The sequence below is a fragment of the Kribbella antiqua genome, from assembly GCF_004345665.1.
In the GTDB taxonomy this organism is placed as follows: domain Bacteria; phylum Actinomycetota; class Actinomycetes; order Propionibacteriales; family Kribbellaceae; genus Kribbella; species Kribbella antiqua.
In genome coordinates this window covers 1-42,413 of sequence record NZ_SLWR01000023.1, presented here as the reverse complement: position 1 = coordinate 42,413, position 42,413 = coordinate 1, and the positions used below count along the sequence as shown (strand labels likewise).

At 65.2% G+C, this 42,413-nt stretch carries 33 protein-coding genes and 1 pseudogene; 14 read left to right on the top strand and 20 right to left on the bottom strand.

Annotation, left to right across the window (positions count from 1 at the left end):
• Positions 1–119: cytochrome ubiquinol oxidase subunit I (locus tag EV646_RS38605; protein WP_132157790.1), on the bottom strand; the 119-nt coding region annotated here is incomplete at its 3' end.
• Positions 120–286: 167 nt separating this feature from the next.
• Between EV646_RS38605 and EV646_RS38600 the strand changes: the two genes are divergently transcribed.
• Genes EV646_RS38600 through EV646_RS38580 form a run of 5 tightly spaced genes read left to right on the top strand, consistent with a single transcriptional unit; the run spans position 287 to position 5,766 of the window.
• The gene (locus tag EV646_RS38600; RefSeq protein ID WP_199237530.1) at positions 287–1,567 is read left to right on the top strand and encodes an extracellular solute-binding protein; all 1,281 of its coding nucleotides are present in this window, start codon (positions 287–289) and stop codon (positions 1,565–1,567) included.
• Between the two features lie 2 nt (positions 1,568–1,569).
• Complete coding sequence (locus tag EV646_RS38595; RefSeq protein WP_241996616.1) at positions 1,570–2,514, top strand: carbohydrate ABC transporter permease; 945 nt, start codon at positions 1,570–1,572, stop codon at positions 2,512–2,514.
• Positions 2,511–3,326, top strand: coding sequence for a carbohydrate ABC transporter permease (locus EV646_RS38590; RefSeq protein WP_132157786.1), 816 nt, complete (start codon positions 2,511–2,513; stop codon positions 3,324–3,326). Before EV646_RS38595 ends, EV646_RS38590 begins: the two co-directional genes overlap by 4 nt.
• A gap of 17 nt (positions 3,327–3,343) precedes the next feature.
• On the top strand, positions 3,344–4,402 hold the full coding sequence (locus tag EV646_RS38585; RefSeq protein WP_241996615.1) for a glycoside hydrolase family 130 protein: 1,059 nt from the start codon (positions 3,344–3,346) through the stop codon (positions 4,400–4,402).
• Positions 4,399–5,766, top strand: coding sequence for a phosphomannomutase/phosphoglucomutase (locus EV646_RS38580; protein WP_132157784.1), 1,368 nt, complete (start codon positions 4,399–4,401; stop codon positions 5,764–5,766). Before EV646_RS38585 ends, EV646_RS38580 begins: the two co-directional genes overlap by 4 nt.
• Positions 5,767–5,814: 48 nt before the next feature.
• Here EV646_RS38580 and EV646_RS38575 read toward each other — a convergent pair whose 3' ends face one another.
• The 3 genes from EV646_RS38575 to EV646_RS38565 all read right to left on the bottom strand — a co-directional run bounded on the left by EV646_RS38575 (position 5,815) and on the right by EV646_RS38565 (position 10,351).
• Entirely contained in the window at positions 5,815–8,601 is a 2,787-nt protein-coding gene (locus EV646_RS38575; RefSeq protein WP_132157782.1) for an ATP-binding protein, read from the bottom strand.
• 279 nt (positions 8,602–8,880) lie between these two features.
• On the bottom strand, positions 8,881–9,318 hold the full coding sequence (locus EV646_RS38570; protein ID WP_241996614.1) for a cupin domain-containing protein: 438 nt from the start codon (positions 9,316–9,318) through the stop codon (positions 8,881–8,883).
• A gap of 184 nt (positions 9,319–9,502) precedes the next feature.
• Positions 9,503–10,351 (bottom strand): alpha/beta fold hydrolase, encoded by an 849-nt coding sequence (locus EV646_RS38565; protein ID WP_132157780.1) that lies wholly within the window; start codon positions 10,349–10,351, stop codon positions 9,503–9,505.
• A 230-nt stretch (positions 10,352–10,581) separates the two neighbouring features.
• On the opposite strand from EV646_RS38565, the gene EV646_RS38560 reads away from it, so the two are divergent.
• A complete protein-coding gene (locus EV646_RS38560; RefSeq protein WP_132157778.1) occupies positions 10,582–11,487 on the top strand; it encodes a GTP-binding protein LepA in 906 nt (301 codons plus the stop codon).
• Positions 11,488–12,171: 684 nt separating this feature from the next.
• Here the strand turns inward: EV646_RS38560 and EV646_RS38555 are convergent.
• Positions 12,172–12,633 (bottom strand): PPC domain-containing DNA-binding protein, encoded by a 462-nt coding sequence (locus EV646_RS38555; RefSeq protein WP_132157776.1) that lies wholly within the window; start codon positions 12,631–12,633, stop codon positions 12,172–12,174.
• Positions 12,620–14,035, bottom strand: a complete 1,416-nt coding sequence (locus tag EV646_RS38550) for an XRE family transcriptional regulator (protein ID WP_132157774.1) — start codon at positions 14,033–14,035, stop codon at positions 12,620–12,622. The genes EV646_RS38555 and EV646_RS38550 overlap by 14 nt, the downstream gene beginning before the upstream one ends.
• Before the next feature lie 158 nt (positions 14,036–14,193).
• Here EV646_RS38550 and EV646_RS39165 point away from each other — a divergent pair, with 158 nt between their 5' ends.
• The 3 genes from EV646_RS39165 to EV646_RS38535 all read left to right on the top strand — a co-directional run bounded on the left by EV646_RS39165 (position 14,194) and on the right by EV646_RS38535 (position 15,709).
• Positions 14,194–14,355 carry a hypothetical protein gene (locus tag EV646_RS39165; RefSeq protein ID WP_158291134.1) on the top strand — a complete coding sequence of 54 codons (162 nt, stop codon included), beginning with the start codon at positions 14,194–14,196 and terminating at the stop codon, positions 14,353–14,355.
• A 134-nt stretch (positions 14,356–14,489) separates the two neighbouring features.
• Positions 14,490–15,233, top strand: coding sequence for a helix-turn-helix domain-containing protein (locus EV646_RS38540; RefSeq protein WP_132157770.1), 744 nt, complete (start codon positions 14,490–14,492; stop codon positions 15,231–15,233).
• On the top strand, positions 15,233–15,709 hold the full coding sequence (locus EV646_RS38535) for an NUDIX hydrolase (protein ID WP_132157768.1): 477 nt from the start codon (positions 15,233–15,235) through the stop codon (positions 15,707–15,709). Before EV646_RS38540 ends, EV646_RS38535 begins: the two co-directional genes overlap by 1 nt.
• On the opposite strand, the gene EV646_RS38530 is transcribed toward EV646_RS38535, so the two are convergent.
• Together EV646_RS38530 and EV646_RS38525 are read right to left on the bottom strand one after the other, a co-directional pair.
• Positions 15,627–16,238 carry an HD domain-containing protein gene (locus EV646_RS38530; protein ID WP_132157796.1) on the bottom strand — a complete coding sequence of 204 codons (612 nt, stop codon included), beginning with the start codon at positions 16,236–16,238 and terminating at the stop codon, positions 15,627–15,629. The two genes, EV646_RS38535 and EV646_RS38530, sit on opposite strands and share 83 nt — an antisense overlap.
• Positions 16,239–16,310: 72 nt before the next feature.
• Positions 16,311–17,051, bottom strand: coding sequence for an XRE family transcriptional regulator (locus tag EV646_RS38525; protein ID WP_132157766.1), 741 nt, complete (start codon positions 17,049–17,051; stop codon positions 16,311–16,313).
• A 276-nt stretch (positions 17,052–17,327) separates the two neighbouring features.
• Between EV646_RS38525 and EV646_RS38520 the strand changes: the two genes are divergently transcribed.
• The 3 genes from EV646_RS38520 (at position 17,328) to EV646_RS38510 (ending at position 19,256) form a co-directional block, all read left to right on the top strand.
• Positions 17,328–17,600 carry a hypothetical protein gene (locus EV646_RS38520; protein ID WP_132157764.1) on the top strand — a complete coding sequence of 91 codons (273 nt, stop codon included), beginning with the start codon at positions 17,328–17,330 and terminating at the stop codon, positions 17,598–17,600.
• A 212-nt stretch (positions 17,601–17,812) separates the two neighbouring features.
• Positions 17,813–18,640, top strand: a complete 828-nt coding sequence (locus tag EV646_RS38515; protein WP_241996613.1) for a class I SAM-dependent methyltransferase — start codon at positions 17,813–17,815, stop codon at positions 18,638–18,640.
• Positions 18,633–19,256 carry a hypothetical protein gene (locus tag EV646_RS38510; RefSeq protein ID WP_199237520.1) on the top strand — a complete coding sequence of 208 codons (624 nt, stop codon included), beginning with the start codon at positions 18,633–18,635 and terminating at the stop codon, positions 19,254–19,256. The genes EV646_RS38515 and EV646_RS38510 overlap by 8 nt, the downstream gene beginning before the upstream one ends.
• Positions 19,257–19,602: 346 nt before the next feature.
• Here EV646_RS38510 and EV646_RS38500 read toward each other — a convergent pair whose 3' ends face one another.
• From EV646_RS38500 to EV646_RS38455, 9 genes are all read right to left on the bottom strand, one after another.
• The gene (locus EV646_RS38500) at positions 19,603–19,890 is read right to left on the bottom strand and encodes an SCO4225 family membrane protein (protein ID WP_132157762.1); all 288 of its coding nucleotides are present in this window, start codon (positions 19,888–19,890) and stop codon (positions 19,603–19,605) included.
• 78 nt (positions 19,891–19,968) lie between these two features.
• On the bottom strand, positions 19,969–26,586 hold the full coding sequence (locus tag EV646_RS38495) for an RHS repeat-associated core domain-containing protein (protein ID WP_241996612.1): 6,618 nt from the start codon (positions 26,584–26,586) through the stop codon (positions 19,969–19,971).
• Positions 26,587–27,512: 926 nt separating this feature from the next.
• Positions 27,513–27,713 carry a helix-turn-helix transcriptional regulator gene (locus EV646_RS38485; protein ID WP_132157758.1) on the bottom strand — a complete coding sequence of 67 codons (201 nt, stop codon included), beginning with the start codon at positions 27,711–27,713 and terminating at the stop codon, positions 27,513–27,515.
• On the bottom strand, positions 27,697–28,044 hold the full coding sequence (locus tag EV646_RS38480; RefSeq protein WP_132157756.1) for a hypothetical protein: 348 nt from the start codon (positions 28,042–28,044) through the stop codon (positions 27,697–27,699). Before EV646_RS38480 ends, EV646_RS38485 begins: the two co-directional genes overlap by 17 nt.
• 6 nt (positions 28,045–28,050) lie before the next feature.
• Positions 28,051–29,001, bottom strand: coding sequence for an ArdC-like ssDNA-binding domain-containing protein (locus EV646_RS38475; RefSeq protein WP_132157754.1), 951 nt, complete (start codon positions 28,999–29,001; stop codon positions 28,051–28,053).
• Between the two features lie 32 nt (positions 29,002–29,033).
• Positions 29,034–30,398, bottom strand: coding sequence for a hypothetical protein (locus EV646_RS38470; RefSeq protein WP_132157752.1), 1,365 nt, complete (start codon positions 30,396–30,398; stop codon positions 29,034–29,036).
• A complete protein-coding gene (locus tag EV646_RS38465; protein WP_132157750.1) occupies positions 30,382–30,687 on the bottom strand; it encodes a hypothetical protein in 306 nt (101 codons plus the stop codon). The genes EV646_RS38470 and EV646_RS38465 overlap by 17 nt, the downstream gene beginning before the upstream one ends.
• Before the next feature lie 1,012 nt (positions 30,688–31,699).
• On the bottom strand, positions 31,700–32,908 hold the full coding sequence (locus tag EV646_RS38460) for a helix-turn-helix domain-containing protein (RefSeq protein ID WP_132157748.1): 1,209 nt from the start codon (positions 32,906–32,908) through the stop codon (positions 31,700–31,702).
• A complete protein-coding gene (locus tag EV646_RS38455) occupies positions 32,905–33,708 on the bottom strand; it encodes a hypothetical protein (protein WP_132157746.1) in 804 nt (267 codons plus the stop codon). Before EV646_RS38455 ends, EV646_RS38460 begins: the two co-directional genes overlap by 4 nt.
• A 190-nt stretch (positions 33,709–33,898) precedes the next feature.
• On the opposite strand from EV646_RS38455, the gene EV646_RS38450 reads away from it, so the two are divergent.
• The gene (locus EV646_RS38450; protein WP_199237513.1) at positions 33,899–35,011 is read left to right on the top strand and encodes a hypothetical protein; all 1,113 of its coding nucleotides are present in this window, start codon (positions 33,899–33,901) and stop codon (positions 35,009–35,011) included.
• Between the two features lie 443 nt (positions 35,012–35,454).
• Here EV646_RS38450 and EV646_RS39160 read toward each other — a convergent pair whose 3' ends face one another.
• The gene (locus tag EV646_RS39160) at positions 35,455–35,613 is read right to left on the bottom strand and encodes a hypothetical protein (RefSeq protein WP_158291133.1); all 159 of its coding nucleotides are present in this window, start codon (positions 35,611–35,613) and stop codon (positions 35,455–35,457) included.
• Positions 35,614–35,633: 20 nt separating this feature from the next.
• Between EV646_RS39160 and mobF the strand changes: the two are divergent.
• Positions 35,634–37,847, top strand: a pseudogene (gene mobF, locus EV646_RS41120) (MobF family relaxase); the annotation flags it as partial.
• Positions 37,848–39,723: 1,876 nt separating this feature from the next.
• On the opposite strand, the gene EV646_RS38440 reads toward mobF, so the two are convergent.
• Positions 39,724–40,986: a chymotrypsin family serine protease gene (locus tag EV646_RS38440; protein ID WP_132157742.1), complete on the bottom strand. Its 1,263-nt coding sequence runs from the start codon at positions 40,984–40,986 to the stop codon at positions 39,724–39,726.
• 805 nt (positions 40,987–41,791) lie between these two features.
• Positions 41,792–42,413 (bottom strand): nuclease-related domain-containing protein (locus EV646_RS38435; protein ID WP_206752062.1); only part of this gene is annotated, 622 nt, incomplete at its 5' end.

The following is a 42,413-nucleotide window of genomic DNA, read 5'->3' as shown; positions in this document are numbered from 1 at the left end:
TACCACGCGGTCTGCAGGCCGGCCGTGATCGCGACCAGCGAGATCGTCACCGGGACGAAGAAGAAGTGGTACACGGTGGTGATCGCGAACTGCCACCGCGCCAGATCCAGGGTGTCCACGCGCCAAGCCTCCCAGGCCATCTACGACGTTTCTTGGGGCGTACACATACAACGTCCGGCCAGGCTGGCCCTCTGTGACAGCGCCGTCGTCCGGCGCGCTGTCACAAACACCGTCTGTGCGCGGACTTCCAAGGGCGGCGACATAGCACAGATCCGTTGGAGGAATCATGAGGCGAACGATCACAGCTGCCGCTCTTGCCATCACGCTGGTAGCAGCCACGGCCTGCGCGGGAGGTGGCTCCGGGAGTGCAGATGCCGAGGCCCGCGGGCCGATCACGATCTGGTACTCCAACAACCTCGAAGAGGTCGCATGGGCCAAGCAGATGGTCGCGGCCTGGAACGCCGAGCACGCCGACCAGAAGATCACCGCCCAGGAGATCCCGACCGGGAAGAGCTCCGAGGAGGTCATCGGTGCCGCGATCACGGCCGGCAACGCGCCGTGCTTGATCTTCAACACCTCGCCCGCCTCGGTCTCGCAGTTCCAGAAGCAGGGCGGCCTGGTGCCGCTCGATAGCTTCGACGACGGCAAGGAGTACGTCGAGAGTCGCAGCGGCAAGGTCGCTGAACAGTACAAGTCCGGTGACGGGAAGTACAACCAGCTGCCCTGGAAGTCGAATCCGGTGATGATCTTCTACAACAAGAAGGCCTTTGCCAAGGCAGGTCTGGAGCCGGACAAACCACAGCTCGCGACGTACGACCAGTTCATCTCCACCGCGCGGAAGGTTGTGACCGGCAAGGGTGCGCAGTACGCGATCCTGCCGGCCCCGACCAATGAGTTCTACCAGTCGTGGTTCGACTTCTACCCGCTGTTCGCGGCAGAGACCGGAGGCAAGCAACTGGTTGCCGATGGCAAGGCTCAGTTCAACTCCAACGAAGGCAGGAAGGTCGCCAAGTTCTGGCGCCTCCTGTACGCCGAGAAGCTGGCCGGACAGGAGAAGTACAACGGTGACGCGTTCGCCGACGGCAAGGCTGCGATGGCGATCGTCGGCCCGTGGGCCATCGCGGTTTACCGGGGAAAGGTCGACTGGGGCGTCGTACCGGTGCCGACCTCCTCGGGGAAGCCCGCGAACGAGATCCACACCTTCAGTGACGCGAAGAACGTCGCGATGTACTCGGCCTGCAAGAACCGCGGGACCGCGTGGGACGTGCTGAAGTTCGCCACCAGCAAGGACCAGGACGGCAAGTTCCTGCAATTGACCGGACAAATGCCGCTCCGGGAAGGCGTCGCCACCGCCTACCCCGAGTACTTCACCAAGAACCCCGACTACAAGACGTTCGCCGACCAGGCCGCCCGGACCGTCGAGGTCCCGAACGTGGCGAGCTCGATCACGATCTGGCAGACCTTCCGCGACGCCTGGTCCAAGTCAGTCATCTTCGGCCGTCAGGACCCGGATGCGGCCCTTGACGGTGCCGCGGGACGCATCGACCAGTTGGCGTCACAGTCATGACGGTGACAGGCAGAGCATCGATCCTCGGCACTCGTGGTCGCAGGCTCTCCGTCGGAGGCGCCGCAGTCGGCCGGATCCTCGGCCAACAACCGATAGGGACCGCGCTTGTCACGCCGTATGTCGTATTCCTGGCAGCGGTGTTTGCGTATCCGCTGGCGTTCGCGGTGTACATGTCGTTTCACGACTACTTCTTCGCGGCGCCGGGGGCGATCGTGGAGCGGCCGTTCGTCGGGTTCGACAACTACGTCACCGTGTTGTCGGACCCCGCCGTGCGGCGGTCGTTCGCGAATGTTGGGATCTTCTTGCTGATCAACGTGCCACTCACTGTAGTCCTCTCACTTGTGCTCGCAGCTTCGCTGAACGCAGCAATCCGGTGGCGGACGTTCATCCGGGTCAGCTACTACGTGCCGTACGTGACCGCGAGTGTGGCGGTGGTCGGGGTCTGGCTGTTCCTGTTCAACTCGAACGGACTGGTCAACTCCGTCCTCGGCCCGCTCGCGCCGGATCCGTCCTGGTTGGTCAACTCGAAGCTCGCCATGCCAACCGTGGCGATCTATGTGACCTGGAAGCAGCTCGGGTTCTTCATCCTGCTGTACCTGGCCGCGCTGCAGAACGTCTCGAAGGACCTCTACGAGGCGGCCGCGATGGATGGCGCCGACAAGTGGAAGTCGTTCTGGAATGTCACGGTTCCCGGTGTCCAGCCGGCCACAACGCTCGTCGTGCTTGTTGCCACAATCACCGGCGCGAATCTGTTCACCGAGCCCTATCTGCTCACCGGTGGCGGTGGCCCGGACGGCGCCTCGGCGTCGCCCGTGCTGATCATGTACCAGCGCGGGATCGAGCAAGGAAATCCGGATATCGGTTCCGCGATCGGGGTCTTGCTGGTGATCGGTGTGTTGTTGCTTGCCCTGATAGAACGGCGTTTCGTGGGGAGGGAGGACCGATGAAGCTGAAGTTCGTCGCGCTGCTGGTGGGCGCCTTCGTGTTCCTGTTTCCCTTCTACTACATGCTGATCGGGAGTCTGCAGGCCGAGCCGGATCCGTCGGTGAGCGGGGCGATTCCGGCGGGCAATCTGACCTTGCACAACTACAGCGAGATCAACAGCGCGATCAGCCTCGGCCGGTCGCTGGTGAACTCGGGCATCTTCACCGGCGGTGTCATCCTCGGCACGCTGGTTTTCGGCGTACTCGCGGGCTACGCGCTGGCGCGGCTGCAGTTCCGCGGTCGGGGCGTGGTGTTCAACCTGATGCTGCTGTTCCAGGTCGTGCCGTTCCAGCTGTTGACGATTCCCTTGTATGTGCTGATCGTGCGGAGCTACGGGCTGGCCGACTCGTATCTGGGGATGATCCTGCCGTTCGCGATCAACTCGACCGCGGTCCTGGTGTTCCGCCAGTACTTCCTGCAGTTGCCGGTCGAGTTGTTCGACGCAGCTCGGATCGACGGTGCGTCGGAGCTGAACATCCTGTGGCGGATAGCGGTTCCGTTGGTGCGGCCGGCGCTGCTGACCGGCGTACTGCTGACGTTCATCGGGCCGTGGAACGAGTTCCTCTGGCCGTTCCTGATCACCAAACAGCAGGATCTGCAGCCGCTGGCCGTGTCGCTGTCGAACTATCTGACCACGGTTTCGGCGCGGGCGGCGAACCCGTTCGGCGCCGTCCTTGCGGGGGCGTGTGTGCTGGCCGCGCCGGCGGTGGCGCTGTTCCTGATCTTCCAGCGCCGCTTCATCTCGTCGAGCCTCGAGTCCGGGGTCAAAGGCTAACTCTGAAAGGCATTGTGGTGACTGTTCCCTACACGCTGACTCGTGCCGGCGTACTGATGACGCCCGAGCCGGGCAACGACCTCGAGGCCGAGGGGGTGCTGAATCCGGCCACCGGACACACACCGGACGGGCAGCTGTACCTGCTTCCCCGACTCGTTGCTTCCGGCAACGTGTCGCGAGTGGGCCTGGCTGCTGTCGAAGTGAAGGACGGTGTCCCGGTCGGGGTACGACGGGAAGGCGTCGTACTGGCGCCGGATGCAGGCTGGGAGCGCGGCAAGAACAACGCCGGGGTCGAGGATCCGCGGGTGACCTGGATCCCGTCGCTGCGCACGCACGTGATGACGTACGTCGCCTATGGTCCGCTCGGCCCGAAGCCGGCGATCGCGGTGTCGGCCGATTTGCGGGAGTGGAAGCGGCTCGGCCCGATGCATTTCGAGTATCAACCGGACCTCGACACCGATCTCAACCTGTTCCCCAACAAGGACACGGTGTTCTTCCCCGAGCCGGTGCCCGGGCCGGACGGCGAACCGTCGTACGCGATGCTGCACCGGCCGATGTGGGATCTCGGGTGGTTCCGCGAAGGAGAGGGAGTGCATCTGCCGGCCGGCGTCACCGACGAACGGCCAGGGATCTGGGTGTCGTTCGTGCCGGTGGATCTGGTTACGCGGGATCTGCGGAACCTGGTGCATCTGCGAAAGCACCGGCTGGTCGCGATGTCGCAGTACCCGTTCGAGGAGCTGAAGATCGGTGCAGGCCCGGCGCCGCTGCGGGTGCCGGAGGGATGGCTGGTGATCCACCACGGTGTCACCGGTGAGCAGCCCGAAGGGTTCGACCCCACGACGCAGAAGGTCTGCTACGCGGCCGGTGCGATGCTGCTGGATCCGGAGGACGTCACGCGAGTGATCGCGCGTACGCCGGAGCCGATCCTCGTGCCGGAGACCGAACAGGAGCGGATCGGAACCGTCGGGAACGTGGTGTTCCCGACCGCCATCGAGGAGGTGGAGGGAGTGCGGTACGTCTTCTACGGAATGGCCGACGCCGCCATCGGGGTCGCAAGATTGGACCGCCTGCCATGAAGGATGACCTCAGCGGGCTGATCAAGGCGTACGACATCCGCGGCGTCGTCCCCGACCAACTCGACGACGAACTGGCCTTTCAGGTTGGCGCCAGCTTCGCGCATCACATCGGCGCGGACCTGATCGCTGTCGGCCATGACATGCGAGTCTCCTCTCCCGCCCTGGCCAAAGCCTTCGCGGCCGGGGTCACCAGTCGCGGGTCCGACGTACTCGCGATCGGGCTCGCCTCCACCGACCTGCTCTACTTCGCGTCGGGCATTCGCGACATACCCGGCGCGATGATCACCGCCAGCCACAATCCCCCGACCTACAACGGCATCAAGCTATGCCGACCCGGAGCAGCACCGATCGGGCAAGGCACTGGCCTCGCCGACATCAGGGCGCTGCTCGAGGGCGGTCTACCCAGCTACGACGGCAGGTTAGGACTTTCGCACTCCGAGGACCTACTTCCGACGTATTCGACGTACCTCCACGCCCTGGTCGATCTCGACGGCACTCGACGGCTGAAAGTTGTGGTCGACGCCGGCAACGGCATGGCCGGGCGGACGGCACCCGTCGTACTGGAGCATCCGACGCTCGAGATCGTTCCCCTGTACTTCGAACTCGACGGCACCTTCCCCCACCACGAAGCCAACCCGATGGACCCGGCGAACCTCGCTGACCTTCGCGCCGCGGTCCGCCGCCACCGAGCCGACCTCGGCCTCGCCTTCGACGGCGACGCAGATCGTTGCTTCTTCGTCGACGAGCACGGCGAACCGGTCTCTCCCAACAACATCATCAGCCTGATCGCGACCCGCGAGCTGGCCCTTCAACCTGGCTCAGCCGTTGTCTGCAACGCCATCACGAGCAAGGCGGTCGCCGAGCAGATCACCGAACACGGCGGCCGACCAATACGTACGCGCGTCGGACATTCGTTCATCAAGCAAGTGATGGCCGACCACAACGCGGTCTTCGGCGGTGAACATTCCGGCCACTACTACTTCGAGCAGTTTTGGTATGCCGACAGCGGCATGCTAGCCGCACTGCACGTGCTGGCGGCCCTGGGCCACACCAACCAGCCGCTCTCGACACTAACGGCCCAGTTCTCGAGATACGTCGCCAGCGGCGAGCTCAACCTCGCGCTCAGCGACATACCTGCCGCACTGCACCAAGTCGAAACGAGCTACCTGGCGGCCGGCGCAACCGCCGACCATTTGGACGGCCTGACGATCACGCTGCCCAACGGGGCATGGTTCAACCTGCGCCCCTCCAACACCGAACCGCTGCTTCGCCTCAACGTCGAAGCACCCGACCGCACGAGCATGACCCAGCTCCGGCACGAAATCCTCACCCTTCTGAATGCGCACGTACCGGCTCCTAGCTGACGAGGCCAGGCAGATCCGTACGGCCAGCTGTTCGACAGGCGATGCTGTTCAGGCGAGGGGTGAGGCCAGGGCGCCTCGCAGCTGGCGGCGGCTTGTCACATTCAGTTTCGCGAACACTTTCCTCATGTGCCATTCCACTGTGTGGCGGCTAAGGTAGAGCTCGGTTCCGATCTCGGCGTTGGTTCGTCCATCTGCGGCGAGGCGAGCGATGTGCAGCTCCTGTGCCGTGAGTTCTCGGTGCTCTTGAACCGTTCGCCTGCGCACCCTCTCTCCGGTGGCGGCAAGCTCTTGCCGAGTTCGTTCGGCAAAGGCCTCCACTCCCATAGCCGCAAGTGACTCGTGCGCCTGACGAAGGACTTCGCGCGCATCGGTACGGCGGCCCACGCGACGCAACCACTCGCCGTAGAGCAGCCGGGCTCGCGCCAGTTCGACGCGTATGTTCGTGCGGCCCAGACGGTCGATCGCCTCTCTATAGAGATCCTCAGCATGGTCGCCGTCGCGGAGTAGTGCCTCGGATCGTGCCGCCATGCCCAGCGCCCAATCCGTTCCGCACACCCGGGCCACCTCAGAGAGTAGGTCAGCTGCAACAGTTGCGGTCGCGGGTTCATCGGCACGCGCGGCTGCCTCGACCAGCTCAGCCAGCGCCCAACCGCCCGGCTGGGTCTCCACAGGAAGCAGCGACAGCCGCCCGTCCTCGGAGCTCGCGAAGATCTCGCGACAGTGTGCAAGCGCTGCCGCATAATCACGGTTGCCGTTGCACAGCAGTGCGTTTGTCCAGTGAGTGATTGCCAGAACCAGTCCCTCACCCCGGACAATTGCGTTGTCCGCCGCAGCCTCGATGACCGGCGCCGCCTGTTGTCGGTTGCCGCGGAAGGCAGCCAGACCCATCGAGGCGTAAGGATGCAGCGGAAGTCCTGCCACGTCGGCCAGAGCTTCGGCTTCGTCGAGCAGAGCGGCTGCGCCAACAAGATCTCCATTGAAGAGATGCGGGTAGACCACACTGTTCAGTGCGAACTGCAGTGCGATCAAGGCGCCGGACTCCCGGGCGAGTTCGAGATGGCGACTGGCCAACGCGGTCCATGCAGAGTCGTCCCATACGTTGGCGGCGGCGATGCCGGCGAGCACCATGAACCGGAGTCCCTCGTCGATGGACAGGTCATCGGTCTCGAAGGCCCGAGCGGCGCCTTTCATCAGGGGTGCGGCAGCGACGAAACCATCCTCGTGCAACGCAGCGATGCTCTGTAATAGCAGATCACTTCGACGTGGTTGGGCTAGAACAGGTGCGGCACGGGCCGCCTGCGCGACCTCCAGCGCTCCGGGCTCGCCCGCCAACCGGCCGGCGAACAGAGAGGCTTCGAGCGCACCCACGTAGGTGTCGAGCGCAAGCTCGAGATCGAGTGGCTCCAGGCGACGGGCAGCGGCGAGAAGCAGAGGCAGGGCTTCACTTCCGCGGTTGGAGGCGAATCCGATCTGCGCCCGGAGCACCTCGGCTCGAGCGCGTTGCAGGTCAGTAAGAACCTCGAACTCAGCCCCTGTCAGAACTCGGAGCGCGTCGTCGAATGCTCCTGCGTGCACCATGGTCTGGGCCGCGTTGAGCGCGCGGTCAGCGCGGTCGGCCCCGGCCGGCGTCAGCGCGGCCGCTCGTTCCAGGAACGCTCCAGCGGCGGCAAGTCCCCCCTGTGCGAGGGCGCGACCAGCTGATTGCTCCAGTTCGGCGGCAACCGCTTCGTCCGGACCGGTAGCCGCCTGCGCGCGGTGCCACGCCCGTCGATCTGGGTCCCGGTCGGGGTCTGTCACGTCTGCCAGCGCTCGGTGCACGGCTCTCAGATCCCCCACCTCGGCGGAGTGGTACACCGCCGAGCGCACCAGCGGGTGACGGAACCTCACCGTGCTTCGGACTCGGACCAGCCCCGCGGCCTCGGCCGGACTGGCGGCCTCCATTCCCAGACCTAGTCGCTCGCCCGCCCGCGTCAGCAGACCGACATCACCAAGCGGTTCGGCTGCCGCGATCAACAAAAGACGTCGAGTCTGCGGTGGGAGAGGCTCAAGCCGACGCCGGAATCCATCTTCCATTCGGCGGGTGACGGTCGCGGGCGCTGTGCGTTCCGGGCCAAATGTCAGCTCGGTCGCCGAGTACCACCGGGGCAGCTCTAACAGCGCCAGCGGATTCCCCTGTGTCTCGGCCAGGATTCGGTCGCGTACCCGCGTGTCCAGCGGTGTCGTGACCGCCGACTCCAGTAGGTCTGCGGCGTCAGTCGCGCTCAGGCCGTGGATCGTCAGCTGCGGCAACCCCGCCCATGCCTGGTCGCCTTCGCCCGTCCGTGCGGCGAAGACCATGACGACGGGCTCGGCGGCCAGTCGACGCGCCACGAACGTGAGGTTTTGCGCAGAGGCTTGGTCGAGCCACTGCGCGTCGTCGATCAGGCAGACCACAGGCCGCTCAGCAGCGTGTTCCGAGAGCAGGGTCAAGACCGCCAGCCCGATCAGGAACCGGTCAGGAGGCTGTCCAGCCCGCAGCCCGAACGCGGTGCCGAGGGCCTCCGCCTGCGGTGCCGGCAGCCGATCCAACCCGTCGAGCACGGGGCTGCACAGCTGATGAACGCCAGCGAACGGAAGCTCCATCTCGGACTCTATTCCGGCGGCGCGGAGGAGCCGACAGTCGGACGCAGCCTCGGCGAGGTAGTCGACCAGCGCCGTCTTACCGATCCCGGCCTCACCCTGTATGACGAGCACGGCGCTGCGGCCCGAGCGCGCCGCTTGGATCAGATCGAGCAGCGTCTCGCACTCCTTGGCTCGCCCGCGCAGCGACCGCGAAGGACGGGGCCCGCGATCCACCACTGCCTCCCTGACGCTTGAAGGATGCAGCCGGACGGCCCCCAGACGATCGGCCAGTACCTCATCGAGATTCCCACTCCCCCTGCGGCCCGGCAAGCCCCGACGCCAGTAGATGCCATGAATCGGCGCCGGCGCGCGGCGGTGGCGATCCGATTCCCAACGCGATGAACGAGCGCCGTCGAAAGCACAGACACGTCCCCGTCTCGCGAGCCGACCACTGCGCCGACAGCGCGGACCAACTCTCGGACTTCATCGTGCCACGACGAACGGCCAACGTGGTCAAGAACTACGACGGGCGCGGCGATTCCGGCGCTCATCGATCTCACTGTCGGACACCTGCGCGAATATCGGTGCGCCAGGTCCGCACAGCATCGTGAGGGTGAAGCGGACCGGGATGTCGTAGCGGTTGTTTGCCTCCTGGTAGTGGATAACGTCCCCACCAGGCTCCCAGAACGCCTCGCCGGCGCGGATGACCCGCTCCGGCAGACCTTCGAGTTCGAACAGCATTTCGCCCTCCAGCACGTAGCCGAATGCGGGGCCTGGGTGCCGGTGTGGCGGCGCACCGAGGTCGCCGGGCGGATACTCGACGAGGACGGTCACCACATGCGCTCCCGCCGGGAAAAATGCGGGCGCCACCTCCTGCAACACCGTGAGCGCGGTCTGCCACTCGGTCGATCTGGCCATCGGGCAGTTCGCGGCGGGGCCGGTGTTATGCACGCGAACTCCTCGCTGCCTGGATCTCAACGGGTGCTCCCGTTGGTGGCGGCGTTCTCTCCGACGGGCGCGGTGTTACAACATATGACCAGGTAGCCCCTCAGGATGTGACACGGCCGTCACCACGCAGGCCGGCGTCAGGGCATTGAGCTGTGTCGACTCGATGCCCTGACGCCGATCGGTGCTGCTAGCCGACGGTCGCCCGCGCGGCCTGTTCGATGACTCGCGTGACGGTCCCGGGTTCCGTGATCAGACCGAGATGTCCGGCGTCGAACTCCGTGACGGTGGAACCGGCCCTCTTGGCCATCGCTCGCTGGGCCTCCGGCGGGATGATCTGGTCCCCAGTACCGATCAGGTACCAGGATGGGATCGTCCGCCAGGCCGGGGTTCCGGACGGCTCGATGCCCGTCGCGAGCGCCGCCGGTCGCTGGGAAGCGGTGACGACCGCCTTCTCGTCGGCACTCAGACCGGTCGCGAACGACGTGAAGACGGCCGACTTCTTGAGGTAGAGATCGGTGGCCGCTGTGGGCGGAAGCGTGGCCGGGACGAAGTCGAACACGGTCGTCGGGTCCGGCGCGTTGAGTGCGGAATCCGGCCCCGATACTCCGAGGGTGGTCTCGCCTGCGTCGATCGCGAACGAGTTGACATAGACGAGTGCCTTGACGTTTGGATTTCCGGTGGCCGCGTTGGTGGCGACGGCCCCGCCGTAGGAGTGTCCGACGAGCACGATCGGGCCCGGCACGGTCTCCAGGATCGCTCTCACGTACGCGGCGTCGCCCGACAGTGATCGCAACGGATTGGCAAGCGCCCTTACCGTGTATCCGCCCTCCTGGAGCCTCTCGACGACCGGCTCCCAACTCGATGCGTCCGCCCAGGCCCCGTGCACGAGAACGATGATCGGTTTCGCCGCCCGGCGGTCCTGGGCGACGGCGCCCAACGATGGGGTCAGGCTCGCAAGAATGATGGCGACGACGAGCATCGCCACCGTCGACAGCCGTCTGCGGCCGTGAAGCGTTTGCTTGAGGGGACTGTTCATCAGTCTGTCCTGTTCCGTGCGAAGGGCTGTTCCGGCTGCGGCCCTCGCCACGGCTGCTGCCGGAGTCGGAGTCGAGCGCGAGTCGCCCACTCTTGTGTAAGTCCGCGCACCAGCCTGCGCTGTGACATCGCCGGCGTGATGTCACAGCGCAACCGCCCGTCCGGTCCTAGTCACCAAAGGTCGATGCCGGGTCGCTCCGGTGAGTTCTTCGACACGGAGGAGAAGAGGCCATGCCCCGAGCGAGTGTCTCTGCCGAACAGACCGCCGTACCCAAGCGGGTTTCGCGTGACGGGCTCCGCCGATTCGTCGAGACGTTCGCTGAGGAGAATCCGCCATTGTCCCTCGCTGCGGCCGACCTCACGATCAACGATCCCGCCCGAGTCCGCCACCGATACGGCGGGGTCTTCAACTATTTGACCCGAGTCGAGCTCGAGGTCGAGCGCAATGTGTTCGAATTACGCGCACTCATGCCCGACGCCACCGAGACCGACCGGCTCTTCTACGAAGACGTCTGGTCACCGCAGGAACTGCAGCACGGCATCCTTCTCGATGCGGTCCAACAGGGCTTCGGGATGACGCCAGCAACGATGGATCTAGATGTGAGCGCCAAGATCCGGCTGGTCGGGGCGCTCTCGCATCTACCTGGCATGCTCGCCGTCATCCGGCTGCTTTACTACCTGACCGGCGCAGCCACCGAGCGGTCCGCCGTGATCGCGTACTCGCGCCTGGCCGAGGGACTACGTACGATGGGCGAGCTCGCGATCGCGGAAACGGTCATCTCACCGATCAAACGGCAGGAGCCAGGACACTTCGCGTTCTACCGGCTGTCGGCGCAGGTCCTGGTCGGCGAGGAAGGGCTGAACGCCTGGCAACTCCACCTCGCCCGGATCCTGCGCCGCAGGTCATTCCACCTCGTCGGCGTGAACAATCGCCGGCAGCTAGCAGACTTCGGTGACGTCGCTCACGACCTCGATATCGACCGGGACCTCCTCGAGGTCACCCAGCAGGTGAGCCTCGTAGAACGTGAGCTCCTCTGGGCACAACACCAAGGAATGAAGGTCCCCAGCTACATCCTGACGGCGCTCGAGGAAGCGATCGCACTGAGCGCCGCCCGGACCGCGGGCCCCAAGATCTGATCATCGCGGCCAGACGCCGACGAGCTCGACCGTGACAGCGACAGCGCCGCCGCCCGATGCGCAGCCAGCGGAAATCCCTCGCCCAGCCCCTGACCGCCGCGACTGCACCGACCAGACCGGCACCAACTCCGGCACGGCGAAACAGGTGAACAGCGTGCCAGGCAATCGGCAGCGTGGGTGCGGCCCCTTTGCCGCCGACCGGCCAGCCGGGAACTCACGCAATGAGGCGGCCGGGTGAACGGCGGCGAGTGGGCCGGCGAAGGCAAGGGCGCGACGGCCAATCCGGGACCATCCACGATGCTGCACGGCGTCGCTCAAACCAACAAGCACTGCACCGAGTGGTCCGCGGTAGCCCGCCCCCGTTAGCTGCACAATCCTGGTGTGCCACTGAAGCATCTTCGGCCCCAAACGGTTTGCTCTCGGCACGCTCGTCCACACACGCTACCCGCTGGGAAAGCCGCCGTCTTCCACACTTATAGCTCACCGGACGGCAGTGGGTTGGGCTGTGAGCGTTGCCGACCCCCGGAGCACCCCGGCATGGGGCGGCGCGAGGCGGTCGAGCCTGGTCAGGCGAGGGCGAAGCCGCCGATCCGGGAGATCTTCTCTCCGACCGCGAGGGAGCCGATCCGTCGAGCTAAGTCAGCGTTGTCTGTTGCGGCGTCGGAGCATGCGCTCGGTGGGGATTCATCCTTCGAAGGTCAGTAAGGGCACGTCGTACAGGTCGGCGTTGCGGGGGCGGGACATTCGTGGGCTGCTGACTTCGACGAGATACAGCTCAGTGAGGAAGTGGATGGTTGCGCCGAGGAGGTGGCTGGTGTGGGCGGTGGCGGAGTGGGCTTTGAGGCCTACGGAGACGTGGATGTGTGGGAGGACGGTGCCGGTGGCTTCGTCGTAGGCGAGGGTGCCTCCGCCGAGGGCTTCGACGTTTTCGAGGTGTACGGCACTCCAGACAGGGGCGTCGGGATCTTCGAGCTTTTCGCAGGTGCCGACGAGTTGGACGTCGCGCAGGCCGGCGATGAACATGGGGATGAAGCCTTGGCGTACGTCGTGCTGGGCGCAGAACTCGGCCAGTGCGGTGTAGAAGTCGTCGCCGTGGTCGAAGTGGATGGCGAAGGCCCGGCCCATGGTGAGTTCAGCGGCGCGCAAGATGTACTCCTTCGAGGTTGTTGATGTAGGCAACGTAGCGAATCGCGGTGTCCAGGCCCTTCGTGGACAGCAGGCGGCTGCGTGGATGCGCGATCCCGTCGACGCCGGCCGCGGCCAACTCCATGCAGCGCGCGTGGAACCATCCCCACGGCACGTTCAGGTACTCGGCCAGCGCCTGCAGTCTCCCACCCGACGTTGGCTGAGCGATCACTGATTCCGCGGCGAGGTGTTCGTCGATCTCGCCGTACGCCGGCTTGGGCGCACAGAAGTCGACGTACCAGAGGCCAGGCCCGCGCAACCAGTCGGCGACGATCGCCTTGCTGGCCAAGACGAAGCCCTCGACCTCGCCGAACGATGGATCCGTGGTCAACTCGACCGTGATGCCGAACGCCTCCATCAGCGACATCGCGAGCAGCAGCATCACGCGCTCGTACGCCGGTGATGCTCTGACCTCGGACTCGGGGATGCAGAATCCTCGGCGCATGATGGCGAACCTCCGCGCGGTCCGCTGCAGGTACTCGAACTTGTGTGACCAGATCAGCCACGAAGTCGCTTCCTCGCCACGCTGGTCGCGGGTCCAGAAGAACGGCGGGTACCAGAGCAGCTTGAGGTTGCGTGCGATGTGTTGTGCGCAGAACCGCGAGCCGAGCCAGTGCCGGGCGACCGGGTTGAGATGCGGAACCTCGTCGAGAGTGACCGTGGAGGCGGTGCGCCCGTGGTAGCGGAACAGCCGTCGCTGCGATGTCTCCAACTGCGCGTCATCGGCCAGCAGGGCGGTGTCGGCGTTGGTGATCGCCCAGATGATGCCGACCGTCAGATCATCCAGGACGTTGGCCGCGGCCATCGGCTGTGGACCGGCACGTAGATCCGATCGACTGGCAATCCGCCGGCCATCGGCGACGTAGTGCTGGTTGTTAGGGTCGGTGGCGATGAGCAGCGATCGGCGATCGAGCCGGTTCAAGGCTTCAAGCTGATCGTCTGGAGGGTCGACCATCAGCCAGCCATGCCCAGTGATCTCCGCGGTGGAACGCTGGGCGGCGACCTCGACGCCTGTAAATGACCGGCCTCCCGGGATGCTCAGAGCCTCGAACGCCTGGCGATCACCGGATGCCAACTCCAGCAGCGACAGCGATCGCTGAGCGCTCGGCGTACGGCGCTTGTAGAACCCGAGCTCCTCGGGAGTCCGCGCACCCAAGATCGCGCAGAGAGCCAACCGCACATCCTTCGATGGCCACGTGTACCAGCCGCATTCCCAGTCGGAGATCGACTTGGCAGTGACCACCGTGACCTTGCCTGTCGCGCGGTGAATCGCTGCACTGACCAGATCGGCCAGGGTCCCCTGCGGCATGTCACCGCGGGCACGCCGCAACAACTCGTTCGGCTGCCGCTCCCGCCTACCCACGACCAACCAACACCGGCGGTTGCGAGTACCTGTCCCTGAACAGCGGGCGGTCAGTGCCGATGTACGCGACTGCCAGCTGACGTACGCCGTATTCCTCGAGGATCCGGATCCGAACGGTTGCCACGAACTTCCGTGGCACACCACGCTGCCCGCCCCGGATGACCAGCCGTCCGCCTGCAAGCTGGCCGACGTACTCGAAGATCCAACGCTCAGCGATGCTGCGTGCGGTCGCCTTCGGTCCCCTGCTGAACCTTCCTGACCTCGCAGCGATCACCGTCCAGCTGCCGTCTCTCCCGCGGGCTGCGATGTCGAAGGTGTAGCGCGCTCTACCCCTCATCAGGTACATACCGGAAGGATCCTGCGAGCGGTGCGGACAGCGTCACGGCTTGGTCGGACATCTTCGAGATGTCTAGCCTCGCCTCGAAATGTCCGAAAATGTCTTAGGTTAGTGTCCGTGGCCAACGAACGACTGCGAGCAGCGCTGGTGGAGAACGACCTGACCCAGCTTCAGCTTGCAGAAGAGCTGGAAGTCAACGTCAAGACGGTAGAGCGCTGGCTCGTCGAGGGCAAGCTGCCCTTTCCCCGCAACCGGCACCGCTTGGCCACTCGCCTTGGGCGGGAAGAGTCCTACCTCTGGCCCGACGCCTTGACGCGAGATCGCGCCACCACGGTGTCCGAGAGCGAAATCATCAGGGTGTATCCACATCGCTCCGACGTGCCGCGCGAAGAGTGGCGGCGGTTGTTCGAGTCGGGCGCCGAGGAGATCGGCGTTCTCGTGTACGCCGGACTGTTCCTCGCCGAGGACACGACGGTGCAGCGGATCCTCCGCAAGAAGGCCAAAGCCGGAGCGCGGGTACGAATACTGCTCGGTGACCCGGACGACGCCCACATCGCCGAACGTGGCGAGGAGGAAGGCGTCGACGATGCGATGGCGGCCAAGATCCGCAACGCGCTCGTTCTGTACCGCGACCTTCGGCAGGCTAAAGGCATCGAGTTCCGCCTGCACCGAACGGTTCTCTACAACTCCATCTATCGCGCCGACGGCCAACTGATGGTCAACACACACATCTACGGCGCCCCTGCGGCCCAGGCTCCGGTGTGGCATCTACGGAAGATCCCAGCCGGCGAGCTCGCACGTCACTACATCGACAGCTTCGAACGGGTATGGGACACCGCTCTCGAGATACCGGAGGCTTGATGTCCAAACGGATCGACTACTACGACGACCCGGAGGCCCCGTCCGCGAACAGCATGGTCCCATCGGTGAACGTCGTCATCGAGAACGACGCCGGCGAGATCCTGATGATCCAGCGTTCCGACAACGGCAACTGGGCGGTGCCCGGCGGGGCGATAGACCTCGGCGAGTCGATGTCGCAGGCCGCCGTACGCGAGACCAAGGAAGAAACTGGCATCGACTGCGAAATCCTCGATGTGATCGGGATCTACACCGACCCGAAGCACATCATCTTCTACACCAGCAATGGCGAAGCCCGTCAGGAGTTCTCGATCGTACTGCGGGCTCGCGCGACGGGCGGTATACCGACGCCCAGCAGCGAAAGCATCAAGGTTCGGTGGGTGCCCGCAGCGGAGGTCAGCGGCCTGCGGATGGACCGGTCCATGCGTCGACGGATCGATCACTACAGCAATCGCGGGCCGTCGCCGTACATCGACTGATGCGCCGCAGCACATTGCCCGCCGCGGCCCGAAGCGCTGGCCTCGACCTGAGGATCGACCGGTGAACCACGTGGTCACTCGGGTAACGCGTCAAGATCTCGCCGAGGCGCTCGTCGACATCGACAGGTCGACCGTCGACATCCGCTGTCATATCGCAGTAGGTCAATGCCTCAAGCAACTGTTGTTCGGGCAGCGGGAACTCATCCGCGAGCTCAATGATCCCGCGCTCTTCGGCCTCGATCAGCGCACCCGTGTGGTGCGCAACTAGCCGACACACCACCTCGTCGACCTCCAGCACGTCACGCAGATAGCGAGCGCCGTCGAGCGGATGGAACTCGGTCGCCCGCACCACAGGCGCGTAGCCGATGTCGTGCAGCCACGCCGCCACCTCGACCAGCTCGGCGTCCTCTGCCAGGGCCGGTGCAATGCTTCGGGCACGAGCAGCTACGCCTTGGGTGTGCGCCCATCGCCTAGGCAAGCCCGCCTCAAGTAGCCCTTTGGCTGCCGACTTCGCCTGCTCCGCACTCATCACAGCAGCGACAGTACGACGCTCGCCGCGGACATCCCACACCCATCCCTGGACATCTTGAAATGTCTGGCCTCAGCCGGCCATCTCTGCAACCACTCCGTTCGACCAGATCTTCTCGAAGCTGGTGAGGTACGAGTGGAACATCTCACCGTTCTCGACCTTGTGGAAGTGGTACACGGGAGCTTCCGCGGCAGGGATGCCGAAGGCGTGCTGGTTCACCAGCAACTGGTCGTCCGACCGATACATCGAGTTGTAGAGCACCGTGTCATGCAGCCGTAGCTCGACGCCGTCGTGCTGCAACAGCGGCCGCAGCAAGGCGAGTGAGTTGCGGATCTTCGCGCCCATCGCCTCGCCGATCTCCTCCTCAACTCCACGCCGTACGACGTTGCCGCCGTTTGGAGCACCGAGGGCGATCTTGATCCGGACGCCGCCGTCACATTTCTCGCCGAGCAACCCCACCAGACGCGCGTCCTCGGCGAGGAAGAGCGCACTGTAGGCGAGGATTCCGATCTCCGACTCAGCCGACTGGAACAGCGACATCCATCCTCGTTGACTGATCGCCGTACGCCGGGGATAGACAGCGGCGATCTCCGTCGGCCTTCCCTTGGCAGCACGCAGCGCCCGGAGCTGAGGCCAGATCTCCCCCTCGTCGATACCGAGGAGCGTGGTCAGCGCAGCCCGGGTCCGGGCATGGGGCAGCTGCCCTTCGTACAGCCAGTTCCGCACCGTTTTCGGGTCGACGGCCAACTCGACCGACAGGTCCAGTTCGGTGAGGTGCGCGTCGAACATCGCCCGCCGGAGTGCGTCGTTCACTCTGATCGCCAACCTTACTAGCGAGTAGATGTCGGTAAATGTCCATCGGACAGTAGCACGAAATGTCCGGAAATGTCCGACCACAGGGTGCTGCTGTCCACATCGCCGCGGACAGGCTTGGAGCACGACCCGGCAGTCCCGCCGGATCGACGCCGAAACCGATCAGGAGCACCAGCAGTGAGCACGGGGAGAACATCCGACATCGAAGAGCACGGCAGGTCAGCCATCGGCGATCGACCTCCGGTCGCCCTCGGATACGTCCGCAGGTATCCCTGGATGAAGGAGATCGAGTTCGAGATCCTCCAGCGCCGACTTGCCGACGTCGCAAGTCAGCATGGCCGCACGCTCGGCACTGTGCACATCGAGAAGCAGCGCACAGAGCCGCGAGCCTTCGCAGCGCTGTTGACCGAGCTGAAGGATCTGCCGTCGCCTGCGGTGATCGTTCCGTCCAAGACGCACCTCGGCCGCTGGGATCTCCCGGATTCGAAGTACGCCGAACTCCGTCAAGCGACAGGCGCCGAAGTCATTGTCGCCGACGGATTCCCCTGAGCGGGCGAGTCCGGGATCCCCTTCCTATGCAGGTGCACCTCTCCTCACGCCTGCATGGGCTGGGCTCGCCTTGACGGAGTCCTCGCCCGCGAGATCCCCGAATATCTCCTGCGCGTCTCGCGGGCGGGACTCCTTCCAGAAGCCGGCGGGCGAGCGTGCTGACCACCAACCGCGCTCGCCCGCCGTTCCACACTTGAAAGGAATGCCAAGCGGTGACCAGCACCGACGTGGAACAGGTCGTTGCCACGATCCACGACCACTACACGAACCGCCAGGACGAGGCCCAGCGACTCTCGTCAACTCTCAAGGGACAGCTCGAACAAGCGCGAGTCCACGAACTCCTGACGCGATACCTATCACCGCCACCCGCCCGAGTCGCGGATGTCGGCGGCGGTCCCGGCGTACACGCATCCTGGCTGGCCGAACGCGGATACGACGTCGAGCTACTGGACCCGGTCGAACACCACGTCGACCAAGCCCGCGCGGCGGGACTACAAGCCGTGGTCGGCGACGCACGCCGTCTCCCCTGGCCGAACGAATCCAAGGACGCCGTACTGATGGCCGGCCCTATGTACCACTTGACCGAGCCCGCCGATCGCCGCCTGGCCATCCGAGAAGCAGTCCGAGTACTACGACCAGGCGGAACGCTGGCCGTCATCGCGATCAACCGCGCCGCCAACCTCATCGGCTCAACCCTCGCCAACACACTCGAACGCCGACAGCCAATCGTCGAGCAGATCCTCCACGACGGTCACAGCCCGGCGAACGAGCGCATGGCGAACACCTACTACCACTCGGTGGCTCAGCTCCGCTCTGAACTGGATCGCCTCGTCTCCCAGGTCCGAATCCACGGCCTCACCGGCCCCGGCGGCTGGCTCACCGTCCTGATCGACGCCCACTACCGCGGCACACCGATGCCACCCTCACTCCTCGAGCCCAATCCGCTGGAGACCGCCCTCACCTGCGCAAGGCTGGCAGATCACCAACCCGACCTCGTCCACGCAAGCTCCCTATTCCTCGCGGTAGGCAAGCGTGTTTGACCTCTTCTCCTGGGCCGCGGGGCGCCACGCCAATCGACTCCAGCGCCTCGCTGTCCAATACGTCGACCACGACTGGCCAATCGCCCGCCTCGCCGTACCCCGCAACGGCCTCTGCCCCTGCGAACTCCGCGAGTGCATCGATCCGCATCTCGTCCACACCCAGTCCCCCGCAATCTCAACAACCACCATGGCCGAGAACGCCTTCTGCAGCACACGCTGGGCGATCGCGATCCTCGCCCGCGACTTCGACGTACTGGAACTACCAGCACAGCTCGGCGCGCCTCTACATCACCACCTGAAGACGCAATGCCCAACCTCGATTGCGCCGACAACCCGACGCTGGCAGTTCTTCGTCACTGCGGGATCCGTGCCACGCGACCAACTCGCCGCCGCTGGCGGTCGGCTGATCGACAGTCCATCGGGCTGGGTCATTGCCCCGGGCACCTATACCGAAGGAACGGGCAGAACCCGCTGGCTCACTCCGCCATACGTCACTCATTGGCGCCCGTACCAGCGACACGACGCCATCGATGCGGTCCTTACCCGAATCGACCCGTCCGGCCCCACGGCACCGACCCGACCCGGATCAAACATCGTGGCCGACGCTTTGGCCTAGGTTGCGCTTAGGAGGTTCGGGGTTCGACGAGGCCGGATTCGTCGACGAGGACGACGGCTTGGACGCGGTCGCGGAGGTTGAGCTTGGCGATGAGCAACGCGCGGATTGCATGCGCGAGGTGAGCGAGTGTGCGGTGGCCTTGAGAAGAATCTGGCAACCCGCATGGCGCCGAGCCGGATCAGGCAGATGCCGGCGACCGCGGAACCCTCACCAACTGAGGGCGAAACGGTGCCAGAAGAGCCCGTGCCGAGTCTTCGGGGTTCACCCGGTAGTTCACCAGCAGCCGCGCTCGATCTCGCCGAAACCCGGGGTCGCCACATTGGCTGCCTGGTAGGGCGTTGGCCGATCAGGCTGCTTCCTTGCCACCCTGGCGACGGTCCAGATACTTGACCACCAGCCAGGCTTGCACAGCGGCGATCGCGGCGTACCAGGCGACGGGGAACAGCCACAGCCACGAGGGGCCGTCCACTGGCAGCACCCCAAGCGAGATTGAGTAGTAGGGCAGATAGAGAAGGAGGCTGAGTGGAGCAGTGAGGAGCATCATGGCGGCATAGGCCGCGAAGCTCGGCTGCTCCGGCACCGCGACCAAGACGGCAAGTGCGATGACGACCGACACGTAGGCGACAGCAATCATGCGGCGCTGCCTCCGCGGGGGAACCATCATGTGCTCGGTGCCGTCCCTTCTGCGCGGTGCCGGCCCATCTGGTTACGCTCAGCACAGCAGATAGCTCCCACCTGTGCGACAGGCGAGGTACCAGAGGTTGAGGGCAAACTGGTTCCACGTCCGCCTTGCCCTTGCAACATAGATCGGCTTCGGGATCCAGAGCCCTGCGAAGGACCACCACGGCACCCATCCGTAGATGGTCAGGTAGAGCCACCCGGCTGAGGACTTGGTGAAAGTGAACTGGATGTACCCAGGATAGTCGGGGTGGCCATGCAGCGTCTTGAACCTCCACCCCGCGCTCGAGTTACTCCACCAGATCGCCTGGACCCAAACGGGGAACCAGAGGCCCCCTGGTCGAAGGTCCATCCGGGTGTTGTACTTCAGAGCGCGAGCACCTGGGATTGGGAAGTAGCAGGTGAAGCAGCGGATGAGATACATGAAGAAGTAGTAGGCCGATTTGCGGTAGTGGCCTAGCGCATAGATGAGGGTGTAGGTGTATAGGCCACTGATGTCGGAGCAGTTCACGGGGTCGGCGTTGCAGTAGCCCTGGCTCGTGTTGCTGCCGCCTGCTACGGGGTCTTGGCTCGTGAACAGCCCTGTGGCCGGGTTGTAGACACGGGCGCCCAAGAGAATTAGACCGGTGTCGGTTGTTGAGCGGGTCGCGCCACCTAGCCAGGCGTAGCCGGCACTGCTCGCACCCTGAGCCTGCCCATACTCGTCGAATGAGCTCCATCCGCCGATGCTCGTTGCCGTGGCCTGAGAGTTCGGAATCGTGGAGGTCGTCACGATGTCGCCGTGGAAGTTGGTGAAGGGCACCTGTGCCGACCCGCCCGTTTGGACGATGAGACCTAGCTGCGTGTCTATCAGACGGGCATACCGGGTGCTGGTGGCGCCGTCGCTGATCCAGGTCGGGTTGTCGCTGGTGTCGGTGTAGTGCCGCACCGTCTGTGTGGCGCCGACGGTTTCGGTCGATCGTCGATCCATGGCGTCGAGGCCCAAGGTGGTGGTCGAGCCTGCCTGGGTGATCGACTTGACGATGTCGTTGTCGAAGTAGGTCAGGCTGATGTCCCCCGCGGCGGGTTTTGGTGCGTCTGATGCGGGAATCGTCAGTGTCCGTCCCAGCGCGTCGTAGACATAGCTGCCCTGTCCGGAGGCGCCGGAGGTGGGACGGTCAGCGGTGTCGAATTGATGCGTGGCCGTCGTGCCGCCTGCAGTCGTGCAGCTACCGTCGCCGGCAGCCGGCGCCACCGCTTGTGACAGGCGGTTCCCGTTGGTGTCGAATGCGTACGTGCGGGTGGTACATGCTGGGGCCTGGGCAGGGTCGGTGACGTCGACTCCCGATCCCGCCGCGGTGCGGTCGTTCACCCGAGTGAGCCGACCGGCCGGGTCGTAGGTGATCGATCGGTCGTATGGGATGGCGTCGCCGACGTCGCCGGAGCCGCCGTTGGGTGGGCCGGTGAAGGCGGCGCCATCCGGTGTCCACTCGCGCGTCACGCGGCCCACGACGTCGCGGTCCTGGGACCAGCTGAGCCAGCCGCCGTCGGGAATTGTGGTCGATGAGCCGTCAGGGTTCACTGTGGTCAGCTGGCCGGTGTAATCCAGGCCCACCGGCGATCCTGTGATGTCGGTGCTGAGGGTGCGTGCGATGCCGCCTGGCAGCTTCTGGACTGTCAGCGTGCCGGCGGCGTCGTATGCGCCTGTCGAGGACCAGATTGAGGATCCGGACGTGATCTCGATCTTGGTTGGCAGACCTCGGTGCTCGACGCGACCGGCGGCGTCGGTCCCGTCGTAGGTGTACTGGGTGGTGCCGTTCGGGTCGACGATGGTCTTGACGCCGCCGCCGATGTCGTAGGCGGTTGTGGTCGCGGTCTCGCCGGACGGCTGGTAGCTGATCGGGCGGCCCCACGTGTCATAGGTTGTCGTCACGGTTCCAGCGATAGTTGCGTCACTGTTGCGTGCGGTGATCGTGGTCGCGGCACCGGTTGCCGGGTCGTAGGTTGTGTACTTCGCCGTGTTGGGTGCCGACCCGGTCATCCCGGTCACAGTGGTGCGCGTGTTGTCGACCTGGCCATCGAGTCGGTAGACAGTAGTGGCTGTTCGGGTAACACTGCCCGACGTTTGTTCGATCACCGTAGGTTGCAGCAGGTAGTTGTACTGAGTGATCCTCGACGACGGCAAGCTCGGGGTCGCGGGCTGTCCAGCGGCCGAGCTGGGCGCAGCAGCTGGGGAGGTCTTGCATGTCAGACCGGCCCACTCCGGCTTGTTGCCGCACTCCGCGGCATCGCTGTTGGTGCCAGCCGTGTAGTAGGCGGTTAGCGTCGTGCCTGCGTCACCGCCGGCGTCGGCCGACTTCGGCTGCCTGTTCTCCACCACTCGGCCGTCGGAGTCACGCCGCACGAAGCTGACAAGGTCTCCGGTGCTTCGCTGACCGTCGAGGTCCAGATCGGTGATGATGCGCGAAGCCTCGCCTGCCTCCCAGCCGTCCGTTCCACCCGTGACGGCGGCTGAGTAGTCGTGGATCGTGCGCAGTACAACCTCATCCGTTGAGGCTCCGGGGTCGAACGCAGACTTTGTCGTACTCGTCATCAACCCGTAGGGGGTATTCGTGAAGGGACTGATGCCGCCGTTCGGTGCGTTTTCGTCGTAGGCGAGGTGCGTGTGCAGTCGGACAGGCCTGACCGTGCCGCTGGAGGTGGAAGCGTCACGGACGGGGCCGTAGGTGTCTGTGAGCCGAGTGTCGGCCGGGACGATGGTCACGCCGTCTGTGTTCTGGATCGCGTCGTTGTAGACCGAGGTCGTCCCGAGAAGGTCGGCCGCCGAGGACGGCAAGGCATTGTCAAGGATCTCGCGGATCGCGCGCTGGTCGAGAGACCGAGTGATGTTGGACCATTCGTCGCGCTCGCTGGCCGAGTATTGCCACGCTCCGGCTCCGAAGTCTGCAGTGTTGATCGTGACGCCTTCGTCGTCGGTGTATTGGAACTGTGCGTATTGCCAGTCGTTGGCTGCGACCTCGCCGGGCGTGGTGCCTGGCGCGGGATGGTCTGGTCCGAAGACGGCAAAGCCATGCGTCGGTGTGACGCGCTGACCCCAGCGGGCCACCGATGCCGAGGACAGGTCGGGCAACCCCGGGCCCGTCGCCTGCACGTCGTAAACGAACGAGGCGAGTGTCGCGACGCCGCCAGCAGAATCGGTGGACGGCCGTACACGAGTCACCGAGGTCAGCTTGGTGTTTGCGCCGACGACGGCGTAGTTGAGGACGTAGGGCTTCAGGCCTGGTGGAGTCACCGACGTCAGGCGGTTCGCCGCATCATAGGTGTATCCGGTGGTCAGCCCTGAGCGCGGATCGGTGACGCTCGCCAGCCGGCCTGAGGTGTCATAGCTGTATGTCGCCATCTGGATCGAGTCCATTCCCGCTCCGCCGGTCTTCGCGGGGTTGTACACGTCCAGCCAGACGCTCGTCAGGAGTCCGCTGGTTGCGCCTGACCCGTACTGCAGGCGCAGCGATTGGCAACCAACGGCCCCGGTGTACTGTCCGCCAGACACGCAGGTGACTCCCGTCGGGGCGGGAGCGAGAATCCTCGCTACGAGACTCGGGTTCGCCGGATCGTACAGGTATCGCGTGGTGTCCCCGCTGTCCGCCTCGGTCACGGCGTCAGGTTTGAACTGGGCGTCGGTGGTCGCGGACAGTGGCGCGGCTAAGACGAACGTCGTTGTGTCGCCCGCCTCGTTGGCGAGTGTCAGCTTCGTGGCCAGGCCGGTCCCTGAGACGGTGAGTTTGACCTTGGTGTCAGTAGTCCACTGGTCGGCCGGCTGCCACGTACCCGTCGGGAACGTCGCCGTGCTGCGGCGCGCGCCATCCGGGGTGCTGAAGACCAGCGGGGTTGAGACGCCGTCAAGAAAGGCGATGATGCCGTTGGTTCGCGATGAATCGAGGACCTGTATTCCGATTTCCTGATCGGTCGGGCCATCCAACTGTGCGGTCCACCCTGGCCCAAAGATCCCAGTTGTCGCATCTGTGGGCCCATCGAAGGTCGAATGTGAGCGTGAGAGCGCCAGCGAGCCGTCGGGCGTGCCGACAGAGGCGTCTGTCACGTTGAGGTTGAACTCCCCCGTCCACAAAGCCACCTGCCCAGCACCAGCGGCCGCGGTCGGGAAGTCACCGCCGAACGCATGGGGCACGCGAAGTACCGAGACGGCCTGCTGTGACCAGGTGCATTGGGTGGCGGTCGTATACGTCAGGCACACCTGCACATCCAGCAGAACAGGCCTTGACGCGGACACTGTCGTCGGCTGCACACCGGCCGTGTTGGGGTCAGCATCCAATTGACTGTCTGTCGTCGCGGAGGTGGTGTCCCAGACGCCGTTCACGATGACGCCAGCCGTGCCGTTATCCGTCACAGTGAGGTTCGGCCCGTCGTTCCAGCCGACGAGTTCGCTGTTCGTGTGATCGTAGCCCGAGAGTCTCCATTTGAGCTTGGCAGTCGGCGCAGAGCCAGAACCCTTCGGTGGACCCGACGCGGCGATCGTCACGCCTCCTGCCGTGGTGATACGCCGGTCGGCACTCGGGGACGACAGGGAAGTGCCGCCCCAGCCAATGCTGTACTCGGCCCCCGGGCTTGCCGACAGCAGTCCGGCCGGCGTCTCGGCGTAGGCATTGATCGTGTGAAGACCCGGCGTTCCCTTCGGGATCGTCACAGTGGTTTTCGCGACCGCCGGATCGCTTGAAGGGGTGATTTTGATCTGGCCCGCAGCACCTCCGGTGAAGTTGGTTGCCACCGGTTTGCCGTCCACAGTCAGGCGAACATAGCCCGGCGCGATGTACCCGGCGCCGGCCGCAGCGACCGTGCACACGACGTCGGCGGCCGGCGGGTTGTCCTGCCAAGTGTTGTTCGAATCGTACGGCGCCGGGCACGAAACCTCCGGAGCCGCTGGCTTCGCCGCTCCGATCCGCAGCCGGCTCTGGTAACTCGTCCACGGGCCGTCGCTGCTGCCGTCGTTCGCTTTCGCGCGGATATACAACAGCGTGTTGTCCGGCAGATCCGCAGCCGGGCGGCAGCCGGCCGTCGTACCGGAGGCATACACCGACGACGTACACGTGCCGAGCAGATTGAACGTCGGGCCGCTACCAGTGAAGAACTCGAACACATACTTCACCGTGTTGCCATCCGGGTCCGTCGCCTTGGTTCGTACCCACGGCCGCAGAGTCGGTGAGTACATGTACGACTGGGTGTCGCCCGGTGCCGCGTACGGGACAGCCTCGGTCGTCTCCACTGTGGCGGGCTGATTCGGCGGCCGGTTCCAGGTCAGCGAGATATAGGGGTCGGCCGGTCCTTCGGTGGAGTAGAACCGCTTCCACGCGTTCGCATCGGCCTCGTTCGCCGCCTTCAGCATCACCGCGACCGTTGCGTCCGTGGTGCCGGACCAGTACTGCGCCAGTCCGGTCATGTTCACATACACGCGGTCGGCCGCACAGGCACTGGAGAAGCCCTTCGCCGCAGACACCGAACCCCACACTTGCTGGCTCGTCACCGGCATGGACGACCACCGCGTCGACGTTGACGCCGGCAACGATGCATGCAGGTTCATCTGCGTCGCCGTGCAGGTCGTCGACCCGTACTGCATCAACGACAAATACGCCGACACCACCTTCTTGCCCTGGAACGACGAACCCGGGAAGTTGAGGAACGACCGCTCGGTCGCGGTGCCGTTCTTGCCAACCCGCAGATCCACCGTCGACGACAGGTCATTGGGCCAGCCGGACTGCACGAATGTGTCGAAAGTCGACATAACGGCCACGTTTGCGTACGTCGGGTCCACCGTCACCGGAAACACGCGTGCCGGATCCAGCAGCCACGCCGCGTCCGGTGCGAGCACCAGCGTCGCCTTCCCCGGCGAGACCTGCTCCAGCGACATGCTCACCGCGGCGGTGTTCACGGGCATCTTCGTGTGCTCGTCGGTGACCGCGTCCCACATCTGGCCGACCGGGATGCGCGACCGAACAACACCCTTGGCGTCAACGAACTCGATCACCCCGTCCGCGGCCTGCCGCGCGGTCAAGCCCTTTGTGCGCAACGGGATCCGCCACGTTGGCGCCGTGGCCGGGCGCTGCTTCACGACGAAGTCGACCTCGAAACCAGAGCGACGCGCGTCCAGCCGAAGATCCACCCCTGGCTGTACGTCGGTGTAAGTTGCCTTGGTCCCAGCGAGTGTCGGTTTGGAAAGCTTCCACGGCGCCAGCCACTCGACCTGGCGGCCGGTGCCAGCTGTAGCCGATGCGAACACACCACCAACCGCCGAGTTCTGCCTACCGAACTGCAGACCCAACCCGTGGCCGCGGGACGCGACCGTGCCGTCGGTGGCCATGGCAAGCGTCAAGTCGATTGACTGCCAAGCACCCTTCGCGGTCTTGAACCGGATCGGCGACGCATGCGCCTCCGTCGTCATCGTCCCATCCGGATTCGCCCACGTCGTCGATGTCTCCGACCGCATCGACTCGACCTCAACCTTCGAGCCCTGCGAACGAGCCGTCACCACCGCCGAGACCAGGTCTGGACGTGACGCCACCATCGCCGGCGCCGGTCTCGGGTCCGCGGCCGGGGCGGCCGCCGCAGCTTGCTGCACTTCCAACCCGGTCACCAGTAATGCGAACGACACAAGAATGGCCACGATGCGCGGAGACTTCCGCACGCGGGCACGCCGATAAGGAGACATGACAACCCCACCCCACGCCGGGCCTAGGACAAAGCAACGGTGACTAGGCGGGTCACCGAGCTGACCGGCGACCGCTACATCGCGTTAGCCGAGAGGGCGTTACGCGAAATGTCACAAGCTGCAATTTCCTTGACGACCCACCTGCCGAGGGCGTACACGCTGTCAAAGCGGCTGCTTGACCGTATGTCGCCCGGCATGCTCTGACACCCTCAGCAGACTCGTGTACAGCCGGACGCTGGCGGTTTTGTCAACGCCAGGAGTTTGCACGTCGGCGGCTGAGCATTTGCCTGCAGCCGCAATGCCGGGCCGGCGTCGGCATGCCCGCAGCCACCGCTGCCGAGTCAGGCCGCAGAAGGTGGCAACGTACGAGCCGATGGCCAACTTCGCCGCCTCCCCAGCCAACGCCACCCGGCACCTCGCGGTTCACTGGGGTATGCCGAGCCCAACGGGGTACAGGTGCCGCAGCTGATCGAGTTGGTCTCAGGCGTGGACGACTTGGTGGGAGCAGCCATCACAGAACACATGCCGACCGGCGGTGCCGGCGATTCCGCCGATGCCAGGGTCATCCACCGTGTGGCTGCCGCACTCTGCGGTTGAGCAACCGTGCGTGCGGAAGGATCCCGCGTCATCATCGCAACATCCTTGCCACCCTTGCCGCACAGGCCACCAGACCCACCCAGCTGGTTCCTGAAGACTGGCTGACTGAACCATTGCGACGGGTAACACGACTCGGTGTAGGTGGGTCGTGCGCCATTTCTTGTATGAGGCTGGACGAAGTACCAGGCCTTTCGAGCCGAGCGGCGTGATCGTCAACATCTGACTCACAGCAGCAACGGCACGTTGCCGACCACCCAGCCGGGCCGGATTCGTGGTCACCGGCTTCATTCGTCGTCGGCATCCTGCAGTCCTGCGAACCAGTCGATGACGTCGCTTCTTCGGTAGCGGAGGTGACGGCCGATTCGCCTTGCCGGTGGGCCGTAGCCGATCGTTCGCCAGCGGTAGAGGGTTGCCTTCGGGATGTTCAGATAGGCGGAGACTTGGTCGATATCCCAGAGCGGGTCGAGGTCAAGTGTCATTGTCATCGGGACCTCCCGTCCCGCCGATCTGGCGGTCGGTGGTGCGTTGTCCGTTGGCCTCCTTGACCACACGTCGTACGTCGCGAACGCTCCAGCCGAGGATCTCCGCGGCCGCCTCGGCCGAGCCGCACACCCGGGCGAGTTCGGCAGTCTCGGCGGCCGATGCTGTTTCGGCGGCCGCGACTCGTTCGTCATGTCGTTCGACCGCGAACGCCCTCGCTTGGATCGCCCGCTCCAGTGCGGCGTACGCGCGGATCGTTCGTGCGGTTGCGGCTTCGATCCGTGCCTGTCGCTGGCGTGCCCGCTTCAGTGCCTCTACTCTCTCGCTGGCACCCATTGCGGATCACAGCTCGGGTCCGTTGAGGCCGGGCGGGACGAACAGCAGATCGGTCTCCGTGGCTGGGGCAAGTGAGAGAGTAGGCCGATTGGTCTCCATATGGGTGCTTGTCGAGTCGATGAGCTGCCTGGCTGTGTTGACCACGCGGGCACCGGTTGCCTTGATGACCCGCTCGGGTTCCTTCTCATCAACCGTTGACGCCCACCCGGCGACGTACGGGAATGACGAGCCGTCGACAGTCAGTCCGTGATGGGCGAGCACGATGTAGGCGACCGACTCGGCCTCAACCTCGCGCACTCCCCGGCACATGATGTTCCCCGCGCCCGCGTCCTCGGCCGGCGAATGCATCCGCAGATGTCCGACCTCATGCGCGAGCCGCGCGACGGCGGTCACGTCATCCAGTCGATCTCCGATCACGATCTCCCGCTCGACGTAGTCCGTGAAACCCTCTGAATCGTCGCCAGTACTTCTCCTGCTGAGCGTGAACCCACTGGCGCCGACCTCGCGCGCGAGCGCATCCCACAAGCCGACGGGTGCGGTCCCGACCACCGGCGCCGGCGTCGGCGGTTGCGGGATCGGAGCGCCGACGGTGTGCGTGATGTCCCAGACCGTCGTGACACGGAAGCCAACCAACTGCGCGTCGGTTCCTTCCACGACGGCAGGCTGCTCGGGCTGTTCCGCAGATTCGGTCTTCGGGCGTGCGTGGATCGGTGCAAGGATCTTGATTCCCCGACCGGCCTTCACCCGGCGACCGAGCTTGCCCCAAGCCTTGAAGCCGGCCACCCAACTGGCCTCGGGCATCTGCAGCGTGATCAGTACGACGTTCCCGAAGCCGTACCTCGGAAAGAGCGCAGCCGCATCGAGCCAGCGGGTCCACTCCTCCCCCGACCGCAGCTTCCGAACCTCGGCTTCCAGGACCCGGTGCAGATCCTCGGCGCTGACGCGTGCGTTGTTCATCGCTACCTCCCTGGGATCGACTCGCTGACAGCTCAACGGCCGGGCCCGACCGGTTCTTGTCCTGGATTTCCAGATCCGGTGCTATCAGCAACGAATCGATCCGCCTTCTTCCGTACGTCGACGAACGGCGGCGGCATCACCGGGTTCCGCGCTGCGCCGTACGGGCGTGACTGGTGACAGGTGCCAGCCATGCGCCGGGCGAGATCCGCCGCCACCGACAGGTGATCGACGCTCCATTGGAGTGCGTCGGTCAGCTCGTCGAAGCAGTCCGCGCGGCTAGTGCGAACCCACCGGACCTGCGGCGACCTCGAACCGGCTCCGGGACGACGCAAGTACCTCGGATCACGCTTGGCCAGCTCATGCCGCGGCACAAACAGACGACCCTCGACAATCAGCCCGGCCACCGCCTGCTGCTGCATCCGCACGACACGATCCGCCGAATAGACAAGCTCGTCCATCGCATCAAGCAGCGCCGCAGCCGCCTGCGGAGTCGGCACCAGCTCACTCGGCGCCAGGAGCGCTCCATCACGCCGTACGACGCGATCGAAGATCCTCACCAACTCCAGGAACGCAACCTCGCCAGCCGTGTTGCTCCGGCCACTGACATCAGACACACGCCGCTGCCAGCACCGGGCCACACGCATCGCACCGTCATCGAACGTCCGCAGCGCGACCTTCATCGTCCTCAAGTCCAACTCGAGCAGCGCACCAAGCCCAAGCGCGGCCGTCATCGCAAGGAGATGGTCTGCCAGATGCCAGGTATAGCCACAAACCGTCCGCAGCTGTGCCGTCATGGACCGCAGATCTCGGGACAGCAGCGTCAGCGGCGGAATGGACTGATGACCCCGCTCCCACCGACCCGCACACCGAGCCAGCAGCGAGACATCGTCGACCCCGTCCTGCGGCGCCCCGATCGCCAATCCACCCAGTACGCCGAGACCAGTCCTTCGCCGGTCCGACTGCGCCAGGACCTCAAGCTCAGCCATCACCTTGGTCACGCGCCGATACCCGGGAGATTGCTTGCTGATCCGCAGGTCGCGCAGTACGACACGGCCTGCGATCAGCACGACCGCCGCAACCTCAGCCCGCGCCGCGGCGAGATCGTCCCGATCATCGAGCGCGGCCGCCGTGCTGGGGTCCTGACTGGCCAGCAGATCCGCGCCGGCACCGATCGCTTGCGCAAGACGAGGCATCGGAGCCCCGCTCCGCACGACGATCCTCTTCGACGCATCGAACGACGTCAGATCGCCACGTAGCCACCGCAAGTGCCGCCGCGCCGCGACCAGAACCGCCTGCCATCCCGCCGCCAGCTCGGCCTGATCGGAATGCACCTCACGATGCAGATCAACCGCCGTACGACGAGCCGCGCGCAGCAGGTCCTCATACGTCGCGCGCATCTTGGACCATCCGCACGTCCGAAGCCGTCGTCCGCAGCGCATCCCCCAACGCAAGCCGCCAGCTCAGCTCCTCAATCGGCACATCGAGCCCATCGACCGCGCGCGCAGCTTCATCGAGCAGGGCCGCCGGATCGGCATCGAGCTCGCCGTCGTACCGCGCGTACGGCGTGATATCGAGCAGCTCGCACAGGCGGTACCGGCTGAACGCGGTCATCGCCCAGCGCCCATCGACCGCGCTCGCTTCCAACCGCTCGATGATCGCCTCCGCGCGGGTGACCAGATCGACCACTCGGCGGCGCTTTTCGTCACTGCAGGGGAGGTTGTCGTTCACTAGGGACCCTTCCGTCGATGTCACTCGTGGCAGCCAGCGAGTCAACTGACCTCGCTCGGTCGCGCACGCTCAACGGATGTGGATGCCAGCTTTTGGTGCCAGAGGCAACCTCACCAATCTCGGACTTCTCACACCCAAGGCGTTTCCGTCGCCGACACGATGAGACGCGATCTAGCGACGGCGGCCTACTGCAACGAACCGTCGAACCACGCGCCGCCGCAGAGCGCGACGTTGGCGTTCAGGACATGAGAGATGCGTAGACGCCGCGAAGTTCGGCGGCCTCGTGACCGCATGCGTCGGCCCCTCATGACCCCTTTGGCGCGCCACGAGGTGGGACCTAGACGCCCTGAGGTGAGGCCTTCAACGGCGACCACTCGCTGTGTCGGGGCGACGCGTGGAGGCGGCGTACGGATCACCAACCATTTCCCGCACCTCCGCCATCAGCGGCCGCGCATGACAAGGGTGCTGGCGCCCCAACGCACCCTCGAGTTTGCTGTAGATCTCCACCCAGCAGGCGAGGAGGGCTCGGCCACCATGCCGGTCAACCCTCTCACCTGCAGGTTCAAGCTCATCACTTGCCGACGATGCTCGCCCCTTGGCGACGTCCCACGGAGCACCGACGGAGCAGGACCAAGGTGGTTTGGCACATCCGACCAGCGGGCGCATCAGGCGACCACCGCGACATGTCACCACGCCGCCCTCAATCACATCCAGGCCGGGCCACCACAGTGTGGATGCCCCACGCCCCACGCCGTTGCCGACCGATGCCGAGCTCCGCGGCGGCCCATGCCGACCCCTTCCTGTCGCATGGAAAAGAACCCAAGGCGCGAGTAGAGGTTTGCAGCAGAGACCCGGGCGGTGGCTCTCTGGCTCCTCAGTCGAGGCCTCGCTCCATCCTCCGAGGTTCAGCCCTGCTAATCACAAGGTCCGCCGTCAGCCAAGTGTCGACCCTCGACTTCACATTCGCACACTAGGGTCCAGGCAGTTTGCGTCGCTGCCGCTGCAACAGAGACACCACCCGACCATCGGTCCGATGACTCGTACCGCTGTCCAGATGACCAATGTCGGATGTTGCGCTTACGGGCATCCGGGCCGTAACTGTGCGGAACAGATCGACCGGGACGCGGCACTGCTCGACTAGCTGCGACTCGTCAATGCCTTCCTGAACCAGCAGCTCAACAGCGCGCGGCAGCAGGGAGGGCTGCTCGATAGCGCTCACCAAGCCGGGCTCGGTTCGTCGCCAGCCACGCGCGGAGATGGTCGTCATGGCGTTGCGATATGACACATCGCTGAGTCCTCCGAGCCAGCGGGCGCGGTACAGCAAGGCCTGGATACTCACGCCCCAGTGTTCCTTCAGACGGGCCAGGATCCGCCAAGCATTGCCGCCCATGCTGACCGGGAGAAGATCGCAGATCTGCTCCGCCGGCATCAGCAGCTCGGCGGCGAAGCGATGGGCCTGATCCTCGACGAGCCTGCCGCCGGGCTCAGCATCGCCATGCATGATCAAGTGGCCCAACTCATGTGCAACATCGAAGCGCTGACGGTAGTAATCACGCTTGATCGGGTTGAGGACCACCACAGGGCGAAGCCGACTGTCGAAACTGTAAGCATCGACCGATGCCGTCTGCTCCGGACTGAAGACCACCAACACCCCGTGGTTCTCCAGTAGTCGGATGAGGTGTCCGGCTGGTCCAGCGTCGATCCCCCATTGCCGCCGGACGAGCTGGGCGGCACGCTCAGGGCCATCGCTCTCCCGGTCGTCGACCGCGACCGGCAGGGTCGGCAAGTCGGGTTCCGGGAACTCGACGTGCTTCTCCAGACTGGTCGTGATGTCTACGGCCAGTTGTCCGTAGGCAGATGCCTGATCACGGGCCAGTTGGCTGGTGGAGCGCAGTGAGCGGAAATGTGGAGTTGCGCTTAGGGCGGCGACGTCATCCTGACGGACTGCAAAGAATCCCGGGTCGACCGACAAGCTCAGAGCCAGCTGCGCAACCGTGGCAGCCGTGGGCCGCTTGGCCCCGGACTCCCAAGCCGCAACGGCGGTCGGGCTCTTCTCGACCAAGCTCGCGAGGTCACTCTTGCGCAGTCCGGCGAGGCGGCGGGCTAGCGTGAGCCGCGGCCCGTCGAAGAGCGCGGCGACGTCCGCCGCTCGGTCGGCAGTCGGCGTTCTGCGAGTCACCACTCACCGCTGGCTTGTTCGCGAGGCTGTTCCTCTGCCGGGCGGCGCAAGCGGACCGGCGCGTCGGGCACAGTGTTCGGCTCGGCGGGCAGAGGCCTGTCATCGGTGCGACGTCCACCATCCGCTGGCGGGGCGCTCAGAAGATCCTGACGCCAGTGCCAGGCTTGACCGCCACCGGTGTTCAGCCGCGCACGGCCAAACACCAACTCGACTTCCTGGCTGAGCGAGTCAAGGCTGTGCGCGATCACGAAGGTCGCCAGGTCCAGATCACGCCCGGCCGTCAGCGCTGCTTCTAGCCCGCCAATCTCCTCATCGGCGAAACCCTCGAACAGGGAGGGCTGTGACGGCTCGGGATCGTTCTGTTGCGCCACCAGCCGCTTCGTCGGGCTCTTTTGCGGCCAGGGCAGCTTGTCGAGCTTGCCGAACATGCACGAGGCGAGCAGGAACCGGCGCCTCCCGTGAGCCCAGCCAGGGCTGCCATTGAGGTTCGAGCGTCGGACCAGCATGGGATATAGCCGCGGCATACTGTCGATGTCGACATCGGACAACTCTGCGTACAACTGGTCGAGGTCTGCGTCGCCGTTGCCAGAACTGACTGCATAGCGCTCGCAGCCAAAAACGCGGTCCAGCCGGTTACGAAACAGGGTGAACCTAGTGTTGCCGAGCCAGGCCGCGTCGTGGCCGTCGTCGTCCGAGTAGGTCTCCAGGGACCGACTGGTAGCCGAGAGGTACGCCCAACGCACGCCAGCGAGGACTCCGGCCTCGCCAAGCTCCGCAATGACATCCTGCTGTTCACTCACGACGCCGAAGTTACACCACAACCAGTAATCGGCGTGCTGAACTCAACCAAACCGGCGTGTCGCGTGTCGCGAACCACACCACTGCGTCCAGGTGAGGGGTACTGCCGAGGTGCTTAAGGCAAGCGCAAAGCGGACGAAGTCCGCGAGCATATGAACCTAACGACTTCTGACCATCACGCCGGAGGAGCCTGTGTCCATCCACGCCTGCGCTTTCTGTGGCTCCAGCGGCCCGCTAACCGGTGAGCACGTGCTCGGGGACTGGTTGTCACGGATCGGCTTGGACCTGGAGCCGGTATTGCATGGCGCCGGCCCTCTCAACCGGATCGGCCGGGAGCTCGGCGTCCGCCCACCGTTCCGGCAGAAGGTGCGGGACGTATGCGGCGACTGCAACCACGGCTGGATGAGCCGTCTCGAGGTCACGGCTCAGCGCGTCCTGACGCCGTTCATCTTGGGCGAGCCCGGCGAGATCGAGGTTGCGGACACCGGACGGATTGCAGCGTGGGCGCAGAAGACCGCGCTCACGGCCATGCTGGTGTCGTCCGAAGAGGATCGGGACCATGGTTACGGGCTGCCGACTTCGGAGTACCGCGACTTCTACACTCTGCGAGAAGAAGCGTGTCCTCTCCCAGTCAGCCAGTTCTGGATCGGGCGGTACGACGGAGTTCGCGGCTGGTCCGTGCGGGTCACGCCGTTGGCGGTGCGCATAGACGGCATCCCTGAACCCGACCGGCCGCAGGGCTATGCCATGACTGTTGTGCTCGGACAGCTCGTGCTCCATGGGGTGCGATTCACGACGCCGAGTCTCCACGCCCAGGTATCGACCCGGCTAGACCTGCCGCAGCTCTGGCCGTCAGCGGGACCTGTCTCCTGGCCGAGAGGGATCCCCCTCGACGATGCTGGATTCCTTGAGTTCAGCGGCGGTACAGAGTTCCGTTCAACCGAGAAGCACGTTGAGCTACGACCATGGAAGCCCGCAACGGAGCTGGCGCCAAGCCAGGCAGTTGGCGGCATGGTCGAATTGCAAGCGATCTGCGGCGCGCACGTTGTCTACTACCCTGCCGTCCTGGTCCATGAGGCGATGCGCGGACAGTTCTATGCCTTCTGGACTGCTTGCGAGTGCCCGATCGCATACCTGATACAGACTGAGCCGGACGGCGCGCACTGCATCGCCGCGGATACAACGGAGGCCATCACGGAGATGTACGACGCGCTCGAACGAGAGGAGTACCTGATCCAGGACGAATGTGGAGACTTCTGTTGCAAACGGCTAACATCGTCCGGCCCGCTGCGATTCGAAACGTGACCAGGTAACTCGCCGCACAGCCGCGGCCATCGCCGCGAGCCGCGGCAACAGAAACGCGCACCAGCTCTCCCCGCTTTGACCATTCGCTAACGCCAATTCGGGGGCGATGCAGCCATTCAACGACTGCGCGCGATAGCGCCTGCGCCCAGTGCATCAACTGGGATTGGCCGTATGGCGATCAGACGCGCCACTCGCCACCCCTGCCGGATGCCCTCCACCGCCGCTACTCGCCCGCCCTCGGCAGCATCAACACCGTCACACATCTTGCACCTAAGGCGTTTCTGTCGCCGAAACGATTAGATTCGAGGGTCGGCGCGCTCTTCCGTTGAGCGATTATGACGACTCCTGAACCTCCATCCGAGGCCATCCACCTCGACCGGACCAGAGCCTGTGAGTACTGTGCGGCGGTCTTCGTCGCGCGCAGATCCGACCGGCGGTTCTGTTCAGATCGCTGCCGCCTCCGACACTGGCGTAGCCGCCGAACGGCGGCGAGCGGAGCACTTCGCGACGACCACCAGCTCCTGGATGCCCTGCGCGCGGAGATCGATCAGCTGCACCGCGAAGTCGCCGATCTGCGACGAGCCCTCACCGAGCTTGAGCAAGAGTTCACGCGGCTGCGGTCGTGCTGAGCATCCATCGGCTCACGGCCGGAGATGGCTACAAGTACCTGGTCAGGCATGTGGCTTCCGGTGACGTCGATCGACGCATGGCTACCGCGCTCACGTCGTACTACGCCGCCTCCGGATACCCAGCTGGGCGTTGGATCGGTAGCGGTTTGAGTGGCCTTGGCGATGGTTACCTGGTGCCTGGTAGCGAGGTCACCGAGCCCCAGATGGCCGCACTTTTCGGTCGCGCCGAAGACCCGTTGACCGGCCGGACACTCGGCCGCCCACACCTGGTTTACGAGAGCCCCTCACGTCGCATTCGAGCCCAGATCAAGGCGCTCGATCCAGCCCTCACCGACGCGGCCAGGCAAGACGCAATCGACAAGATTCGCAAGGCCGAGATGCGGCAGAAGACGCAACAGGCCGTCGCCGGATTCGACCTGACCTTCTCCCCCGTCAAGTCGGTTTCGGCGCTCTGGGCAACGACCGATGTCGGCGTACAGGAACAGATCGTTGCCGCGCACCACGACGCCGTCAACGACATCCTCGACCTCATCGAACAGCACGCCGCCCTCACCAGAACCGGCCACGGCGGCATCGCCCAAATCAACACCCGCGGCCTCATCGCCGCAGCCTTCGACCACTGGGACACCCGCAGCGGCGACCCCCAGCTCCACACCCACGTCGTCGTCGCCAACCGCGTCCAAGGACCCGACGGACGCTGGCGAACCCTCGACGGCCGCGTCCTGTTCCGCTCCGCCGTCGCCATGTCCGAGATCCACAACGTCTTCCTCGCCGACAACCTCACCCGCCGCCTAGGCGTGAACTGGGAACTGCGCGAACGCGGATCACAACGCAACCCGGCCTTCGAAATCGACGCCGTAGCCGACGAACTCATCCGCGAGTTCTCCGCCCGAACCGAGCAGATCGACTCCAACCTCGCAGCCCTCCTGGACGAACACGACCGCCCACCGAGCCGAGCCGAGATGTACACGCTCCGGCAGCAGGCAACGCTCATGAACCGGCCACCCAAGCACCTCGCCCGCCCACTGGCAGCCCTCATGAGCGAATGGCGAGCCCGCGCGAACCAGGCCATCGGCCGCGACGCCGTCGAAACCATCCAACGCTCCCTCGAGCAGACCGGCGACCGTCCGCTGGCCGCGGCTGACCTCAGCACGCACACGATCGAGGCGTACGGCGCAACCGTCGTACTGACGCTGCAGAACAAACGCGCGACCTGGACCCGCTGGAACCTCCTCGCCGAAGCCGCACGCCAAACCCGGCTGCTTCGACTCGTCTCCGCGCGCGACCGGTTCGTCGTACTCCAGGCCGTCGTCGAGAGCGCGGAACAGCAATCCATCAGCCTCACCGCACCGGAATTGGTCACCGTTCCGACGACCAGGCTCGAGGGCGAGAGCGTCTTCACGATCCACAACGGCCAGATCTTCACCTCGCCCGTAGTCCTCGGTGCGGAGTCTGTGCTGCTCGATCTCGCCCGAGACTGCGAAGGCCCCACCATCCCGGCAAGCTCAGTTCGGACGGAGGAGCTCAGCGCGGACAAGGTCGAAGCGCTGCATAGGATCGCGGCGAGCGGACAGAAGCTCGAGGCGCTGATCGGCCCAGCGGGCACCGGCAAGACCAGCCTGCTCTCCGCCCTGACCACCAGCTGGGAATCCGTCCACGACGAAGGTTCGATCATCGCGCTCGCGCCATCATCGGCCGCCGCGACCGTCCTGTCCGACGCCATCGGCTCCCCCACCGAGAACATCGCCAAATGGATCCACGAATCCGTTGGACTAGGCGCCGAACAACGCCGCCAACAGATCCAACAGACCGAGTACGCCGCTCAACTCGCGAGCCAAGCCGGCCGTCGACGCCGGCACCAACGCCTATCCGTCCTGCTCGCCACGCTGCGCTCCGAACAAGACCGCTGGAGCTTCCGCGCCAACCAACTCGTCATCGTCGACGAAGCCTCCATGGCAGGCACCATGGAACTCGCAACCCTCGCCCGCGAAGCCAACGCCGCCGGCGCCAAACTCCTCCTCGTCGGCGACGACGCCCAGCTCGGCGCAGCCGACACCGGCGGCGCATTCCGCCTCATCGCCCGCGACACCCAAGCCGCCGAACTCAGCGACGTCTGGCGCTTCACCAACCCCTGGGAACGCGACGCCAGCCTCGCCCTCCGCCGCGGCGACCTCGCCGTCATCGACCAGTACGACGACCACGACCGCCTCACCGCCGGCGCAAGCGACGACATGGAAACCGCCGCCTACCAGGCCTGGCGAGCCGACATCGCCGCCGGAAAGACCAGCCTGCTCATCGCCGCCGACAACACCACCGTCGCCCGCCTCAACGCCCGCGCGCGCCTCGACCGAATCCACACCGGCGAAGTCGAACCCGACGGCATCGAACTCCACAATGGCAACCACGTCGGCATCGGCGACCACGTCGTCACCCGCCTCAACAACCGCCGCCTCCGCTACGGCCACCAGGGCTTCGTCCAAAACGGCGACCAATGGACCGTCATCCATCGCTGGCCCGACGGCTCCCTTACCGTCCAAAACCCCAACGGCGAAACCGTCACTCTCCCCACGGGCTACGTGCAGGAATCCGTCGAACTCGCCTACGCAACAACCGCCCACCGAGCCCAAGGCGCCACGGTCGACACCGCCCATCTACTCGTCTCTGACCAACTCACCCGCGCCCTCATTTACGTCGGTATGACCCGCGGCCGCCACACCAACCGCGCCTACGTCGCCACCCACCAGACCACATCCGACATGCACGAACCCCACCCCGAACAAACCATGCAAGACGTCCTCGAAGCGGTACTCCAAGACCCAGGCACCGAACAATCCGCCCACGAAGTCATGCGCCAAGAACTAGACAACGCAACCCGACTCGACCGCCTAGTCCCCATCCACGCATACCTCTGCCAACTAGACGCCCACAACCGCTACCGAGAGGCCATCGCCACCAGCGGCCTCGACCCAACCGACCAAGCCGCCGTCGAAGCCTCTCCCGCCTACGGCCCCCTCATAGCCACGCTCCGCCGCGCCGAATCCGCCGGCCTCAACATCCCCCAAACCCTCCATCGAGCCGTAACTCAATCCCCTCTGCACACCGCCCACGACGTCGCCGCAGTCCTCCACGCCCGCCTCAACCGCCTAATCACCCGAGCCGAACACCGCACGCCCCAACCCCCACCCCTGATCGCCGGCCTCGTAACCCCAGTCACCCACATCACCGACCCAACCCTCATCGCCCCACTCCGCGAGCTCGAAGCCCAAATCACCCAACGCGCCAACTGGCTCGCCGAGAAGGCGATCACCTCCAGCTACGCCTGGTCCGAAGCTCTGTTGAGGAGTCTGGCCGCGAATTCAGATTCTCAACGCGTTGATCTACTGCGACGTGTCGCTGCGTACCGGGAACGCTACGGAGTCAACAGCAGCGACCCGCTCGGCCCGGCTCCCGCGCCGACGGCCTCTCACCAACGGCATCACCACACGCTGCTCACTGAGCAACTCCAAAGCCTCCAACCAGACCATCAATCTGCTGCAGCGGGGTCTCGCGACGATCCAGTTCACACACCATCCGGCCCGGCTCTAGATGGCAGCTGACGGCGACCCGTGATTGTCTTGCCGACCTCGAGACGGATCGACTCGTACCTTGAAGTAGCGCATCCCCGCCAACAGTTGTCTGCCCTGCTGACGCGTTAGGGCACCGCGTGAGTTGCGCGCCAACCACCTGCCCAGCCCGTGCCCGCCGACGATCTCCACACCGCTGACCTCGCGCGGATGGTAATCGAGATCGTGTCGTGCACGACCCCACAAGACCAGCAACGGCCGAACTGGGAGGTCAGTAACGTGCAGCGAACCCAGAATGAGGCTAGCGCGACGCGCCGCCCGCATAGCGGCTGTTACGTCGGCAAGCAGGATGCTCTCAGTCAGATCCGTTGCATGCCACTTGCTGTCGATAACAACGATGCTTGCGGCGGTCACGACCAGATGGTCGATCCATACTGCTTTCGCCCAAACCCGCCAGACGGCAGCTGACCGGTACCTGTAGTCAGCTGCCGTCTTTGATCAGAGCTGGTCGACAGCCGATTCAACCAAGAATCAGTGTGGCGCCGGCTCGGGCAGAGATGTTCTGGACGGTGGAGAAGACCATGTCGACGGCTTGATCACCGGCACAGTTCCATTTGCCAAGGTGCTGGCCCCACGCTCTCACCGTTCCGTCACTGGCCGTCGTCAGCCACGGCCCGCCCGAGTCGCCGCTCTTGGTAAGGGTCGGATTGGAGACGCAGGTGAGTTGTTTGGTGGTGATCCCGTCGAAGGTGACCGCCGCGGTACGGTTCCTAACCAACCCACAGACCAGGCCGCCGTTCGCGCCGCTCGAGCAGGCCGTCACACCGGTCAACACTCCGGTGTCGACGCTTGTGACCCTGCGCAGGTCCTCCGTGGTGGGACTGCCTACCCATACCGTGCCGCTCACCGCGCCGACGGTCATTCGAATGAACTCGAAGTCGATGTACTCGTTGTTGTTCAGGTACTTCGTGCCGACGTACCCGATGCGCTGCGACGTACTGACGTGAAATACGCTCTCGCCGGGCTCCGCGCAATGGCCGGCCATGCTCGCGTACCGCAGGCCGTCCGAGTGGCGAAGCCAGTTATATCCCTGCGTGCACTGCGCCATGCCCACATCGCGCGGCCAGAACTGGTCTAGGTACAACGCATTCCCGGAGGAGTACGGCGAAAAGTCGTTGTACCGTCCTTGAATCTGCGGTGCGGCGGTCGGCTGGACGTCCACGATGTCGCCGAAGTGCTTCCGCGCGGCGGCCTGCAGCGCATCGGTACCGGTCAGCGCACCCGCAAAGATCCGCCCGGTCACCTCGTCGACCGAGGCACCGACGATGTTCTTGGTCGCGGCCTGACCACCCCACTTGGCCCTCTCGTCCATGAAGCGTGACACCAGCGCGTTCTGCTGGTCGATCGACATCGGAACGGACCGGAACTTCGTCGTCACCCCGAGCCTCGCGCTGGTCACGCGATCGCGGATCGCGCTCTGGAGCTCGGCGCGGTGATCGGCCTGCTTCGCCTTCGGTTGCACGAGGTTGATGTACAGCACCTTCGCGGCGGCATCCCAGTGCGCACCGCCGAAGGAGTTCGCGTACTTCGCGGTGGCCCGCGTTGCCTCCTCGGCCGCCTGCTGCACCGGGATCTCGTCGACCGGTGTCAGATTCTTCGGAAGCGCACTCGTCGATCGGGGCTCGTTCGCATCGGGCTGCGCCGACGCCTGTACGCCGTTCGCACCCAGGAGCAGCAGGGCGGTGGAACCCAGAATGGGCAGGACAAAGCGAGCTCTTCGCATAGTGGAGTCCTCAGTGAAGTCGCGTCGAATGAGCTTGACGGTCACCAACGATGACCGATCCGGCACTCCTTGACGACATGGTCGAGCAAAATTGCACGAAGTGACATCCAGCGTTGTGGCTCAGATCAGGTTGGCCCCACAGGGCGCGCGCATGCAGCCATAAGAACTGCTATCGGCGCCGCTCAGCTGCCACGTCGGTAGGGAGCGCCATCACAAGGTGCCGATGGCGTGGGGCCAGTCGTGGGGCCACCTGGAGTCAAGTAGCGTTGGCAGAGGGGTCAGATCGGGTCGAGACACGAACTCCCGGAGCCTGAAGTCGGCTCCTGTGGCAACGGCCGTCGGACTCATAATCCCCAGCCAAGAAGTGGTTTCCTGGTCATCAGGCTTGGCACTGCCGACGCATCCGCGGGCCGGTGGCCAGCAACTGACGCCTCAGTTGGGGCGCTGCTCCGTCTCTAACAAGTAGGCGCCGGCCTCCTCACGCGTAGCGAACGCCTCCCGTGGCTGTCGGTCCGCTCCGACGCCGAATCGCAGGATCCTCCAGACATTCCGATCTTTACGGACAACGCCAATCATGGGTGCTCCCATTGAATTCTCAGCGACCAGATAGGCGTCTAGGAAGCTCGGACGGGGTCGATTCGTCATTGCGATCTCCTTTTAGTGAGGGCTCCCGGAAGCAGCATCTTTTGCGGCCCGCGGGCTTAACCCAGCTCGCCGACGCCTCCACCCCTGGTCGGCTCTGCCTTCTTCGTTGCTGGGGGTCGAGTGGGATCTACGCGGGCATTGAACAGTCATAGCTTTGTGACTACTTCGGTGGCGTGTTCTGGCTGATGGCACCGGCGGGGCGCTGCGCCAGCCAGCTGCGCAGGCCTGATCCTCTGAGGATCAGTACTCCGTCTACAACACATCCGGCCTCGGGTAGGTCGCCTTGTCCGCGGCCCCAGACCACGACGAGTGGCTGCGCTTCGAGGGCTTGCCGACGCAGGGACCGCAGGATCAGGTTCGCGCGCCGTGCTGCGGCGCGGGCGGTCGCAACGTCGCGGTCGAGAACGGCGTCGGTCAGATCGGCGGCGTGCCACTTGCTGTCGATGGCGTAGACGCCGGCTGGTGCAATGACGAGGTGGTCCACATCCCCGCTCTGAATCTCGAGGTTGTCGATCGAGCTCCAGATGTGTCGCTTTCGTTTGGCTCGCCGTAGGACGTCGCGGGTGTTGTCCTCCCCGTATGCCCCGGACAACTCTCGCGTCGAGCCGGTGTAGACGAGGAAGAGATGTCCCACGGCGGCGACGAAGAACGTCGCCACGGCGCCATGCGCAACGCCAAGCAGGTACCCGCGCAGGACCAACGTGACCGGGATACTCGCGATCGCACACACCGGCGAAGGCCAGGATCGGCCGCCAGTTGGTTCGTAGGAACCGAGTGAGCTG

Coding starts and splice junctions, on each gene's coding strand:
- EV646_RS38580 (WP_132157784.1), top strand. CDS start 4,399: ATGAAGGATGACCTCAGCGGGCTGATCAAGGCGTACGACATCCGCGGC.
- EV646_RS38590 (WP_132157786.1), top strand. CDS start 2,511: ATGAAGCTGAAGTTCGTCGCGCTGCTGGTGGGCGCCTTCGTGTTCCTG.
- EV646_RS39165 (WP_158291134.1), top strand. CDS start 14,194: ATGACCAGCCGTCCGCCTGCAAGCTGGCCGACGTACTCGAAGATCCAA.
- EV646_RS38500 (WP_132157762.1), bottom strand. CDS start 19,890: ATGATTGCTGTCGCCTACGTGTCGGTCGTCATCGCACTTGCCGTCTTG.
- EV646_RS38470 (WP_132157752.1), bottom strand. CDS start 30,398: ATGCGCGCGACGTATGAGGACCTGCTGCGCGCGGCTCGTCGTACGGCG.
- EV646_RS38560 (WP_132157778.1), top strand. CDS start 10,582: ATGCCCCGAGCGAGTGTCTCTGCCGAACAGACCGCCGTACCCAAGCGG.
- EV646_RS38535 (WP_132157768.1), top strand. CDS start 15,233: ATGTCCAAACGGATCGACTACTACGACGACCCGGAGGCCCCGTCCGCG.
- EV646_RS38475 (WP_132157754.1), bottom strand. CDS start 29,001: ATGAACAACGCACGCGTCAGCGCCGAGGATCTGCACCGGGTCCTGGAA.
- EV646_RS38520 (WP_132157764.1), top strand. CDS start 17,328: ATGAAGGAGATCGAGTTCGAGATCCTCCAGCGCCGACTTGCCGACGTC.
- EV646_RS38440 (WP_132157742.1), bottom strand. CDS start 40,986: ATGCGAAGAGCTCGCTTTGTCCTGCCCATTCTGGGTTCCACCGCCCTG.
- EV646_RS38485 (WP_132157758.1), bottom strand. CDS start 27,713: ATGACAATGACACTTGACCTCGACCCGCTCTGGGATATCGACCAAGTC.
- EV646_RS38530 (WP_132157796.1), bottom strand. CDS start 16,238: ATGAGTGCGGAGCAGGCGAAGTCGGCAGCCAAAGGGCTACTTGAGGCG.
- EV646_RS38480 (WP_132157756.1), bottom strand. CDS start 28,044: ATGGGTGCCAGCGAGAGAGTAGAGGCACTGAAGCGGGCACGCCAGCGA.
- EV646_RS38565 (WP_132157780.1), bottom strand. CDS start 10,351: ATGAACAGTCCCCTCAAGCAAACGCTTCACGGCCGCAGACGGCTGTCG.
- EV646_RS38600 (WP_199237530.1), top strand. CDS start 287: ATGAGGCGAACGATCACAGCTGCCGCTCTTGCCATCACGCTGGTAGCA.